Source organism: Sandaracinaceae bacterium, assembly GCA_020633055.1.
Taxonomy (GTDB): domain Bacteria; phylum Myxococcota_A; class Polyangia; order Polyangiales; family Houyiibacteriaceae; genus JADJJE01.
Genome location: JACKEJ010000006.1, coordinates 57,672 through 115,342, shown reverse-complemented (window position 1 = coordinate 115,342; position 57,671 = coordinate 57,672). Strand labels below are relative to the sequence as shown.

At 70.3% G+C, this 57,671-nt stretch carries 48 protein-coding genes (2 of these 48 cut by a window edge); 21 read left to right on the top strand and 27 right to left on the bottom strand.

Features of this window, described 5'->3' with window-relative positions; genetic code table 11:
* The 7 genes from H6726_09915 to H6726_09885 all read right to left on the bottom strand — a co-directional run.
* Positions 1 to 13, bottom strand: the beginning of a protein-coding gene (locus H6726_09915) for a radical SAM protein (protein MCB9657951.1). 1,175 nt of this gene lie to the left of the window's left edge; only the first 13 of its 1,188 coding nucleotides appear in the window; it begins with the start codon at positions 11 to 13; the stop codon falls past the left edge of the window.
* Positions 10 to 1,026, bottom strand: coding sequence for a radical SAM protein (locus H6726_09910; GenBank protein ID MCB9657950.1), 1,017 nt, complete (start codon positions 1,024 to 1,026; stop codon positions 10 to 12). Before H6726_09910 ends, H6726_09915 begins: the two co-directional genes overlap by 4 nt.
* Positions 1,027 to 1,034: 8 nt before the next feature.
* Positions 1,035 to 2,009: a radical SAM protein gene (locus H6726_09905; protein MCB9657949.1), complete on the bottom strand. Its 975-nt coding sequence runs from the start codon at positions 2,007 to 2,009 to the stop codon at positions 1,035 to 1,037.
* 349 nt (positions 2,010 to 2,358) lie between these two features.
* Positions 2,359 to 3,861, bottom strand: coding sequence for a His-Xaa-Ser system radical SAM maturase HxsB (gene hxsB, locus H6726_09900; protein MCB9657948.1), 1,503 nt, complete (start codon positions 3,859 to 3,861; stop codon positions 2,359 to 2,361).
* A 10-nt stretch (positions 3,862 to 3,871) separates the two neighbouring features.
* Positions 3,872 to 4,111: a hypothetical protein gene (locus tag H6726_09895; GenBank protein ID MCB9657947.1), complete on the bottom strand. Its 240-nt coding sequence runs from the start codon at positions 4,109 to 4,111 to the stop codon at positions 3,872 to 3,874.
* Positions 4,101 to 4,544, bottom strand: coding sequence for a His-Xaa-Ser system protein HxsD (gene hxsD / locus H6726_09890; protein ID MCB9657946.1), 444 nt, complete (start codon positions 4,542 to 4,544; stop codon positions 4,101 to 4,103). Before hxsD ends, H6726_09895 begins: the two co-directional genes overlap by 11 nt.
* Complete coding sequence (locus tag H6726_09885) at positions 4,541 to 5,050, bottom strand: hypothetical protein (protein ID MCB9657945.1); 510 nt, start codon at positions 5,048 to 5,050, stop codon at positions 4,541 to 4,543. Before H6726_09885 ends, hxsD begins: the two co-directional genes overlap by 4 nt.
* 232 nt (positions 5,051 to 5,282) lie before the next feature.
* Between H6726_09885 and H6726_09880 the strand changes: the two genes are divergently transcribed.
* Genes H6726_09880 through H6726_09870 form a run of 3 tightly spaced genes read left to right on the top strand, consistent with a single transcriptional unit; the run spans position 5,283 to position 9,659 of the window.
* Positions 5,283 to 7,136, top strand: coding sequence for a radical SAM protein (locus H6726_09880; protein ID MCB9657944.1), 1,854 nt, complete (start codon positions 5,283 to 5,285; stop codon positions 7,134 to 7,136).
* Positions 7,137 to 7,191: 55 nt separating this feature from the next.
* Positions 7,192 to 8,391, top strand: coding sequence for a radical SAM protein (locus H6726_09875; GenBank protein ID MCB9657943.1), 1,200 nt, complete (start codon positions 7,192 to 7,194; stop codon positions 8,389 to 8,391).
* Positions 8,392 to 8,420: 29 nt separating this feature from the next.
* Positions 8,421 to 9,659: a hypothetical protein gene (locus H6726_09870; GenBank protein ID MCB9657942.1), complete on the top strand. Its 1,239-nt coding sequence runs from the start codon at positions 8,421 to 8,423 to the stop codon at positions 9,657 to 9,659.
* Positions 9,660 to 9,877: 218 nt separating this feature from the next.
* On the opposite strand, the gene H6726_09865 is transcribed toward H6726_09870, so the two are convergent.
* A complete protein-coding gene (locus tag H6726_09865) occupies positions 9,878 to 11,542 on the bottom strand; it encodes a hypothetical protein (GenBank protein MCB9657941.1) in 1,665 nt (554 codons plus the stop codon).
* Positions 11,543 to 11,972: 430 nt separating this feature from the next.
* Here H6726_09865 and H6726_09860 point away from each other — a divergent pair, with 430 nt between their 5' ends.
* Positions 11,973 to 13,394, top strand: coding sequence for an SLC13/DASS family transporter (locus H6726_09860; protein MCB9657940.1), 1,422 nt, complete (start codon positions 11,973 to 11,975; stop codon positions 13,392 to 13,394).
* A 106-nt stretch (positions 13,395 to 13,500) separates the two neighbouring features.
* A complete protein-coding gene (locus H6726_09855; protein MCB9657939.1) occupies positions 13,501 to 15,867 on the top strand; it encodes a protein kinase in 2,367 nt (788 codons plus the stop codon).
* Positions 15,868 to 15,960: 93 nt separating this feature from the next.
* Here H6726_09855 and H6726_09850 read toward each other — a convergent pair whose 3' ends face one another.
* The 6 genes from H6726_09850 to H6726_09825 are packed head-to-tail and all read right to left on the bottom strand — an operon-like array spanning position 15,961 to position 21,256.
* A complete protein-coding gene (locus H6726_09850) occupies positions 15,961 to 16,107 on the bottom strand; it encodes a hypothetical protein (GenBank protein MCB9657938.1) in 147 nt (48 codons plus the stop codon).
* Positions 16,108 to 16,139: 32 nt separating this feature from the next.
* Complete coding sequence (locus tag H6726_09845) at positions 16,140 to 16,826, bottom strand: hypothetical protein (protein ID MCB9657937.1); 687 nt, start codon at positions 16,824 to 16,826, stop codon at positions 16,140 to 16,142.
* Positions 16,827 to 16,885: 59 nt separating this feature from the next.
* The gene (locus H6726_09840) at positions 16,886 to 17,419 is read right to left on the bottom strand and encodes a hypothetical protein (GenBank protein ID MCB9657936.1); all 534 of its coding nucleotides are present in this window, start codon (positions 17,417 to 17,419) and stop codon (positions 16,886 to 16,888) included.
* Complete coding sequence (locus tag H6726_09835) at positions 17,416 to 17,841, bottom strand: DUF192 domain-containing protein (protein ID MCB9657935.1); 426 nt, start codon at positions 17,839 to 17,841, stop codon at positions 17,416 to 17,418. Before H6726_09835 ends, H6726_09840 begins: the two co-directional genes overlap by 4 nt.
* The gene (locus H6726_09830; GenBank protein ID MCB9657934.1) at positions 17,841 to 20,183 is read right to left on the bottom strand and encodes a c-type cytochrome; all 2,343 of its coding nucleotides are present in this window, start codon (positions 20,181 to 20,183) and stop codon (positions 17,841 to 17,843) included. Before H6726_09830 ends, H6726_09835 begins: the two co-directional genes overlap by 1 nt.
* Positions 20,180 to 21,256 (bottom strand): hypothetical protein, encoded by a 1,077-nt coding sequence (locus H6726_09825; GenBank protein MCB9657933.1) that lies wholly within the window; start codon positions 21,254 to 21,256, stop codon positions 20,180 to 20,182. The genes H6726_09830 and H6726_09825 overlap by 4 nt, the downstream gene beginning before the upstream one ends.
* Before the next feature lie 85 nt (positions 21,257 to 21,341).
* On the opposite strand from H6726_09825, the gene H6726_09820 reads away from it, so the two are divergent.
* Positions 21,342 to 23,729: a transglycosylase SLT domain-containing protein gene (locus tag H6726_09820; GenBank protein ID MCB9657932.1), complete on the top strand. Its 2,388-nt coding sequence runs from the start codon at positions 21,342 to 21,344 to the stop codon at positions 23,727 to 23,729.
* 12 nt (positions 23,730 to 23,741) lie between these two features.
* On the opposite strand, the gene dnaJ is transcribed toward H6726_09820, so the two are convergent.
* Together dnaJ and nadA are read right to left on the bottom strand one after the other, a co-directional pair.
* On the bottom strand, positions 23,742 to 24,824 hold the full coding sequence (gene dnaJ, locus H6726_09815) for a molecular chaperone DnaJ (protein MCB9657931.1): 1,083 nt from the start codon (positions 24,822 to 24,824) through the stop codon (positions 23,742 to 23,744).
* A 35-nt stretch (positions 24,825 to 24,859) separates the two neighbouring features.
* Positions 24,860 to 26,320 carry a quinolinate synthase NadA gene (gene nadA / locus H6726_09810; protein MCB9657930.1) on the bottom strand — a complete coding sequence of 487 codons (1,461 nt, stop codon included), beginning with the start codon at positions 26,318 to 26,320 and terminating at the stop codon, positions 24,860 to 24,862.
* A 65-nt stretch (positions 26,321 to 26,385) separates the two neighbouring features.
* Here nadA and H6726_09805 point away from each other — a divergent pair, with 65 nt between their 5' ends.
* The 4 genes from H6726_09805 (at position 26,386) to H6726_09790 (ending at position 32,318) form a co-directional block, all read left to right on the top strand.
* Complete coding sequence (locus H6726_09805) at positions 26,386 to 26,883, top strand: hypothetical protein (protein MCB9657929.1); 498 nt, start codon at positions 26,386 to 26,388, stop codon at positions 26,881 to 26,883.
* Between the two features lie 616 nt (positions 26,884 to 27,499).
* Positions 27,500 to 29,038: a mechanosensitive ion channel gene (locus H6726_09800; protein ID MCB9657928.1), complete on the top strand. Its 1,539-nt coding sequence runs from the start codon at positions 27,500 to 27,502 to the stop codon at positions 29,036 to 29,038.
* Positions 29,035 to 29,898, top strand: a complete 864-nt coding sequence (locus H6726_09795) for a carbon-nitrogen hydrolase family protein (protein MCB9657927.1) — start codon at positions 29,035 to 29,037, stop codon at positions 29,896 to 29,898. The genes H6726_09800 and H6726_09795 overlap by 4 nt, the downstream gene beginning before the upstream one ends.
* 152 nt (positions 29,899 to 30,050) lie before the next feature.
* A complete protein-coding gene (locus H6726_09790; protein ID MCB9657926.1) occupies positions 30,051 to 32,318 on the top strand; it encodes a PQQ-binding-like beta-propeller repeat protein in 2,268 nt (755 codons plus the stop codon).
* A gap of 75 nt (positions 32,319 to 32,393) precedes the next feature.
* Here H6726_09790 and H6726_09785 read toward each other — a convergent pair whose 3' ends face one another.
* Both H6726_09785 and H6726_09780 read right to left on the bottom strand, forming a co-directional pair.
* On the bottom strand, positions 32,394 to 33,566 hold the full coding sequence (locus H6726_09785) for a glycosyltransferase family 4 protein (GenBank protein ID MCB9657925.1): 1,173 nt from the start codon (positions 33,564 to 33,566) through the stop codon (positions 32,394 to 32,396).
* Positions 33,556 to 35,280 (bottom strand): alkaline phosphatase family protein, encoded by a 1,725-nt coding sequence (locus H6726_09780; GenBank protein ID MCB9657924.1) that lies wholly within the window; start codon positions 35,278 to 35,280, stop codon positions 33,556 to 33,558. The genes H6726_09785 and H6726_09780 overlap by 11 nt, the downstream gene beginning before the upstream one ends.
* Before the next feature lie 113 nt (positions 35,281 to 35,393).
* Here H6726_09780 and H6726_09775 point away from each other — a divergent pair, with 113 nt between their 5' ends.
* Positions 35,394 to 36,926, top strand: coding sequence for a protein kinase (locus tag H6726_09775; protein MCB9657923.1), 1,533 nt, complete (start codon positions 35,394 to 35,396; stop codon positions 36,924 to 36,926).
* 39 nt (positions 36,927 to 36,965) lie between these two features.
* On the opposite strand, the gene H6726_09770 is transcribed toward H6726_09775, so the two are convergent.
* Positions 36,966 to 37,445 (bottom strand): hypothetical protein, encoded by a 480-nt coding sequence (locus H6726_09770; protein ID MCB9657922.1) that lies wholly within the window; start codon positions 37,443 to 37,445, stop codon positions 36,966 to 36,968.
* Positions 37,442 to 38,968: a hypothetical protein gene (locus H6726_09765; protein MCB9657921.1), complete on the bottom strand. Its 1,527-nt coding sequence runs from the start codon at positions 38,966 to 38,968 to the stop codon at positions 37,442 to 37,444. The genes H6726_09770 and H6726_09765 overlap by 4 nt, the downstream gene beginning before the upstream one ends.
* Positions 38,969 to 39,206: 238 nt before the next feature.
* Here H6726_09765 and H6726_09760 point away from each other — a divergent pair, with 238 nt between their 5' ends.
* From H6726_09760 to H6726_09745, 4 genes are all read left to right on the top strand, one after another.
* Positions 39,207 to 40,832 (top strand): ABC transporter permease, encoded by a 1,626-nt coding sequence (locus H6726_09760; GenBank protein ID MCB9657920.1) that lies wholly within the window; start codon positions 39,207 to 39,209, stop codon positions 40,830 to 40,832.
* Between the two features lie 143 nt (positions 40,833 to 40,975).
* Positions 40,976 to 41,755, top strand: coding sequence for a DUF2914 domain-containing protein (locus tag H6726_09755; GenBank protein MCB9657919.1), 780 nt, complete (start codon positions 40,976 to 40,978; stop codon positions 41,753 to 41,755).
* Positions 41,756 to 41,805: 50 nt separating this feature from the next.
* Positions 41,806 to 42,087: a pyrimidine/purine nucleoside phosphorylase gene (locus H6726_09750; GenBank protein MCB9657918.1), complete on the top strand. Its 282-nt coding sequence runs from the start codon at positions 41,806 to 41,808 to the stop codon at positions 42,085 to 42,087.
* Between the two features lie 49 nt (positions 42,088 to 42,136).
* Positions 42,137 to 43,135, top strand: coding sequence for an AraC family transcriptional regulator ligand-binding domain-containing protein (locus tag H6726_09745; GenBank protein MCB9657917.1), 999 nt, complete (start codon positions 42,137 to 42,139; stop codon positions 43,133 to 43,135).
* Here H6726_09745 and H6726_09740 read toward each other — a convergent pair.
* Together H6726_09740 and H6726_09735 are read right to left on the bottom strand one after the other, a co-directional pair.
* The gene (locus H6726_09740; protein ID MCB9657916.1) at positions 43,107 to 43,982 is read right to left on the bottom strand and encodes a helix-turn-helix domain-containing protein; all 876 of its coding nucleotides are present in this window, start codon (positions 43,980 to 43,982) and stop codon (positions 43,107 to 43,109) included. The genes H6726_09745 and H6726_09740 overlap by 29 nt on opposite strands.
* 41 nt (positions 43,983 to 44,023) lie before the next feature.
* Entirely contained in the window at positions 44,024 to 46,288 is a 2,265-nt protein-coding gene (locus tag H6726_09735) for a DUF5110 domain-containing protein (GenBank protein MCB9657915.1), read from the bottom strand.
* A 115-nt stretch (positions 46,289 to 46,403) separates the two neighbouring features.
* Between H6726_09735 and H6726_09730 the strand changes: the two genes are divergently transcribed.
* Positions 46,404 to 46,970, top strand: a complete 567-nt coding sequence (locus tag H6726_09730; GenBank protein MCB9657914.1) for a hypothetical protein — start codon at positions 46,404 to 46,406, stop codon at positions 46,968 to 46,970.
* Positions 46,971 to 47,075: 105 nt separating this feature from the next.
* Positions 47,076 to 47,852 (top strand): hypothetical protein, encoded by a 777-nt coding sequence (locus tag H6726_09725; protein ID MCB9657913.1) that lies wholly within the window; start codon positions 47,076 to 47,078, stop codon positions 47,850 to 47,852.
* A 25-nt stretch (positions 47,853 to 47,877) separates the two neighbouring features.
* Here H6726_09725 and H6726_09720 read toward each other — a convergent pair whose 3' ends face one another.
* On the bottom strand, positions 47,878 to 49,722 hold the full coding sequence (locus tag H6726_09720) for a hypothetical protein (GenBank protein ID MCB9657912.1): 1,845 nt from the start codon (positions 49,720 to 49,722) through the stop codon (positions 47,878 to 47,880).
* A 363-nt stretch (positions 49,723 to 50,085) separates the two neighbouring features.
* Here H6726_09720 and H6726_09715 point away from each other — a divergent pair, with 363 nt between their 5' ends.
* Complete coding sequence (locus tag H6726_09715; GenBank protein ID MCB9657911.1) at positions 50,086 to 51,504, top strand: cytochrome P450; 1,419 nt, start codon at positions 50,086 to 50,088, stop codon at positions 51,502 to 51,504.
* A 181-nt stretch (positions 51,505 to 51,685) separates the two neighbouring features.
* Here H6726_09715 and H6726_09710 read toward each other — a convergent pair whose 3' ends face one another.
* Positions 51,686 to 52,702: an SDR family NAD(P)-dependent oxidoreductase gene (locus H6726_09710; protein ID MCB9657910.1), complete on the bottom strand. Its 1,017-nt coding sequence runs from the start codon at positions 52,700 to 52,702 to the stop codon at positions 51,686 to 51,688.
* 138 nt (positions 52,703 to 52,840) lie between these two features.
* Between H6726_09710 and H6726_09705 the strand changes: the two genes are divergently transcribed.
* Positions 52,841 to 53,467: a TetR/AcrR family transcriptional regulator gene (locus H6726_09705; protein MCB9657909.1), complete on the top strand. Its 627-nt coding sequence runs from the start codon at positions 52,841 to 52,843 to the stop codon at positions 53,465 to 53,467.
* Between the two features lie 16 nt (positions 53,468 to 53,483).
* Here H6726_09705 and H6726_09700 read toward each other — a convergent pair whose 3' ends face one another.
* Entirely contained in the window at positions 53,484 to 53,756 is a 273-nt protein-coding gene (locus H6726_09700) for a hypothetical protein (GenBank protein ID MCB9657908.1), read from the bottom strand.
* A 17-nt stretch (positions 53,757 to 53,773) separates the two neighbouring features.
* Positions 53,774 to 54,715: a LysR family transcriptional regulator gene (locus tag H6726_09695; GenBank protein MCB9657907.1), complete on the bottom strand. Its 942-nt coding sequence runs from the start codon at positions 54,713 to 54,715 to the stop codon at positions 53,774 to 53,776.
* Between the two features lie 58 nt (positions 54,716 to 54,773).
* On the opposite strand from H6726_09695, the gene H6726_09690 reads away from it, so the two are divergent.
* Both H6726_09690 and pyk read left to right on the top strand, forming a co-directional pair.
* Entirely contained in the window at positions 54,774 to 55,799 is a 1,026-nt protein-coding gene (locus H6726_09690) for an aldo/keto reductase (GenBank protein ID MCB9657906.1), read from the top strand.
* Positions 55,800 to 55,892: 93 nt separating this feature from the next.
* A complete protein-coding gene (pyk, locus tag H6726_09685; GenBank protein ID MCB9657905.1) occupies positions 55,893 to 57,323 on the top strand; it encodes a pyruvate kinase in 1,431 nt (476 codons plus the stop codon).
* A 19-nt stretch (positions 57,324 to 57,342) separates the two neighbouring features.
* Here the strand turns inward: pyk and H6726_09680 are convergent, their stop codons facing one another.
* Positions 57,343 to 57,671, bottom strand: partial view of a DUF4399 domain-containing protein gene (locus H6726_09680; protein ID MCB9657904.1) — the 3' portion only. 124 nt of this gene lie beyond the right edge of the window; 329 of the gene's 453 nt are visible here — the last part of the coding sequence; its start codon lies beyond the right edge, outside the window; the stop codon is at positions 57,343 to 57,345.

The following is a 57,671-nucleotide window of genomic DNA, read 5'->3' as shown; positions in this document are numbered from 1 at the left end:
GCGCCGAGCTCATGACACACGCTCCGGACGAAGGACCGCCGTCGAGAAGCACTCGGCGTAGCGATCGTAGACTCCCATGCAGACGGTGTTCCACGCGCAGCCAGAGCACTCTGGAGCGTGCACGCGCTTGCGGTCGGGCGTCCAGTTGTAGAAGCCCTTGAACGCCACCTTGCCGGGCTCGTCGCCCCACTCCACGGTGACGCGCGGGTCCCAGTGGAGATCGTTGGACAGCATGCGATGGGGTCCCAAGAGGCACATCGGCACCCCGAAGAAGCGCACCGTCATGTCGCCAGCGACGTCGGGGATGCGGGGCAGGATCTCCGCCAGCTGCTCGAGCCGCACCGTGAGCCGCTCGTAGTCGTCGAAGCCGAGCCCCTCTGGCGTGAGGTTCGAGACGACCAGTAGCTTGGCCCCGTGGTCGCGTGCCATGCGGACCGTCTCGGGCAACCGCTCCACGTTGAGCTGCGTGATGACGCTGTTCACGTACGCGTTGAAGTCCGGGTTGACGCGCCGTGCTTGCGCCAACGCGCCTGTCACGCGCTCGAAGCTCCCCTCTCTCCGGGTCATCGCGTCGTGTGTCTGCGCGTCCGGGCCGTGGATGGAGAAGAGGGCCTCGTCCAGGAAGGGCACGGCGCGGTCCGCGAAGTCGGGGCGCGCGAGCATGGTGCCGATCGTGCCCACCGACGTCCGCATCCCGAGCTTCTTGGCGAGCTGCAGCGTGCGGACGAAGTCTGGGTGGATCGTCGGCTCCCCCCCTGTGAGGTGGACGCGCTTGACCCCTCGCTCCGCGTTTTGGCGCAGCACGGTGGCGACGCGCCCCCACGTCACGGGGAACTGCTTGTAGCGCTGCATGCGGTGCTCTTCCGAGCAGAACACACAGCGCTCTGGGCAGGTGTACGTGAGATGCAGCTCGAGCCACTCCGTGGGCTTGCCGTTGGGGCCGATCCACGGAGTCTCGTGCAGCTCGGCGAGCGAGTCGCTGGCGTGACGGGTAGGAACGGCGGAAAGCACGGGCAGGGAGGTCATGCGGGAGCTCAGGCGACGCGACGCTTGCTCGCGCGCTGCGTCAGGTAGGAAGGATACAGGCCCCGACAGAAGCGTGACAACTCGTGATCGGCGCGTCGGGTGGCCTCCATGACGCCCGCTGGAAGGGCCCGCTCGAGCAGCGCATTGACCTCGGCGCCCTTCTCGGCGAGAGCCTCGGGGGTCGGTGGGTCGTCCAATGAGCCGAGACGAGTCTGCTCGAGGAGACCTTCGAGAGCTCCGCTCAGGCCCACGTTCGATGGATGGATGGTGCGATCCGAGTCGACCACCAACCCGCTGTTGAAGAAGGTGGTAGGGACATACGTGAAGAGATTGCGGACGTAGAGGGAACCCCCGTCCGCCCACGTTCCGCGGACGTCGGACGCGATGGCGTCGAATGCAGCGCGCAGCTGCACCAGCTGCTCCTCCTTCCAGGGGATGTAGTAGCCCGGGAGGAAGTTGAAGCGCCAGAACCCCAGATCTCGCAAGTGTCGGAAGTTCTGGTGGGCGCGCTTGGCGGTCGCCGGGGCGATCGTCTGAGTGACGACGACGCGCGGGACAGCGCGCAGCTTCGGGAGCAGGCCGACGACGTGGTCGTAGCTGTCTCCTGCTTGCGGGAGCGCGCGTCTCAGCCGGCGATGGTCGTCGGGCAGGCCGTCCATGCTGATGGTTAGGACACCCTTCGGGTACGCGCGCAGATAGTCCAGCCACTCGTCGTCGAGCCCGAGCCCGTTTGTGGACAGGTAGACGCGACGTACCTCTGGGCGGACGCGCGCCGCCTCCATCGCGGCGCGGACGACCTGCGGAACGAGCAGTGGCTCTCCGCCGAACAGCTTGATGTCTCCGCCACCGAAGCGTCGCACGAACAAGTCGACCGCCGCCTCGGCGTCCAATGCCGAGAGCGACGGCCAACCATCTTTCGCGGTAGGACAGTAGCTGCAGCGGAGGTTGCACTCACGGGTGACCGTGAGCACCAGGCTGCTCACCACTGTCCGTGCGAGCCGTGCGAGCCGTGCGAGCCGTGAGAGCCATGCGAACCGTGCGAGCCGTGTGATCCGTGCGACGCGTGGCTGCAGTGCTGAGCGAGGAGCAGACCCTCGTTGGCGGGGTCGTCCATCAGACGGTCCGCCTCGAGGAGCAGGTCGGCGTCGCGCGCCGGCGCGGAAGCGCTGGCCCACTCACGTGGCTGGAGGAAGGCCGCTGGATCCCGCTTCGCGGAAGGAAACGGGCTCGACGAGGCCAGACCACGGCCACGCTGAGGTGCCGTCTCGGACCGTGTCAGGGGGAGTTGACGCTTGTCGTTCTTGTTCTCTGGATTCTCAGCCATGGCTCACCTCAGACTCTGCACGATTGGGCATCCTCACGTGGACGCCGCATCGTCCAACGTCGGAGAATTTTCTCGATCTGGCCATCCTTGTCGTTGACCAGCTTCTCGAAGAGCAACGAAGAGATTGTATAGTGCTCTTTGCACTTTGGCGAGCGCGGACGCTGACCGAAGAGGTCGCCACTCTGCATGTAGTTGTGCATGGGGCACACTCCGCAGAACGGCTTGTTCCAGCAGGTGTCACAGCTGGGGAGCGTGTCCTGCAAGGAGGCCACCGCCATCGCCTTGACGGTTGGGTGCTGGAGCATCTCCACGTAGCTGGTTTCACCGAGGGTCCCGATCTGGAAGAGATCGCTGCCCATCGCGGACACCATGCGACCTTCGTCGCACGTGAAGATCTTGCCATCGTAGTTGTACGCGACCTGCCCCGTACCGGCGCCACACGGCGACCGGATGTCGACGAAGTTCGGGTCGTCCGGCGTCATCATCTTCATGAGGAAGGTGGAGGCCGTGCCCTCGCAGATCTCGACGCCCTGCTTGTTCAGCTCGATGATGTAGTCGAGCGTCCGGGCGTAGAAGTCGAGGTACTCCTCCGACGTGTAGCCGATGGCCTTCCACGTCCCCACCGCAAAGCCGTAGGGGTTGAGAGGTCGCAGGTGGATCGAGCGCAGCCCGCGCTCGACGTACAGGTCGACGATCTCCTTCCAGTGCTCGATCGACTTGCGCGTGGTCGTCATGAGCGCGTCCACGTGGAACACGTTGGGGTCGAGCCCCTTCTCGATGTAGCGCTGGTTGAAGTAGTCCATCCAGCGGATCACGTTCTCGTACGCGTTGTTCTCCGACTTCCAGCGGCGGTTGTGGTTATGCACCTCTTCCGGGCCGTCCAGGCTGGTGCAGATGAGCACACCGTTGTCGATGAGCCACTCGGCGTTCTCCTCGTTCATGTAGGTCATGTTCGTGACCAGGGCATGATCGAGGATCTTGTTCTCGTACTTGTTCTTCTCGCGGCTGTACTCGACGATGAACTTGATGACGGGCATGTTGACCGTCGGCTCGCCGCCTTGGAATTCGAAGTTGATGTACTTCGACGAGCTCTGCATGGCCTGGTCCACGACCTGCTTGGCCGTCTCGAGTGTCATGTCGGTCTCGACCTCGTGCATGTCGGTGCGGGAGGCGTGACAGTACTGGCAGCTCTGATTGCAGCGCAGCGTCGTGATGCAGATGTGGAGATGAGGCCCGACACCCACGAACTGCTTCTTGCGGCCGACTCGCTGAGCGAGCGCCTCGATGTTCATGCCATCGCGGACGAACCCCTTCTCGACGAGCGCCTCGTAGTCGGCGTGGCCAACCGGCAGCGCGCCGCCGACGAAGAGCGAGAAGTCGTCCTTCGAGAGGAAGTGCCATTGACCCGCGTCGTTGGTGAGCAACATGCGCCCGGCGACCTCGCCAAAACGGAAATAGGCGAGAGCGCTGGGGTTCGACTGGACGACGGGAAGTGAGAGAGTGTGGCGCATGAAAGGAGGGTCAGACTTCGGCGAGGCGCCGATGCTCGATGGTTCCGGCGAGCGCGTGGTTGCAGAACTCGTCCGCGATGGCGTCCTCGACGTCCTCACGTACATTGGCGAAGCGGACGACAATGGCGGCGGCGCCCTCGGGGGCATCGACCGTGACGTCCGCGAGGGCGGCGAACGCCTCGGCCGAGGCGTCGATGGCGGAGCGTACGTAGAGATCCGTGGAGAACGTCAGTTCGGCCTCAAGAGGCATCGGCCTTCTCCCACGGGACCTCGACCTCGAGGTTGTCCTCGGCGAGCTCCTCGTCGTCCAGCTCGGCCAGCAAGCTGTCGAGGGTGCTCTGGCCCGAGGAGTGGAAGGCACGCGCCATGTAGTATTCGCGGATCCGCGCGGTGGAGACCCCGATTCGGTGCCGGAGGACCTGATTGAGGAGCTCGTTTGCGAACTCCCCCGCCAGACCCACCAGCTGGTCCTCGGACGCGTCGCCGCGCGTGCGCAGCCGAACGCCGATGCGCATGTCGCCGGGCCGGGTCAGGAAGACGAAGCAACGATCGATGAACAGGTAGGCGCTGCCGAAGACGGCGTCGGGCGGATAAATAGTCTCGTCGATTTCAAAGCGAATTTCGCGAGGCCCCGTTTCGAACTCAAACTGAGCAGTGGTCTCGCTGGCCGAAGCTTCTGTCACGTGATCTGATCCCATCCGTACTGCGCAATCCGCGCATCATGTCGCATGAAGCCCGCGCGGGAGACCTGCGCCTCCTGCGCCTCGGCGCGGCGCGCCAACGCGAGCAGGGACACCCCCAACGCCTCGTTCGTCTGGACGCCACCGTCGGCAGCGTTCATGAGCACGAAGTCGAAGTGACGGCTGGCGGCGACGCCGATCGCCGCGCCGCGACGCAGGCAGATGTGCACGTCGCACTCAGCGCCCGTGGCGTGCTCGACGCGGAGCGTGGATGCACCCAGGCGCACCTCGGACAGGCTCTTGATGCGCCACCCGTTGCCGATCGACGACCCCGCCTGCAGGGGCGCGACCAGCGCCCACGGCGCAGGAGCGACCGCTCCAGCGGTGGCGCCGGACGTGCGCGCCGCACCCGCCGCGGCGGTCGCAGAGCCATGGGGCGCCGCGTCTTGACCGCTGAGAAGTCGCAGGCCGACCGCGGCACCAACCGCAGCCACGCCAGTTTGAGTCATCCAATCTCGCCGAGTCGTCATCGTCGACCTCTCAATCCTGTAGCTAGACCTACACACGCGGCCACGAGAGCAGCGAATGAGAACTCAACGATACCGTGGTCAGCGGGACCGCCGCAAGTCCTTTTCCAGAGTTTGCACAGCTGTGAAGGCGAACCATACGGGTGGATGGGGCTCGCGCGCTCGGTCCGTGACCCTTGGACAGCGATGGACCGTTATTGCTACGCTGGCGGCGATGCTCTCCCAGACCCCCGCGAAGACCCGCGCCGAAGACATGCAGAACCGGGAGAAGGTGGCCAACCGTCCCAAGCACTGGGTGCGGGCCGTGACTGCCTGCAACAGCAGGTGCCTCTTCTGTCTCGACATGGACACCCCGCGCAACGTCTTCCTCCCTGTAGAGGAGGTGCGAGCGGAATTGCTGCGGGGTCGTGAGCAGCTGGGGGCCGAGAAGGTCATCATCTCGGGCGGCGAGGCCAGCCTCCACCCCCAGTTCATCGACTTCGTTTCATACGCGAAGGAGATTGGCTACGAGCGCGTCCAGACCGTCACGAATGGCTATCGCTTCGCCGATCCAGGCTATCTCGAGGCGTCCCTGAGCGCCGGTCTCGGCGAGATCACGTACTCCATCCACGGCCACACGGCCCAGCTCCACGACCACCTGACGCAGACCAAGGGCGCGTTTCGGCGGATCACCAAGGCGATCGCAGCGTCGGTGCGCGACGGACGGCCCGTGGTGAACGTCGATGTGTGCATCAACAAACAGAACGTGGGTGATCTCGACAAGTTGGTCGAGCTGTGCATCCAGCTCGGCGTGACCGAGTTCGACCTGCTGCACGTCATTCCGCAGGCGGCCGCGTTCGAGCACCGGGACGTCCTGTTCTACGATCCCATCGAGCACCTCCCGACCCTCCACAAGGTGTTCCGCCTCAACCGCCACCCGCGCTTCGTCGTGTGGACGAACCGCTTCCCCGTGCCGTTCCTCGAGGGACTCGAGGACCTCATCCAGGATCCCCACAAGATGCTGGACGAGATCAACGGGCGGCGCTTTCAGGTGCGGGGCTATCTGGACGCGGGCAAGCCCCTCGACTGCAGGGATCCGGAGCGGTGCCAGCACTGCTTCATCGAGCCCATGTGCAACACCATGGACGAAGTGGTGCAACGTCAGCTCGACGAGGCGTGGGACGTCTGGTGGGTCGGCGCAGACGAAGCGCCCCAAACCCTGCCCTTCGGATGCACGGCGCTCGGGGTCGAGGTCACGGATGCCGAGGCCGCGCGTGCCCTCACCGTGCCAGGCGCCGGCCTGTACGTGCGCACGACGAGTGCGGAGCCGCTCGCCACCTGGGAAGGGCTCGGCGTCCCGGTGACGCTGGTCGCCACGACGCCAGCGCAGGTCGCCGCGTGGGTGACCGACGACACCGCGAGCTCGCCGGTGCGCGTGGTGATCGAGCTACGTGAAGCTCTGCGTGACGCGCTCCTCACGCAGGCCGAGGCGCTCGGGCGCAACGCGAGGCGGGTCCATCTGCATCAGCCGTCTTACGAGCACATGACCGCGGCGCGCGCGAACGACATCGTCGACCTCCACGGGTTCACGGAGACGCTGTCGGCAGCTGCGGGTGAGCTCACGATCAGCGGGCTCCCCGCGTGCCTCGCTCCTGGCTTGCGCGTAACGGACCCGCCGCTGCTGCTGCGCGCCGACCTCTTCGACGCCGACACGGGTCGCCTCGGGATCCGCCGGCTCGCTCGGTACCACGTGGAGGAGCGCTACAGCGCCAAGTCGCTACGCTGTCGTGACTGCCGCATCGAGTCACGCTGTGACGGTGCGCACATCAATCACCTGCGTCATGCCGGGCTCAAGTCGCTTCGCCCGCTGCGCGAAGGCGTGCTGGCCTCACGCGCGGAGGAGCACGCCCTGCGCCGCTACCCGGAGCCTCCGGCGCGACTCGCGAAGGGGGCCCCACCGCTCCCGGCCGCCCCGAGCCTCCCGGGCTTCGCCGCCCCAGAAGGCGCACCGCGCGATCCACTGGCGGTCATCGCGGAAGAGCAGCTGTTGAAGAAGCAGCGCCGCCGTGGGTTGGTCGCCCCCGCGTGATCCGCGCCCACTCACCGCTGCGAACCAGGCCACGCCCTGATAAGCTCTCGAGTTGATGGCGAACATCGGCTACGTCCAAGTGGTCCGGCACTGCAACCACTTCTGCGGCTTCTGCAGCAACCCGACCTCCGCGTACGTGCACACCGAGGAGTCGCTGCGGGCCCTGGTGGACGATCTCGTGCAGCGCGAATACTACGGCGTCGTGTTGACCGGTGGTGAGCCTTCGCTCCACCCCGAGCTGCCGTCGGTCGTGCGCTACGCCAAGTCGCGAGGTCTGCACGTCCGCATGATCACCAATGGGTCACGCATGGCCGACCCCGACTTCGCGGCGCGCATCGCAGACGCCGGCCTGGACCTCGTGCACGTCTCCATCTACTCGGTCCGCCCTGCCGTGGAAGAGGCGCTGCGCGGGATGCCTGGGACGCTGGAAAAGGCCTTCGGCGCCATCGAGCAGGCCATCCGAAACGGCGTCCCGGTGAACGTCAACTGCGTCATCAACAAGCTCAACGCGGATCACCTCGACGAGAACATCGCGTACATCGTGCGCCATCACCCTGGCGTCAGGCACTTCGTCTGGAACAACCTGGACCCGTCGATGGGTCGCGCCGAGGTGAACCAAGACCGCTTCCTCCACCGCATGGCGGATCTGCGCGGGTCGCTGTACCGCGCGCTGCGCCTACTGCACTTGAGTGGTCGAACGTTCCGCGTCGAGCGCGTCCCGCTGTGCTTCATGCCGGAGTTCGGCTGGGCCAGCACGGAGACCCGCAAGATCGTGAAGGGCGAGGAGCGCCTGGTGCACTTCCTGGACGCCAAACAGACCGTCCGGCAGCAGAGCTTCGAACACGTCTATGCGCCCACCTGCCACGAGTGCTCGGTGCGCAACATCTGCGGTGGTCTGTTCGAGCGGGGCGAGGCCTACGACCCGGCAGAACTCCACGCGCTCGACATCCCGCTGCGACCCATCGTCGAGCAGGTCATCACCGACCCGAGCGACCCGAGCTACACATTGCGTGACTACGCCGCGTGGGAGGCTGACTTCGAAGCGCGGCTGGCCGAGCTGCGGGCTCTCCCCAAGCCGGACCCCAACGACGACATGCCGCCGCCGTACATGCGCCCCGAAGGCCCGCCGGTCGGCGTGGTCACCGAGGAGAGCGTGCGGGCGTACGAACGAGGCCTGCGAGCCGCCGAGAAGAAGGCGGCGCGCACAGGTGTCGCCGTCGAGCACGTCCGGACGCAGCTCCCCGTCATCGACTAGCGAGCCACGCCTCCCCACCGCGATCCCCCATGAGCAGCACGCCGTCTGTGACCGATGATCCATTCCTACTCGTCCCTCGCGATGCGTCGGACACCCGTGAGGTGCTGCGCGTCCTGCGCAAGACGCGGCTCTACGCGCTACGCGCGCTGCTGCGGCCCCCTCGCGCGCACGTCAGCGAGTCGGCCCGGCGCGTGCTGGTGCGTCTGCGTGAGGGACTCGAGCCGCTCATCCAGTCCGATGGGGAGCGACTCTTGGCGGTCATCGGGACGCCAGACGTCCTGCCGTCGCTGTTGAGCGCGGCGAGCGGCGCTCACCCGATGGACGAGTGCTTGGACGTCGCCGTGCCAGCGCTGCTGGTCGGCCTCGACGGCGCTGGCGTGCGCCCCGCGGCCGCCCTGCACTACCGCGTGCTGGGCGATCCACTCACGACCCTCACGCATCCCCTCGGCCCACTACGGGCAGCTGGGGTCCGCGCCCTCCGCCTGGACTCCGAAGGGCTGCGCGTGGACCTCGGCGCCGGCTGGACGACTTTGCCGCAGCTCGCGGAGGGCCCGGCACCGGGGGAACGCCACGCACCGCTGCGGCGTGGACACCTCTGCGTCCATGACACGAATCCACTCTGGTCGCTCGAAGAGCACCCGTCCAAGCACGGAAACGCCACGGACCTGGCTGGACGAGACGTCACGGAGTGGTGCGACGCGCTCGACGCGGCGCTCGAGCTCATCGAGGTCGGTCTCCCTGCCCACTTCGCCGAGCTGCAACACACGTTGCGACGCGTCGTGCCCGTGGGCTTCCACCCCGAGCGGCACTTGTCGGCGTCGTACACCGAGGCGCCTGGGCTGATCTACATGACGCTCCATCCCGATGTGCTGACGTTGGCCGAGGCGATCGTGCACGAGACACAGCACGGGAAGCTCAACGCCCTGCTGTGGCAGGATGTGGTGCTGCTCAACGGGCGGTCCGAGTGGACGACCTCACCGGTGCGGGACGACCTGCGGCCGCTGATGGGCGTGTTGCTCGCTGTCCACGCGTTCGTGCCCGTCGCGGCGCTGCACCGCGGCCTCGCCGAGGCCGACCACCCCCTCTCCCGAACGGAGCCATTCGCCGCGCGCCGCGAAGCCGTCCTCGCGTCCAACGCGGATGGTCTGCGGACCCTCTATCGGCTCGGACAGTGGACCGACACGGGCGCGCGACTCCGTGGGGCGCTGGGGCGCCTGCAGGACGCATGTGTCCTCGCTGCACCCGTGCTCCCCACCCAGCTCGCGTAGCACCCGATGGTCCCGCCCCGCTAGCACGAACGCTAGCGGCCCGTTCTCGAACGCTCCCTTCCACACGCTGGCAGCCCCAGGCCCACCTGCCGCCCCCTTCGGTCGCAGAACCATCGAGGTTCCGCTCCCTCACCGTACGGCGAGGGAGCCTCGGTTGCCGGCGCGATGAAAAGCGGGCTGCTCCAGCGGGCTGCTAGCGCGAGGGCCCCACCGCGCACTCAGGGGTTCGTCGAGGCCGCGCGCACCACGATCGTGTAGGGCACACAAGTCGCCGAGCTGCCCGACGCGCGGTGGACGCGGATGTAGTATTCGTGCGAGCCGGTGTTGTTGCACGACACGGTCCCCGTGAGGTTCGCGCCGCAGTTGTTGCGGGTGAGCTGCGTGAGGTTGGTGCCAGAGCCGCAGCTCGGGTTCACCGTGCAGCCGTCCTGGTCGACTTCGAAACGGAGAGCGCTTCCAGGGTTGCTACCGAAGGTGATGTCAACGCCGCTCGTCACGCCGCCCGTCGCCCGGACGCGGTACCAATCGTCGTCCGAGCCCGTCGAGATGACGCCCGTCAACATGGCCACCTGGTTCAGCGCCAGGTCGGCGTCGAACGTGCTCGCCGTGCAGCTGGCGTCTGAGCCGGCCTCGGTGTCGTTGCACTCGCAGCCGTTCGAGTAGACGCCGTCCGCATCGAAGAAGTTCGGGTTGCAGTTCATGATGGCGCAGCCCGCAACGCCGTTGCAGACGGTCGAGCTGGTGTTGGAGACGGACGTCGGACAGAGCACCGAGGCAGCGCCGTTGTCGATTCCGTTCGCACAGTCGTCGTCCAGGCCGTTGCAGACCTCGGGCTGGACCTGCGAGTTGGAGCCCCCTGGGCCGCTCGAGCAGCGGGTGCCACCACTGCCATTGCACTCGAAGACGCCCGGACCGCACTGGCCAGGCGCAGTGCACGCTCCACCGACGTTGAAGCCCTCGTCCGTGGCGCCATCGCAGTCGTCGTTGACGCCGTTGCACACCTCGGTCTGGACGCCCGAGTTCGAGCCCCCGGGACCCGTCGAGCAACGCGTCCCGCTCATGCTGGCGCACTCGAACACGCCCGGACCGCAAACGCCCGGCGGGTCACAGGGCTGTCCGACCCCGAGGTCCTCGTCCACACGTGTGTCGCAGTCATCATCCACGCCGTTGCAGCTCATGTCGTTGGCGGCGCCCGTGAACTGAGACCCGCCTGGGTGCGTCGAGCAGCGCGTGCTGGTGGTGGTGGCGCACTCGACCAAGCCCGCGCCGCAGGCGCCGATGCCGGGACATGCGACGCCCGTGTTGAAGCCCTCGTCCGTGTTGCCGTCGCAGTCGTTGTCCTGCTGGTCGCAGGGGTCCTGGTTGCCGCCCATGTTCGCGCTGCCACCGGGGTCGGTGGAGCAACGCGTGGTGTTCAGGCTCGCACACTCCAGGAACCCTTCGCCGCAGAGCCCCGCGCCATCGCACACCATGCCCACGCCACGGTCCTCGTCCGTCTGACCATCGCAGTCGTCGTCGATGCCGTTGCAGAGCGCGTCGTTGGGCAGCGCCTGGTTCTGGGAGCCGCCGGGCTCGGTGGAGCACACGGCGGTCATCATGGTCGCGTCCATGCTGTTGCACTGGATCGTACCCGCGCCGCACGCACCGGTTCCGTCGCAGGGGTCGCCGACCAGGAAGTCCTCGTCGATCTCGCCGTCGCAGTCGTCGTCGAGGCCGTTGCACAGCTCCGCGACGCTCTCGTCTGCGCTGCCGCCGGGCTCCGTGGAGCAACGCGCACCGCCGTTCTCGTCGCACTCGATCTCGCCCGCGCCGCACTCGCCGCGGCCTTCGCAGGCCCGGCCCTCACGGCCGATGGTGCAGCAACCACGTGCGGGGAAACACACCCCTGAGCCCTCGGGCCCGACACACGCCCAGCCACGGGACACGAGTCGAACTCGGTGCGTCCGCAGGTGGGGAGGCACGCGCGCTGACCCGTCGCGTCGTCGATCGTCTGGCACTCGAAGTCCGTCTGGCACGCGCTGGTATCGAAGCACGCCTCGCAGATCTGGGGCATGCCCTGGTCCGCCGGCCCCATGTCCAAGGTCCCCATGTCGGTGTTCCCGAGGTCCGTGGTCCCCCCGTCTGACTCGGGGCCTTTGCCCGTGGCGCACGCGCTGACGAACATCGTCAAGCACAGGAGGCCCAGCAGGGCAAGGGAAGTACGCATCGGATTGACTCTCATGACCACCTCGGCGAAGCAATACGCAGTCGGCACGGTATCATGCCGCTCCCGCTCTGGACAAACGATATTCCGATTGGTCGAGCTGCGAAACCATGAACGCTCTTTCGCTGAAACCGCCGCGCCGCGGTGTCTTCGCCGCTGCCTTCGCGGCTGGAGCGTTCGTGCTCGTCCTGCTGCTCCCTCTATCACTGGAAGCGCGGGCACACCGGCTGCTGGCGCTGTTCCTGGCGGTGATCGTGTTGTGGGTCAGCGAGGCGCTGCCCATCGCTGTGACTGCGCTGCTCATCCCGGCGGGGCTGGTCTTGTTGGGCATCACGGACCAGGTGACCGCCTTCGCGTCGTTCGCGGATCCGTTGTTGTTCTTGTTCGTGGGCGGCTTCTTCATCGCACACGCCATGACACGCCACGGCTTGGACCTCCGTATCGCAGGTGGCATCGTGCGGGCGCGATGGGTGCAGGGCAGCGCCGCCCGTGTGCGCCTGGGCTTCGTGTGCGCGGCCGTGGTGCTCTCGATGTGGGTCAGCAACACGGCGTCGGCAGCAATCCTCGTCCCGATCCTCCTCGGGGCTGGAGCGAATGAACCCCGAGGGGCCTCGCGCAGCTCGGAGGGGAGCCTGCTCGCGGTGGCCTACGCGAGTTCGATCGGAGGCCTGGGCACGCTGGTCGGGAGCCCCCCGAACCTGATCACCGCGCGGCTGCTGACGAGCGAAGGCACGCACTTCGGGTTCCTCGAGTGGCTGGCGCTGGGCCTGCCCATGGCGCTCGTCCTGGCCGCAGCGGTGTATGGCGTGCTGGCACTGCAGCTGCCCGCGACCGCGCAGACCGCACCCAGCCCGACACCCAACGTGCCGTGGTCTCGCGCCGAACGAGTGACCGCGGTGAGCTTCGTCCTGGCTGCGGTCGGGTGGATTCTCCCGGGCGTGATGCGGGCAGCGGAGCTCCCGGGGCACGCGGAGGTGGCGCGCGCGTTGCCGGGTGGGGTGGTGGCGGTGCTCGCGTCGTTGCCCCTCTTCGCGTCCAAGGACGACCAAGGCCAGCCCGTGCTGCCGTGGGAAGACGCGACGCGCATCGAGTGGGGCCTCATCTTGCTGTTCGGCGGAGGTATCGCGCTCGGAACGCAGATGATCGAGACGGGCCTGGCGCGCGCGCTCAGCGAACGCTTCTTGGTCCTGACCGGGGTCCAAGACCTATGGACGCTGACCGCCTGCGCCGCCGTATTCACCGTGTTCTTCACGGAGACGTGCTCGAACACTGCGGCCGCGAACATCGTGGTTCCCCTCGTGATTGCCGCCGCCACGCAGCTCGACGTATCACCCGTGCCACCCGCCATGGCGGTCGGGCTCGCAGCCAGCTGCGCCTTCATGCTTCCCATCGCCACGGGCCCCAACGCCGTGGTGTTCGCGACCGGGGCGGTCCGTCAGACGACGATGATGCGCGTGGGCCTGGTCCTGAACGTCATCTGCGCTCTGGTGATCGTCGCGTGGCTGCGTCTGGCGCTGGGCGCCGACGGCTAGCCGTCTCGTGTCACAGCGTGCCGGCGCGGATCCGAGAGAGGGGAGGCACCATGCCCCTCGGCGGAAATGTAGACAACAGGCACACATGAACTGACACTGAGACGCCGTGTCTACTCAGCCCATCCCGCTGGTCGCTCGCGCCGAGCGTCCCCACGCCCCGTCCGCCGTGCTGAAGCGCGCAGCCGAGTCCATCGCCACGCGACGTCAGCAGACGGTGGTCGACGTCCTCCACGGCCGCGCGGTGCAGCACTATGCGGGCGCGGTGCGTCAATACGTCACCCTCAGGCTGCGCAGCGAGCACGCCGGTCGTCGGGTGATGACGCGGGTACGGGCGCTCGTCGCCGCAGCGCGTAGTGAGGAGTTGCTGGCGCCGCCCGGCATCCGCGCGCAGCTGTATCGCCTGGCGCGACGCGCGGCAGACGAGCTGGCGGCAGAGGGCTTCGAGCACCCCACGGTGGAGCGCATGCCGTTCCGCTCGGGAGACCCCGAGCAGGCGCACACGCTCGGCGCGTTGCGAGCGCTCCCGCGCGAAGACGCGGAGCTGCTGGAGCTGCACTACGCCAGAGAGCTACAGCCACTCGAGATCGCGGCCGTGCTCGCGCTCCCGCTGCAGGAGGTCGAGCTGCGTCTGGCCTCCGCCACACAGCTCGCACGGGCGCGCGTCGCGAGCGCCAGCCTGCGGCACACGGGGCTCGAGACGCTGTTGCTCCACGCGTTCGCGCTGGAATTGCCCGACGAGCCCACGGGCGCTGACGGGATCGCCGCCCCGACCGTCGATGCCGCAGCGCTCGGCGGCCCACCGCGGTCGATGACCGGCCGCGTGATCGCGGGGCGCTACGCGATCGAGGCGCGCGTGGGGAGCGGCGCGTTCGGGGACGTCTACCGGGCCCGAGACACGGAGGTGCGCGGTCATGTCGTCGCGCTGAAGCTGTTGCACCAGCCGTCGCCCTCGGAGGAAGAACGGGAGCGCGCGCTGCGCGAGCTGCGGCTGATCGCGTCCGTGTTCCACCCGTCCGTGGTGCAGTTCAAGGATCACGGATGGCACGAAGGGCGCCTATGGTTCGTGATGCCCTGGTACGAGGGGGAGACGCTCGAGGACCGCATCGAGCGTGACCCCCTGACGCGACAGGAGGCGCGCGCCATCTTCGAGCCGCTCGCCCGCGCCCTGGCGTCCATGCACGCTCGGGGTATCCGGCATCAGGACATCAAGCCGGAGAACATCTTCCTCGCCAACCTGCCCGGGGACACGGACCCCCTCCCTGTCCTACTGGACTTGGGCGTCGCGGCGGAGGACGCGGAGATGATCTTCGCGGGTACGCCGAACTACTTCGCGCCCGAGGTGGCGTGTCAGTTCGCCTCCGTGCCCGACAAGCCACCCGTGGGGCACGCCGCCGACGTGTTCGCCCTGGCGCTCGCGCTGCGGAACGCGCTCGAGCCCAGCACCCAAGAGGACATCCCCGCGAACGCCGTCGAGACGTTCATCGAGGCACGCGCCCGTGACGTGCCCGAGCTGCCGCGCAACCCGCAGCTGCACTTCCTCGACGCGTCGCTGCGTCGCTGGATGGCGTTCGACCCCGACGAGCGCCCGACGGCCGCCGAGCTGGCCGAGGAGCTGTCCATCCTGACGCTGCCCGAGCGCCGACGCGCCCGACGTCGTAGGGCGCTGGCGGTGGCCCTCCCGCTGACGCTGATGGTGACCCTGGCCGCTGGCCTGACGTATCAACACGTCCAGCAGCGCGAGCTCAGCCGAGCCATGGCAGTGCAGCAGGCCGAGCGCACCGCGGAGTCGTTGCGCGGCAGCCTGGTGGAGACCGAAGCGCACGTCGAGCAGCTGCGTGGGCGGGTGCAAGAGGGCGCGTTCACGCGCCAAGAGCTACAGGCCAGCCTCGCGGCGAACAGCCACCGCCTCACCACGAGCGAAGCACGTGTGGCGGCCCTGAGCGGCACGGTCGACGAACTCTCGAACCAGGCGGCGGCGCTGACGAGCGCGCTGGGTGAGCGACGGGAGCGCGTGGCGAACCTGGAGCGCGAGCTGCAGGCAGCGCAGGCCCAGGTCGGCACGCTGGGGCAGCGCCTGGACGAACGACGGCAAGAGCTGCAGACGCAACAGGTCGCCCACGAGGACACGCGGCGCTCGCTGCGGGACAGTCGCGCCGCCGAGGCCGAGGCGCGCGCTCGGGCGGACACCAACGCCGACCTCGTCGCGGCAGAGAGGGTGCGCGCCGAGGCACTCGCGGCGAGCGTCGCGCGCCTCCAACGCGAACAGGTGCGCCTCGCGAGTGAACGCGATGAAGCGGAGCAGGCGCGCCGGACCGCCGAAGAGGAGCTGCGCGCGCTGCGCCGAGCCACGCGTCCAACGTCGCGTGACGAGGCCGTGCAGGAGCCCGTCCCCGAGCCCCCGCCGAGCCCCGCACCATCGCAGGTGCGCGACCCGGGGGTCATCCCCCAACAAGCGCCCCCGCCAGCGGCGTGAACGAGCGTACGACGTCTGCTCGCGACGGGGGCGTCCTGCGGGCGTGGACGGCGTGTCACGTGCGGAGACCCGTGTAGGCCGCGCGAGGTGCGCTCAGCGCCGCCCCTTGAAGCCCATCATGCCCTGCACGACCCCCTCGCTCATCTCGGCGATCTCGTGCTCTTCGCGCAGGCGGTCGACGCACTCCTCGCACACCTTGCGGGTCTTGCCGTCGACCTTGACCGCGACCAGCTCATCCACGTCCTCCCCGCACTCCCGGCAGCGGGCCACGGTCAGCGGCCTCGCGGCAGCAGGCGCCCAAAGGCAGGGAGCACCAGGTTGCGACGGACGGAGGTGACCGCCCCACGGATGCCCGTGGGGAGCGCGCGGAACGCGACGTCCACGTGCCCCGGGTCCGTCTCGACCGAGTGCAGCGTCACGAACGACGTGAGGATCGCCACCCCGCGACGCACCAGCGGGTTCTTGCCCAGCTTGGGGTCCCGCATGAGATCGATCACGAGGCGGTTCCCGTTGGCCTCGGCGATGACAGGCGGGCGTTCGGGCATGTAGGCCAGCAGCGTCCCCGGATTGGACAGGTCGAGCGCCCCGCTCTGGATGAGCGCGCCGACCGGCGACTTACTGGGCCCCGTGACCTTGAGTGAGATGTTCTCGACACGCAGTGCCACCGTCAGCTCTTCGTCCGAGAAGGTGACCTTGTCGATGTAGAGCGTGGCGGAGGCTCGGATGGGCGTCTGCATGAGGTCCACGCTGGCCCCGAACTGCAGCCCGGGGGGGACGGCGTCGAGCTTGATGTCCTCGAGCTTCCCCTCCTTCTCGGCCTGCTTCACGAGCCAACGTAGCGCGACGATGGGGACCCCCACGCGCAGTCCGAGCGCGCTCTTCACGGCGCGGCCGAGTTCTTCTGGATGGGTGCGGAGGTAGCTCCGCGCGGCGTCGAGGGCAGCCTGGGTGTCGACCATGCGGAGGATGATAGTGAAAACGGGGAGTCGAGGGGAAGGACTTCTTTCGTCCCTCGCGCTCAACCGCCGTCCACGGCCGTCGTGCCCATGTCGGGGGCCACGGGGATCTGCGCGCAGTAGCCGCGGGTGTCGCTCCACGCACTGCACTGCGTCCCGGCGGCGCAGATGGGCGCACGCGGGTCGCACGCCCGCCGACACACGGTGATCGTGGCGTCGGTGACGCAGACGCCACCCAGGTCACAGTCCACGCTGCGGTTGCACGCCCCCCCGATGGCCACGTTCCCCCCAGGCAGGCAGACCCAGTCGCCGTCGGCAGCGGTCGGGGGGACGCACGCCTCGCCGCCGTCGCACAGCGCTTGCTCTGCCGCGCACGTCCCAAGGCACACGCCCGCGCCGCTGTTGAGCGTGAAGCACTGACGCCCACCGCTGCAGTCGGGCGACGCCACACACGGGGAGAAGTTCCCGTCGGACTTGCCGCAGGCGAACAGGCACAGCGCCAACGCCGCCAACGCTACGCGGCAGAGCGCGCCAGCTGGAACCGCGTGCGGAGAGCGGTCGAGGGGTCGGTCACGCCGCGCGGGGTGCTTCATCATGGCCGACGCTCTAGCACGTCGTGGGGCTGCACCGAAAGGGCCGCCCCGCTCGTCAGCTCGAGCACCGTGAGGACGGGTGCGTGGCAGCGCAGTGACGGATCCCCCGCGGCGATGGAGCGCTCGACCGCGACGACCCGGCCGAGCGCGTCCGCAAACACGGCGTCGATGGGGAAGACGACCTCCGCGTTGGTGATGCACACCTCGCCCTCCAAGGGAAAGAGCAGCAGGAGCCCTTCCCCTTCGGCCATCTCGCGGCGACCGACGAGGCCCATGCGGCGCTCGTCGGCCGTCTCGGCCACCAGCACGTGCGCGCGCAGCCGAAGGGTCTCGTCGGGCCCGTGGATCGTCACGGCCGGCATGCCCTCGCACCCCATGAGCAACACGCCGACACCCGCCACGCATGCGCCGAGGAGCCTGGCCATCACAAGGCGGCGAGGAAGGCGAGCAGCGCGGCCTGGTCGCCCTCTGTGAGGGCCTCGAAGGCGAGTCGGGCGGGCTCGGCCTCTCCGGAGTGGGCGCCGATGGCCTCGCGCACCGTCTCGGCTCGCCCGTGGTGCATGTAGGGCGCGCTGTGAGACAGCCCCCACAGCGGCGCGGTACGGAACTCGTGCGTAGTGGCGTCACCGTCCACGATGCCCCCCGAGAGCGGGGACGCCACGTCATGCAACAGGAAGTCGGAGTAGGCGCGCACGTCCACTCCGTCCGCGTTGGTGAGGGACGGAACGTGGCAGGCGGCGCAGCCGGCGGCGCCGAACAAGGACTCACCGAGCGCCTCCGTGGGCGCGTCACGGGAGCCGCGCGCCGGGGCGTCGAGCCCGACCATGAAGGCCACCAGATCCTCGATGTCGTCCACGGAGATCTCGGGGTCGGGGAAGGCGTCCCCATCCGAGAGCGCCCCGAACGTGGCGCCCGCCTGCGGTGGCAAGGTGATGCCCACCTCGGCGCTGAGCGCGTCGCGCGCGAACTCTGCCAGGCTGGGCACTTGGGCCTTCCACCCGAAACGTCCCACCCGACCGTCAGGCAACACGTGAGCGCGGCCCGAGATGCCGTCCATGTCGGCGTCGTCCGGGTCGGCCAGCGCCTGCAGCGTGGCCTCGGGGATGCGGTCGACCAGACCCAGCCCGAAGAGCGATGGTGTCTGCCGCGGCTCGAAGAAATTGCTGCCGGGCTCGGGCGCCGGCCGCTCGCCGCTCACGTCGTGGCGGTGGAGGATCGTGCCGCCTGCGGGCGCCGTGAACACGTCCATCACCAGCTGCCCGTTGCGGATGACGTCGACGTCCAGCGGCCCCGCGCCCCCGATGGCGGGCTGGAAGTGACACGCGCGGCAGGAGTCACCGTTGAACCGTGGACCGAGGCCCACCGCCCGCGTCATGTCCCGATCGAATACGGCGCGACCGCGGGTGAACTGCTCGAGCTCGGCGGCGCCGAGCCCGGGACGCGGCGCGCCCAGCTGGCCACCGGCGACCAGCGGCGCACCTGCGGGCAGGAGTCCGTCCGTGTGTTCGCGCGCCCCGCCGAGCGAAGACAAGAACGCGATCACGTCGTCCCGCTCATCGCTCGACAGCGCTTCGTAGGCCTCGCGCGCGGCCTGAGCCTCACCGCCGTGGGCGCGGATCGCTTCGTCCAACGTGGATGCGCGCCCGTCGTGCAGGTAGGGGGCCACCGCCACCACGCCCCACAGCGGTTGGGTGCGGAATTCGGAGCCGGTCGCGAGCGCCTGTTGGATACCGTCCGCCAACTCGGGCCCCATGTCGTGCAGCAGCAGGTCGCTGTAGGCGGGGACGAGCCCGTGGGGTCCGCGCAGCGCGGGGGTGTGGCAGGTGGCGCACGCCAGCGCGTGGAAGTGGCGCTCGCCGCGCTCGGACGCGACGGTCGGAGCGTCGGGCTCGGGGGCGGCGAGCAACATCGTGAACGCGACGATGTCGAACAGCTCCTCGGGGGACAGCTCGGGATCCGGGACGGCATCGGCGTCGAAGTTCGGCTCGTCCGGCGCCGCGGCCTGGGCGGCCTGAGCACCAGCTACCGAGGAACCCAGACGCAACGGCGCGTCGGCTGTGGTGACGCCCGAGGGCAGCGGCAGGCGCTGGCGAGCCTCGTTGGTGAGCGGCACGCTGGTGATGCCCAGGTGATTGAAGAGGGGGCCGCGGATGAAGCCCTCGATGGACACCGTCTGCGACTTTCGACCGAAGCGTCCGACGAAGCCCCGGTCGAAATTCGCGCGGCCGCTGATACCATCACCGTCGCGATCGTCCGGGTCGGCGCGGCTCAAGATCTCCTCGTCGGTGATCTCGGCCAGCGCGCCCACCCCGAAGAACGGGATCGGGTTGCGGGTCGCGGTGACATTGACGAAGGGCTCCTCGGCCACACGCCCACGCAGGCTGGTCAGGAACTGCACCTGAACGCCGTTCACCCCGCGCGGCACGTACGCACCGTCGGTGTCGCGAAACGCGACGAGCAGGAAGTCGCGGTAGTGCCCGGCAGCGCCTCCGAACACGGGCTTCTCGTGACAGCCGAGGCAAAAGGAGACGTTGAAAGGTGGGCCGAGCCCGTCCGAGACGGCGAAGGGGCGGAGGGCCAGCGCCCGGCCACGCGCGAACGTGGCCCGTTGCTCTTCCGTCGCGCGCGGCATGACCTCTCCGAGCGGCGCGAAGATCCCTGGGGCAACGGGTGCGGCGTCGCCCCCACATCCGGCACCGATGGACGCGACGCAGGCCAGCGCGCATGCGAGGGTCGTGCGCCGGACACTGCCGCGTTCGATGCTCATTCGTCCCTCGCCAGGGCGCGGACGAACGACACCCCCTGCTCGGCGCCTGGCGCCTCGCTGAAGTTGCCGCCGACCGCCGTCAGCACGCCCGAGTCGTCACCGAACACGGCATGGAAGTCGAGTCGCGTCGCGGGCACCTCTTCACGGAACACGAGGTTCACGAGATCGAGCCGCGCGATGGTGCCCTCCACACCCACGAGGTGCGCGACGCCCGCCGTGCGCATGAACACCCCGTTCAGTCCGGGCAGGGGCGCCAACGACTCGCTGCGCCAGGTGCTGCCATCCCAGATCACCACGCGCCCGTTCGAGCGGCCGCCGACCACGACGATCTCGTCGGGGCCTGACCCATGGAGGGCGATCAGGTCGTCCCCGGTGCCGGAGGTCTCCTCCGACCAGGTGTCGCCATCGTAGTGGAGGATGACCCCTGCTCGGCCGACGGCGTAGACGTTGTCGGCGGCGGTCCCCCAGACCTTGTAGAGCGCGGTCACACCGGGACGTCCGAAGGTTGGCGGATCCACCGATCGCCACGAGAGCCCGTCATAGTGCAAGAGCACGGGCGTGGAGCCCGCACGGCCCGCGCCCCCAACCGCCCAGACATCGTCGGGCGCGGCACCCCAAACACCCCAGAGAGCCTCCGTCGTGGGAGTGTCGTTGCGCTCCCACGTGTCGCCGTCGAAGTGCAGCACCGTACCGCTGTTGCCCACGACGAACAGGTCGTCCGCGGTCCAGCCGAAGACCCAGTTGAGCAGCGGCCCCTCCGGGACGCCCACGACCTCGGCCAGCACCCCGGTCGCGTCGGACACGATCCGCCCGCGCTGGTTCGTGCCGCCTACCAGGTAGCGGGGGCCGCCGGGCGGCGCCCAGGCGCTCAGCCACCAACCAAAGCCCTCGCTCTCGCGCTCGAGCTCCCAACCGGCGGCGCGCGAAGGGCCACCGCAGCCAAGCGCGAGCATGACGCAGCCGAAGACCCACGCCACGCCACGTCCATCGGCCCACGGCGAGCGTGCGCGCGTCCCGAGGGCCGAGCGAGGAGAGCGCACGACGGCGCCCAGGGGGTGGATGGAGGATGGCACGGGGCGCAGGGTACCGAGGCGACCGGAGTGAGGCCAGGATGAGCCGAGTTTTTGCTCTTTTTCGCCGCTCGACTAGCTTTTTGGCATGGCTTCTCGGGCACGCCGCACGCTCATAGGGCTCTCTTGGCTCACCGCCGCCCTCTCCCTGGGCGTGAGCGCTCCTCTCCCGTCCCTGGCGGAACCCCCGGCGGACGTGCTCCCGCAGGCCGCGTCGCAGTCGGCCACGCCAGCGCCGGAGCGCGCGGGGCACGGGTTCTCGCCAGCGGCGGCGGTGCCGACACCGACGTCGGCGGTGGGCATGGTGCGCGGCGCGCTCGCGCGTGGCGACCACGAGGCCGCGCGGACGCTCGTGGATGCCGCACTGGCAGCAGCCGCCGCCCCAGACGATTTGGCCGAGCTGCACTGGCTCGCGGCGGTGGTGGCCGAGCAGAGCGGAGATGTGCTCGCGCGCACCGCCCACCTCACGTGGCTCTCGGACGCTGGGCACCCGCTCTCCCCGTACGCGCGGCTGCAGCTAGCCGAGAGCCTGCTGGCGAGCGCCCCTGCCCGCGCGGCGGAGCTGGCCGCGACATTGACGGGGCCGTGGGGTGGTTCGTGGACCGCGCAGATGACCGAGGCGCGCGCGCTCACCGCGGTGGGTCGCCGCGACGACGCCATCGCTCGCTACCGCGCGATCGTGGCCGCCACACCGGACGACGTCGCTGCCGTCAGCGCGGGCATGCCGCTCGTCAGCCTGCTCGCGGCGCGCGGCAGCGTCGCCGACGTGACGGAGGCCATCGCGGTGCTGCGACGCGTGGCCACACGGTCGGCTGGCACGCCGCTCGCGACATCCTGCCTCGCGCGCGTCGAGAGCCTGATCGACGGCCTCCCGGCAGACGCCCTGACTGCCGCCGAGCGCGACGCGCTGCGGACCACGGCCCTGCCCCTCCGCCTCCAGGAAGCGGCGGCGCACGCGCGCGCGCTGCGCTTCGAGCTCGCAGCCGAGCAGTACGCACGCATCGCCGCCGAACCCGGTAGCGAAGGCGCGGTGCGCTGCGAGGCCAAGCTCGAAGCGGGGCGGGCGCTGCTCCGTCAGCGTGATCGTCGCGCCGCGGTGGGCCACCTCTCGTGGGTGGGCGAGCACTGCAGCGATCTGGAGCAGGTCGCCTGGGGCCGCTATGACGCCGGGCGGGGATACGCCTCGCTGAGCGACGCGGACGCAGCCATCGCGCAGTTCGATGCGCTGGAGCGGCAGGCGCCCACGCACCGCTTGGCCGATGACGCGCGCTATCGCTCCGCGATGTTGGAGCTCGACCGTGGCAACGCCGAGGCGTTCCGCGCGCGCATGGGAGAGCTGCCCACGCGCTACCCCACCGGCGACATGCGCGAACGCGCCCTGGTCGAGCTAGCGCTCGAGGCTCGCCGACGCTCCGACTGGGCTGGCGCACGACGGCACCTCGAGGCCGCGCTGAGCGGCCCTCTCGGCGCCGCGGACAGCGAGGGGATGGAGGGGCGCAGCGCCTACTGGATGGCGCGTACTCTCCAAGATCTCCAGCAGCTCCCCGAGGCGGTCGCCATGTACACGCGCGTGATCCGCGAGTGGCCCCTGAGCTACCACGCTCAGCTGTCGGCGTCTCGCCTGAACGCGGTCTCCGCCGAGGCGCTCGAGGCCGCGCTCGCGCCGCTCCGACACACCGGAGCCGAACCCGCGCTGCGCTTCCCGGACCGACCGCTGCACCACTCCGACGGGTTCCGCGCGGCAGTGTCCCTCTTCCGCGTGGGCGATGCATCGCGCGCGCGGTGGGCGCTCGAGGCGCTGAGCGCGGTGCACGGCGGGCCTGAAAACGAGCTCCTGTGGGTCACCGCGGCGCTCTACGAGCGGACCGGCGACAGGACGGGAGCGATGCAGCTCATCCGCGACCACGCCGACGCCTTGCGTCGCACGCTCCCGGTCGGTCGCGGTCGCGCGCTCTGGCGCCTCGCCTATCCAGCGGCGTTCTCACCGCTCATCGAGGAGACGGCGGCCCGCGAAGAGCTGCCTGCGGCGTTCGTGCGCGCCATCGCGCGAGAAGAGAGCTCGTTCAACCCTGGCGCGGTCAGCTGGGCCAACGCCTACGGGCTCGTGCAGGTGATCCTCCCCACGGCGCGACGCTTCGGAGCCCCGCTGGGGTTGACCGTGAACGCCAGCACGCTGCGCGACCCCGAGACCAACCTCCGCATCGGGACGCACTTCATGCGCTTCTTGTTCGACCGCTACCCGACCAACGTCGCGGTCGTGCCCGCAGCCTACAACGCGGGCCAGGGCGCGCTCGACCGCTGGCTACGCGAGCGGCAGCGCGAGGACGGCTACGCGTTCGACCTGTTCGTGGAGGAGATCCCGTACGACGAGACACGCCGCTACACGCGCCGCGTGTTGCAGTCGTACGGGGTGTACAGCTGGCTCGAGACGGGCCGCCTGCCGAGCGTGCCGGACACCATCCCGCCGCCAGGCTGAGGCCCTACGGGGTCACTCGCCGAGCGCGCGACCCAGCTCTTCGATGAGCTTCTTGGCCTTGCTCGACAGCTCCTTGGGCACGTCGACCTGAATCACGTTCACCAGGTCACCGCGACCGCGTCCGTCGAGACGCGGGATCCCGGCGCCGCGCACCACGCGGGCGTCGCCGGGCTGCGTGCCCTTCGGGATCTTGACCTTCACAGGGGGGTCGCCCGTCTTCAGCGCCGGCACCTCCACCTCGGTGCCGAGCGCCGCCTCCGGGAACGACAGGTGCAGCTCGTGCACCAGGTCGTAGCCGTCGCGCTGGAAGCGCTCGTGCGGCTGGACCACCACGGTGACGTGCAGGTGCCCGGCCGGCCCGCCACGCGTCCCGGCCTGCCCCTGGTTCGTGAGGCGCAGGGTCTGCCCCGTGTCCACACCCGCCGGGATGGACACCCGCACCTTGCGCTCGAGGTCCTCCTCGCCGCGCCCGTTGCACTTCTCGCAGGCCTTCACCACCTTCGCGCCGGTGCCGCGACAGGTCGGGCAGGTGCTGGAGAACACGAACGCGCCGCGCTTCTGCCCCACCTGCCCGCGACCGCCGCACGCGGTGCACGTCGCCACCTCGCCGCCGCGACCGTCGCACGCGTTGCACGGCGTGGGGTGCCGCAGCTCCAGCTCGCGCTGCACGCCGAAGGCCGCCTCCTCCAGGGTGAGCGCGATCTCGGTGCGTAGGTCGGCCCCGCGCGCTGCGCCGTTGGGGTTCTGGCGCCGCCCGCCGAACCCAAAGCCGCCCCCTCCGCCACCGAACAGGTCGCCGAAGATGTCCTGGAACGAGCTGAAGATGTCGCCCATGTCCTGGAAGCCGGCGCCACCACCCGGTCCGCGCCCCTCGAGCCCGGCGTGGCCGAAGCGGTCGTAGATGGCCCGCTTCTCGGCGTCGTTCAGCACCGCGTAGGCCTCGCTGGCCTCCTTGAACTTCTCCTCGGCGGAGGGGTCGTCGGGGTTGCGATCGGGGTGGTACTGGACCGCGAGCTTCCGGTACGCCTTCTTCAGCGTGGTCGCGTCCGCGCTCCTCTCGACGCAGAGAATTTCGTAGTAGTCGCGTTTGGACATGCGGGGCGCGCAAGATAAGGCGCCATCCCCGTGGGTCAAGCAGCCGCGTTTCGCCCCAGAATATCGGCCACCAGCGCGTCGGGGAGCTGGCCCGCCCGCTGGAACGCGCGCATGTGCAGGATGGGCTCACCGCCCAGCTCCGCGGTGGTCCGCCCGCGGATGGTCTCGGCGTACAGGCGCGGGAAGTAGCGCTCGAGGGGCTCGTCCCCGCCCAGACGTTCCGTGAGGGCCAGCAGGGCACGCAGCGAGTTCATCTTCATGTAGGGGCAGGTCGCACATCCGCCCGCCGTGGAGCAGCCTTCGCCCGCCGCGACCCCGGGGACCACAGCGAGCTCCGAGTCGGGAGCCTTGGCGATGGCGTCGCTGGACACGGGGAACACGATCTCGGCCGCCACCTCGGCGCCCCCTTGGGCGCGGGCGTCGCGCAGCACCTGCTGCACCTCGCGCACGATGGGTGTGATCATGCCCGCCTCGGTGCCCAGGACGAACTGGAGGGTCTGAGGCTCGCCTGACCCCGCCGCGACGGCGCTCTTCAGGCTGCGCGTGATGAAGCCGAGGATGTCGGACGTGGAGCCGACCACGCCCGCCCCGCGCCGCTGCCGCTCGAGCCCCAGCGCGAACATCTCGCCGGGGACCTCGAGGTGCGCGGTGACGAACGCGTCGGGGTAGCTGCGCTCCACCTGCTCCACCACCTCGCGCCCGAACATGTGGTGCACGATGCAGGTGCCCTGCTCGAAGTAGTGAAAGCGCTCCGCCACGGCGCGCACCGTGGCGGGCGTGTGGGCAGGGTGCACGGCCGCGACGGTGGCCTCGTCCATCTCTGCCAGCGAGCGGAAGAGGTGCTCGAGGTTGCGACCCATGTAGGTGTCGGGCCCGAAGAAGACGCTCACGTCGGGCACCTGCGCCGCCGCTTGGAGCACGGTGCGGACCACGTTGCTGCTGGTGCACGTGAGCGTGGGGACCAGCGCGTGGGCCTTCGCCTTGGTGACCAGGCTGGTGTTGATGTAGACCACATGCAGCGCGCGCGGCACGGCGCTGGCCTCCGTCAGGTAGGCGCCGTACGCGGCGGCCTCGGCGGACTCGGCCAGCGAGCAGCCGATGGGCTCCGCCGTGACGCGGTAGACGGGGATGTCGCGGTGACCCGCCGCGTCGAGCATGGCGCGCACGTTCTCGCTCATGAAGTCCACGCCCAGGACCACCACGTTGCGCACGCCCGCCTCGGCCATGGCGATGGCGCTGTCCGCCATGAGGAGCGAGTCGCTGACGTGGATGTGCGGCCAGGTGCAGCGGGCGAGCACGCCCTGCAGCTCGGGGTCCATGTAGAAGTGCGCGACCACCCCGACGTTCTTCTCGCGCAGCAGCGCGTCCAGCTGCGCCACCGTGGCCGCGTCGGGCGAGAGGTACATGGCCTGGGCCTCGGCGAAGGCCCCCTGGGGCTCGAGAGCGTCGGCTGTGATCTTGAGGGACGGGAAGGGCTGCGTCGGCGCGGTGGTCATGGGATGCCCACTATACGCCGCCGAGCGCGTGCGTCACCCGCAGGCCGGTGCCATCTTCCGCCGCGATGGCCCTCGACCCCGCTTTCGTCGCCGACTGCCCGTACGGCCCAGGTGGCCTGCTGCTGGACGATCTCCTCGAGGTCGACCGTTCGGCCAGCCGCGTGGTCGCGCGCATGCCCGCGCACGCCGACCTGCCGCTGACCCGTGAGCAGCGCGCCCACCCCGTGCACCACCCGCAGCACGTGAGCGGCGGTCTGATGGTGCACATGACCGGCATGATGGGCTTCGTGCACGCGTACTACGTGCTCGACCTGCGCCACGCGGACGGCTGGATCGGCTACGGCGGGCGCATCTACGAGGCGCGCTTCCTCGCCCTGGGCGAGATGGGGCGCCCGTTGACCCTGACCTGCACGGCCACGCGCGTGCGAAAGGGGGCGGCGCGGGCGTTCTGTCGGTACGACTTCGAGTTCACCCAGGGCGACACGGTGGTGTACCGCAGTGATCAGGCGGCGATGTGGATGAACACCAACTCCGCGTCCGACGAGGCCCAAGAAGCCGACTGAGCGACCTCCCGACGACACCCGAGCTCCGACCTGACCACGCGCCGCAGGTCGGACGTGTGCGAGGTCCAGCGTCCTCGTGATCGTCTTCGTGCTCGTGTTCGTCTTCGTGTTCGTCTACGTGAACGTGCGCGTGCGCGTGCGCGTGGCCGTGAGTGTGCACGTCCTCGTGATCGTCGGCGCACGCACGCACGCACGACACGACCACGACGCACACGGACCACGACCGCGGCAGAGCCCACCGCCCAGGCTAGCCACCTGCCAGGAGCCGAGCGCGAATTCACGCTTCGAGGAACGGCCACGAGCACACTCACGAGGACGCGCACGCGCACGCGCACGCCGACGATCACGACAACGTGCACGAGGACGAGGACGAACACGAGATGGGGGGTCGTACACGTCCCCGTGGTCGAAGTCGTACTCGTCCGCATGGTCGTGCACGTGCTCGTGACCGTGCGCGTCATCGTGATCGTGCTCGTCTTCGTGGCCGTGCGCGTGCGCGTGGTGGTGAGTGTGCACGTGCACGTCCTCGTGACCGTGCACAGCAAAAGCGACCGCACCGCCACGGACGACTTGGGGAGCCCCAGGGTAGTCCCGGCGCTGCTATCCTCGGCGCGTCATGGCCGAGGTCCTGCAACAGCTGGCGAGCCTGGGCGCGGGGGCAGCGTTCATCGCGGCGCTGTTCGCGTTGGTGGGCTTCTTGGTGTTGCCCAAGGACCAGCGCTTTCGCGCCAAGCTGCCCGTGGCCATGCTCGTGCTGTTCGGACTGGCCGCCATGGTGCACTCCGTCACGCCGCCCGAGCACGTGGCGCACGAGGCCTTCGGCATCATCGGCTTGTTCTTCCTGCTGCTGTCCCTCGCCCGCAGCACATTCCTGATCCTCTACCACGGCATCGTGCTGCGCTCGGTCGGGCGCGAAGCGCCGCGCATCCTCGGCGACCTGGTGCAGGGGCTGTTCTTCGCGGCCGCGCTGACGGTCGTCCTACGGGCGATGGGCGTGGAGCTCGGCTCGCTGTTGGGCGCTTCGGCCTTGCTCACTGCGGTGATCGGCTTCGCGCTACAGGACACGCTCGGCAACTTGTTCTCGGGACTGGCCATGCAGATGCAGGCGCCGTTCGAGGTGGGCGACTTCATCAGCTTCGACGCCGAGGAGCACCACATCGGCTGCGTCGTGGAGATGAACTGGCGCGCAGTACGGCTCATCTCCATCGAGCGCGTGGAGATGACCGTCCCGAACACCACGCTGGCCAAGGCGCTACTGCAGAACTACAGCCGCCCCAGCAAGGTGGTGCGGCGCTCGGTCACCGTAGCGGCCCCGGCGGACCTGCGACCCGAGCGGGTCCACCGTGTGCTGGCGGCCTCGGTCGGCACCGTGCGGGGCGTGCTGACGGCCCCCGCGCCGTCCGTGCTGACCCGTGAGTTCGACGAGCGAGGCGTGGTGTACGAGGTGCTCTACTACACCACCGACTTCGCCTCGCGTGAGGTCATCGCCAGCGCGGTGCGCGACCGCATCTGGTACGCGCTGCAGCGCGAGGGCGCGACCATCCCGATGCCGCGCCGGACCGTGCACATGCACGAGGTCAACCGCGAGACGCTGGCGCAGCGGGAGGCGGCGCGCGCCGCGGAGCGCCTGGAGACGCTCAACCACGTCGACTTCCTGGCGACGCTCCCCGAGGACGCGAAGCGCGCGCTGGTCGAGGACGCGCACGCGCAGCTCTTCGCGCCCGGGGAGCGCATCATCATGGAGGGCGAGGTCGGCCACGAGCTGTTCATCATCCGCAGTGGCCGCGTCCGGGTGCTGGTGCGCAACCGCGGCCGCGCGGAGGTCGAGGTAGCCACCCTTGGCCCGGACCAGTTCTTCGGCGAGATGTCGCTCATGACCGGCGAGAACCGCAAAGCGAGCGTCGTCGCGGACGAAGAGACCGAGCTGCTCGTGATCGACAAGGTCGCATTCCGTCCCATCCTCGACGCAGCCCCCGAGATCGCGGAGACCATCAGCAAGGTGCTGGCGGCGCGCGCCCAGGCGCTCGGGACGGAGTCCTCTGCAGGCCACTCCATCCACGAAGGCGATGACGAAGGGGGCAGCAACCTGCTGCTCTCGCGCATCAAGAGCTTCTTCTCCCTCGGCGCCCAAGACACGGACAACGACAATCCATGACCACCCCCGAGACCCCTCGCCCCTCCCGCGTCGGCGTCGTGCAGATCAACTCGCGCGACGACGTGGACGCCAACCTGGACGCCGTCACGCGCACCGTCACCGAGGCCTCGCAGCAGGGCGCCGAGCTGATCCTGGTGCCCGAGTGCTTCGCCTATCTGGGCCCCGAGCTGGGCAAGCTGGAGGTCGCGGAGGAGCTGGGCGGCGATGGCCCCATCTTCACCCGCTGCGCCGCGCTCGCGCGGGAGCTCGGCCGCCACGTGGTCTATGGCGGGTTCTGGGAGAAGGGGCGCACACCGAGCCACGTGTTCAACACGTGCGTCCACATCGGCCCCGACGGGAGCGTGCGGGCCGCGTACCGCAAGGTGCACCTGTTCGACGTCGACCTCGAGGACGGCACGCGCGTGATGGAGAGCGACACGATCGAGGCGGGCGATGAACTGGTGGTCACGGACGCGCCCTTCGGGAAGCTCGGTCTGTCCATCTGCTACGACCTGCGCTTCCCCGAGCTGTACCGCGAGCTGGTGGACCTCGGCGCCGTGGCGCTGGCCGTGCCCGCGGCGTTCACGCTGACCACCGGCAAGGACCACTGGCACGTGCTCCTGCGCGCGCGGGCGATCGAGCAGCAGTGCTACGTGCTGGCCGCGGCGCAGACGGGGACGCACTTCGGGCGCCGCGCTTCGTACGGGCACGCGATGGTCATCGACCCATGGGGCACGGTGCTGGCACAGTGCGGTGAGGGCGAGGGCGCGGCCGTCGCGACGATACGGCCAGAGCTCGTCACCAGCATCCGCACGCAGCTCCCGAGCCTGCGCCACAGACGCCCCGAGGTGACGCGCCGGGAGCGCGCTCGCCCGACCTGAGCGCGCGCCGGAACAGATCGCTTTCGAACCGGTCGCGGCGCTGATTTTAGGGGCTCTCGTCAACTTTTCGGGATCCCCCGTTTTTTGGATCCAGAGTAGTCCGGCCTCCTACCATTCGTGCGTAGCCCGCCCCTGGCGGCACCCGAATGAGCATGACGCTGAACCTCGACTTGCCCGCGCGCGCCGCGACCCCCTCCCTGCCCCCCTCGTCCCCCAAGGCCATCGACGCACGGCGGCGGCTGTCGGCCGTGCTGCTCGGGGCCGAGGCCGAGGCTGAGCTCCCGCCGGTGACCGACCTGGCGGGCGCGTGCCTGCTCCTCGCTCGTGGCGTGGAGCGCAAGGTGCTGCTGCCCCTGGCCGAGAGCGCGCGGGAGATCGCGCTGGTGCGCAGCGGAGAGCGCCTGGGCGTGAGTGAGTACAGCACGGACAGCGTGCCGGAGCTGTTCTGTCTGGAGCGCCCCGTGACGCTGCGCCGCATGCTCGACGCCTGCCGCAAGGCGCTCTTGGCCGAGGCCGAAGACCTCGAGGGCGCGCGCCGCGAGATTCACCTGCAGCTGGCGGAGCAGCTCGGGACGGAGGGCATCGCCCCCGTGGACTCACTGCCGAGCGCCCTGCGGCACCGCGGCGGTGACGCCACGGCTCCCGAGGACGAGGTCGCGCTCTCGTTCGGCTACGAGGTCAAGCTCCCGCGCGGCCAGGAGGCGCTCTCGAAGCGCTCCGCCCGCGCGGACATCCACGCGCTGTTCTTCCAAGGGACGCTGTGGGCCTACGTCCGCGGCCGTCGCGTCCCGCTCGTTCAGGGGCCGGTGCTGCTTGCGGTGCAGCGCTTGATCGTCGCGGTGCGCGTGCTGGTGGACGCGTGGGACTCGGGGCGCCCCACGCACGTGCGCCTGCGCTCTGGCCGTTTCCAGGTGGCCGTACGGCTCGACGCGGACCGGCAGATCGCGCTCTCGCTGACCGGAGAGTCGGGCGAGCCAGTCACGGCCCCGGCGCTGCAGCTGAGCGAGACGGCGGAGCCCATCCTGCGACTCGCGAACGACCTGGTGCGTGCGATGATCGCCGCTGACCGCGCCCAAGGGCGCAACCTGCGTGTGCGCGCGCTGCGCGACGAGGTGCGCGAGCTGCGGCGCGCCGTGCGCGAACGTGAGAACGCACGCGGCTTCGTCAACCATGACCCCGAGCGTGTACGACACATCGTGGACGCCCTGCCTGCCCAACCCGTCCGCGAGGCGACGCCCTCCCCCGTCGCCCACGTGCGCGCCCTGCGCTTCGGCGAGCGGTGGCGCGTGGCCGTGGATGGCCTGGACGCCGCGAGCACCTTCCTGTGCGGCGACCGCATCGTCATGGCGACGGCGCGGCACACCGTGAGCATCGGTCGCGAGCGCGGCGAGGTGCTGTGGGTGCGCGCGGGCGTCGACACCAGCGCCTTCATGGCAGGGACCACCCTCGTACGGACGAGCTCCGACGGGCGCGTCGAGTTCTGCGACGTCTCGGATGGCGAACCGTTCGCGACCGCGCGCGTGGACGCCCGAGCAGGCGCGCCCCAGCCCGGCATGCTGCTCGGCGGCCCAGGCGTCCCACCCATGGTCGCGCTGGTGGAAGGGCAGCGCGTGGTCGCGCTCGACCTGCGCACGGGACAGCCGCGCTGGCGCTTCACGAGTCGCAGCGCGAGCGGCCTGCAGCTGGTCAAGGTGGGGCGCGTGCTGTTGCTCAGCTCGCCCGAAGGCACACTGCACGCGGTCGACACCAGCACGGGTGACGAGCTGTGGTGCTACGCGACCAAGGAGCGGCTCGCCACCAAGCCCGTCGTCGTGGGGGACCGAGTGGTCGTGGCTGCAGGGGCCCTCGGGGCCAGACACGGCTCGCTGCACGTCGTGGACCTCTACAGCGGAAAGGCGCATTTCACCACGCAGCTGGACGGCGCCCCGCTCGCTTCGCCCGTGCCGGACAAGCACGGAATCGCGGTCGCCGTGTCGCGCGATGGCGTCCGGCGAGCGATCGCGTACCGCAGCGACCGCGAGCACGTGCGCTGGGACGTGGCCGACCCAGGGCTCGGTTCGGGGGCCGCGACCCTCGTCGTGGATGATCTACTGGTCTGCAACAGCCCGGACGGCCGCGTGTCGGCCCTCGAGCTCGAGACCGGCCACACCCGCTGGAGCGCGTCTCTGAGCGAAGCGGGGGCGGACGAGGTGCCCCGTCGGCTCGAGCCCGTGCTGCGCGGCGGGGCGCTGTTCGTCCCGTCCTCGACGGTACACGTGCTGCGGCCCCACGACGGGTCACGCATCGGCGACGGGCTGCGCTGCGAGCTGGTGCCGGACTGGATTCGCGTGGACGAGCGTGGATGGGTCTTCGTCGCCGAGGAGAGCGGCCACGTGAACGCGCACGCGCCCGTGCCGCACCTGGAGCTGGTGCGTGGCTGACGCGCGGCATCGCGCGTGACCCGCTCGTGTCACGCCGCGAGCGGAGCTCACCGATGTCCGACGGAGGCGCTCGGTCTACCCCGGCGCGACGCGCACGACATTGGCGCAGGCCTGCTGGAAGCGCGTCGCGAAGTCGTCTGGCGTGAGCCCCGCACGGTCTAGCGCGTGCTGCCCTCCTTCGGAGGCGTTCGCTGCGGCGGGACCTGATGCGACGCGGACGACGGCCTCGGCCAGGGCCGCCGGGTCGTCATCCGGAACCACCGTCACGGCGGCGGTGAGCGGCAGACCAGCGAGCGCGCGTGCCCCCGCTACGACCGGGACACCCCTCGCCAACGCGTCGAGCAGCTTGATGGGCAGCCCGCCCGGCGCACGGCGGGGCACGAGGGCGACGTCGGCCGCGGCGTGGACCACGGCGCGGTCCCGTTCGGTGGCGAGTGGAGCCCACCGGATGCGCGCCGCGACCCCGAGGCGCACGGCCTCCGCGCGTAGGGGCGTTGGGTCGGAGTCGGTGGCCACCAGGCAGGTCCACGCTCCTCGCTGCCGCAGCGCATGGAGCAGCACCGAGAGCCCTTGGTACGCGTCGAGGTTGCCGGCGTAGAGCGCGACCACGTCGCCACGACCGAGCCCCAGGATGGACCGGGCTCGCGCGCGATCCGGTGGCGCGCCAGGTGGGCGCTCGAAGGGCGGAGGCACGCAGCGGACGTGCGCGTGCAGCGGAGCGTAGCGCTCGGTCAGCACGGGCGTGAGCGCGAAGACCGCCGCGCTGCCGGCGCAAGCGCCCCGGTCCAGGAGCGCGCCGAGGGCACGAGCCGACCGCTTGTACGTCGCGCGCGCGTAGTGCGGCAGCTCCTCGCGCATGGAGGTGTGCGCGTAGTAGACCACCGGCACGTCGCCCACACCCGCGCAGGCCCAAGCGGCCTCGACGTTGTGCGCGACGACTACGTCCACGGGCGCGCGCCGCAGCCGGCGTCGGACCGCCGCGACCATGCGGAGGTCGAGCGCGACCTTGCCGAGCGAGGGACCGCTGCGCGTCGCGCGAACGCGAGGCCAGTCGGAGAGGCGCTCCGGCTCTGGTGCGCCTGGCGTCGCCACGCCATGGGCGTAGGTCAGCAACGCTGCGTCGTGACCAGCCTCGCGGAGCGCACGCACCATCATCGCGACGATGGCCTGCGTCCCTTGCGGGGTCGGAAAGGGCATGCACGCCACGTGCAGGCTGCGCAGCACGGCGGGCGCGCGGTCAGTCGACATACCCAAGGGCACGCAGGCGGGCCTCGACGCGTGCTTCGTCGGCGGCGCTGTCATCACGTAGGGCGCGACTGGCGGGGAGGTCGGGGAGGGCTCGGACGTGCGCGCCGCTCTCCGTCGTGCCGACCACCTCGCCGAGCGCCTCGTACAGCACGCGCCCCGCGAACTCCGGCGGGACCGCCACGTCCATGCGCGCGAGCCATGTCGCCGTGGCGTCGGCGATGTGCATGTCGAGCTCACCCATCGCGCTGATGCGTGGCCCGGCGGCGGCGAAGAACCCGTTCGGGCGGTGGCTCCCTGGCAGGCTGCGCCCCTTTCGGCCGAGCCACTCGTCAGGCGCGAGACGGCGAAATGCGCCCGTCCCTGGCGGCGCGCCGCCCGACGGCATGAGGTTGTAGGTGTACCCGCGGTCCGGGTGTAGCTCGAGCAGCAGGTCGGGCGCGCGCTCGACGTACGGCCCCTCGAAGAGGTCCTCCCGGCGGTGCACGGCGGCCACCACGGGCGCACCCGTGAGCGGGTCGCGCAGCGCCTGCAACGCGCGGACGACCTGCGCGCGCACTCGGGGAAGGTCCGACTCCGCCACCGTCCCCTGGGGCTCTCGCCCGCGGATGTTCAGGTGGACGGCGGGCATGTAGTTGAGCTCGTCGCTGAAGCACGTCGTGTGCGCGAAGTCGATGGCCCCGAAGCGCGCGCGCGACTCGAGGGCGCTGGGGAGCACCGTCCCGAACAGACCAAAGAGCCGTTCGCGCAAGGCGGGCGGGAGCCGCGTCAACGCCGCTTCCTTCAAGCGCCCGACCAGCTCGCGCTCGAGGCCCGCCTCGCGGAAGCGCAGCAGGCCGGCCTCCTCGAGCACCCGGTTCAGGTAGATGACCGTGTCGGAGCTCCCCCCAGAGCCGTGATCGCTGACGATGGTGAGCTCGACGGCCTCGGGCCCTCCTTGGCCAGCGGCCGCGACGAGCAGCTCCCCGAGGGCGCGGTCGAGCGCGACGTACACCTCGGTCAAGCCGCTGGGGGCACGCGCAGCCTCGGGATGGTCGCTCGGATGCCGCGGCGAACGCGGGTCGTGCAGTCCGTACAGGTAGTGGGCGGCCGTGTCACTCTCCCCGAAGTAGAGGGCGAAGGCATCCCACGTCTCGCGCCCAAGGAGCCACGCGCCGAGGTCCCGCTTGCGCCCGACGCGCTCCACCAGCGCCGAGGGCAGCTCGGCGTGCCAGCCAGGACGGTCGGCGTCGAACTCGTCCACGTCGTCGAAGCGTCCTGCCGCGAAGCGCTCCAGCAGCGGGCCGTGCAGCGCGGGCGGCCACACGAACGATGCGTCAGCCTCGAACGCCACGGGGGCATCCCAGCCGCTGACGAACACGCCGTGCGCGAGGCGCTCGGGAGGATACGTCGCCGGAAAGAAGAGGCATGCACAGCGCAGGCCCAACGCATCCAGACGGCCGACCACGCTGGGCGCCTCGCGCACGCTCCCGCCCGAGAAGCGCACGTCGTAGCCGTGCCGGGTGGTGAAGTCGAAGACCCCGTGGCGGCCCGGGTCCACCCCCGTCAGGAACGTAGTCCAGTTGGGCAGGGTCGCTGGCGGCTGGACGCTGCGCTGCGCCGCGAACACGCCCCGCCTCATGACCTGGTGCACGTGCGGCAGCACCTCCGGACCGAGCGCGCGGACGAGCTCGAGATCGAAGCCATCGAAGCCGAGGATGAGGTGTCGTGCGCTCATGGGGTGCAGGTACGCAGGAGGATGTGGCCCGATTCCCGAGCTACCAGGCTGGCTGTGGCCGCCGCCGCTCGTCGATGCAAGCGGAGGGCCTCCCTGATACCCTGCTAGGCGAGATGGACCCTAGCGCGAACGACGCCGCCGCGATGGACGCCCGCCTGCTCGGGCGGACGCTGGGTGAGTCGTACCGCGTGCTCCGACGCATCGGCTCGGGCGGGATGGGACAGGTCTACGAGGCAGAGCACACAGTCCTCGGGCGCCGCTTTGCGCTCAAGGTGCTGGACACGGAGCGCCTGACGCGACGGGACGCGACGGCGCGCTTCTTCGCGGAGGCGCGCGCGGCGAGCCAGATCGAGCACCCCAACATCGTGGACGTGGTGAACTTCGTGACGGACGGGCCGTTCATCGCGCTCGTGATGGAGCGCCTGCGCGGGGAGAGCCTCGCCGAGCGGCTGGCGCGCGGTCCCCTGCCCACGGACGACGCCGTGCGCGTGCTCGAGCAGCTGTGTGACGCGCTGGCCGCGACGCACGCGGCCGGCATCCTGCACCGCGATCTGAAGCCGGCCAACGTCTTCCTGTGCGAGGGCAGCGACGGGCCGCACGCGAAGGTGCTGGACTTCGGTATCTCCAAGCTCAAGCCCGACCGTACGGCGGAGCAGGACGCGCAGGCCGCTGGGCTGACCACGACGGGACAGCTGCTGGGAACGCCCCGCTACCTCTCGCCCGAACAAGCCCGTGGTGCGCTCGAGCTGGACGAGCGCTGCGACGTCTACTCGGCGGCAGTGGTGTTGTTCGAGATGCTCGCGGGGACCCCTCCGTTCGAAGGACAGAACGCGTTCCAGCTGATCTGGAAGCACGGCAACGAACGCGCCCCACGCCTCTCGGACCGCGCCCCGGCGGTGGGCACCGCCTTCGACGCCGTGCTCGCGCGCGCGCTCGAGAAGGACCCCGGCGCACGCTACCCGAGCATGCGCGCGCTGCGTGACGCGGTACGCGCGGCCATGACCGTCGCGGAGCCGCACCCAGGGTTCCACGAGAGCGACGCGCCAGCTGCGACGCGCCCGGAGGCCCCGGCACCTCCCCAACGACCGCGTAGGGCCAGTTCGCGGCGGGTCGTGGCCCTCGCGGGGCTGGCGGGCTCGGCGGCGCTCTTGGTGACGCTGTTCGCGAGCGCCGGGAGCATCCGCGGCGCCGTCGCGAGTCATGTCACGGCGCCCCCCACGGCCGGCCATGCTCCAGGGAGGTCCGCTTCCCCGGCGTCCACACGCCGTGCCGACCGGCCGACCCATCCAGAAGTCCGCAGCGAAGACGACACAGCGTCGGCCCCCGGACAAGTCGCGGCGGACGGCCTACCTCCGCCCCCCTCGCGGACGACGACTGGCGACCGCGCTCCGAGCGAAGTGCAGGTCGAGGTGTCGGTGACGCCTGCGCACGCGCGGGTGTCTGTCGATGGCGCCGAAGCGGAGCCCGTCGAGGGCCCCTTGACGCTCCCTCGACAGACCGCGGTGACGTTGACCTTCAGCGCCCCGGGCTACGCGACCGAGGTACGCACGCTGACGCCCGCCGAGGGGCTCGCGCTGCAGGTGACGCTCTCTCGGCGCCGGGGCGCTGGGCGACCCTCGACGTCACCCATCAAGCAACACTTCTGAGGCTCAGGCTACGGTTGGCCCCTGTCATCGTGCGGCCTCCTACCCGCGGCGGGCGCGGTGGTGTTGCGCTTGCGCCACGTCGTCGAGCGCGTCCTCGTCGCGCGCCGTGGCGCGCGCACGTTCGGACGCTCGGTGGGCGTCGGCGTGAAGCTCCACGGCACGCAGGGCCGCGCGCGCGGCCGCCAACGCGGCACGCGCTTGCTCCGTGGCGATTCGCGCCGCCGCGACAGCTTCCGTGGCCGCGCCGACGGCGCGCTGTCGCTCGTCCCGACGAGCACGCAGCTGCTCGCGGAACGCGACCCTCGTCTGCAGCTCCGCTGCGCCATGGGCGCCGTCTGCCGTGCGATAATCGGCGAGCGCTTGCGCGGCGTGTGCGTGCGCGGACACGGCCCGCTCCAGGGCTCCCTCGGCATTCGCTACGACCTCGAGGGATACCGTCAGCGCGCGCGCGGCGTCATCCCGGTCTTGCGCCCGCAGGTCGAGCAACACGGCGAGGGGATCGCTCGACGACGCGGTCATGGCGCGGGGGACGCGTGCGTGGTGGCGGCGAGCCTGACCGTGAGGGACGCGGCACCCGCACCGAACACGACGTCGGCGTCGAGCTGGGCGTCGAGCGCGTCTGCCTGGAGGTCCGAGTCCGAGTCCGACGCCTGCGCGGCGCCGCGTAGCGTGAGCGTCGTGCTCTCCGGGCCTGGTCCCAACGCGTCCAGCCACGCATCGCGCAGCGTGACCGCAGCGTCCGCGAACACCGCGCTGCGGCAGGCCGCGTCGCAGACCGCCTCGACCGCCGGGTTGGGAAAGCCGGCCGCGCTGGATGAACCCGCGAGCACGGCCCACGAGCCGAGGATCGTGGCGAGCTGGGCGTTGCGGAGTACCTCGTCGGTGCTCTGCGCGAGCGAGAACGTGATGGTGACGGGGTCGAAGACCAAGGACGCACCGACCAGGTCCAGCTCCGATGCGAACGTCAGCGCGGGGAACGTCAGCGCCGCGGGCCATGCGCCCAGCACCCCTGCCCCCCCGGTCAGGGTCAGTGCCTCGAACGCGAAGTCCGTCGCTCCACTCGACGCGACCGACAGCTGGCCGGCGAGCGCGAACTCCTCCTGGGTCTGGACGAACGTGATGGCGCGTCCGAGGGCGACGCTCGGCCCTGCGTCCTCATCGCTCAAGAAGAGCTGGAACGAATCGTCGTAGCCCCCGTCGCGCGCCAACACGAGCGCGGCATGTGCGGCCGTGTGCCCCTGCTCGAGCAGATAGGCCTCGAGCGCGGCGAGCAGGTAGCTCGCGTCGCCGTCGGGCTGCTCTGCGGTCAGCGTGGCGTCCCGTGCGGCACGGAGCAACCCCGCCAGTTCGGCGGCGGACACCACGAACGCGGCGTCGTACTCCCCGGCGATGAGCTGCACGCGCGCGCCGAGGCGCACCACGGCGGCTACCTGCTGGTCGCTCCCCACCTCGACCCCGTCCACGCATCCGAAGGCGAGCTCGTCGTCGCTGGCGCTGACCCCACGGGCCGCGACGACGTAGCCAGGTGCGGCAGGCAGCCCGAGGAACCGCGCCCCCGTCTCACCATCGAGCAGGGTGATGGCCCTCCCGAAGCGCCCCTCCGCGACCACGGGGCTGTCGCAGGAGGCGCTGGGGTACACCTCGACGCGCACGCGCGCAGGGCCCGTCCCGCTCAGATCCAGCACGGCCGCGTCGAGGTTGCCGAAGCCCGTCGCGCTCACACCCACGCTCAGGTACGCGGGCGACGCCCCAATCGCGGTCGCCCGCACCCGGAAGGTCGCCGGTACGCTCGAGCCGCGGAGCGTTGTGCGGACCCAGCCGTCCGCGTCGGCGCGACTGTCGAGTGCACCGAGGGAAGCGTCGTGCGCGTCGCCTTCCAGCACGAGCCGGACGGTTTCTGCGGGGGCGGGCTCTCCGGCGCGCAGCACGCGCACGGCCAGCATCACGTTCTGCTGCGGCGTGAGCTGCAGGGACGCGGTGTCCGAGAAACGCAGCTCGAGGCTCGGCGCGACGACGGCCCCATCACCCACGCCAGCGTCCACGTCTCCGGTTCCGCCAGCACAACCGACCGTGGACGCGATGACGAGCCAACCGCTCGCGCGCCACCACCCGAGCCCACGCGGAGCGGACCGGGGTGCACCCACCGGCGATGACTGTTCGGGAACTCTGCAGGCACGCGCCGGACCACACATGAAGGCCCCAAGGTAGCAGGGACGCCCTCGAAGGGCACCCGAGCAGATGCCAGCGCACGACGGCCGTGATAAGGCGTTCCGACGCTTCATGGCCTACAGCCTCGACATCGGCATTCGCTACCTGCGCTCCAAGAAGCGCGCGACCATCTCGCTGATCACCACGATCAGCATCGCGGGGGTCGCGCTCGGGGTCGCTGCGCTCCTCGCCGTGCTGAGCATCACGAGCGGCTTCCAACAGCAGTTTCGCGACAAGGTGCTGGGCGTCAACGCGCACGTGTTGGTGCTCAAGTACGGGCTCGACTTCCACGAGTACCGCGAGGTCATCGAGCGCTGCCAGGAGCAGCCCGAGGTGGTGGGAGTGGGTCCGTTCCTCATCAACCAGATGATGCTCGCGAAGGGTGACAGGCTTTCGACCGTGCTGGTCAAGGGCGTGGACCCGGAGGCGATGGTGTCCGTGCTGGACCTCCCCAGCCAGATCATCGCTGGCACGCTCGAGGGGCTACGGCTCGAGGGAGCGGCCCCGCCGCTGCGACCCGAGGACCTCCGCAATCCGGACCTGCCGTACTGGCGTGCCCTGATGGTGCCCGAGCGCGACTCCACCTCCGACGACGCGGCGGCCGACGCGGGTGGGGGAGAGTCCGCCTCTGACGTGACCTCGCCCAGCCCGCCAGGCACGGACGAGCAGCCCGGCGCCCCGCTACGGAGCACCTCGGACGGGACGAGCGGCACCCCTGCCGAGCCAGCTCCGCGGGCGACGCCGCTGCCTGGGAGCGTGGCGAGCCCCAGCGCGGTCGAGGCGCTGTTGAACGGCCTCGACGAGACGGACCTGGCCCTCCCCGACGACGACGACGCCTTCATCGAGGTGGCCGACGACGACCTCGGAGACGACGCCGTGACAGGGCCGCTGCCGGGGCTGGTGATCGGCGCCACGCTGGCCGAGACGATGGGCATCGAGGTCGGCGACCGTGTGCAGCTGATCTCCCCGCTGAGCGGGAGCGCCGTCTCGTCCTGGTCTGCGCCAGATGAGCCGCGTACGCCTCAGAGCCGGCCGTTCCGGGTCATCGCCATCTTCCAGGCGGGGTTCCAAGAGTACGACAGCCGCTTGGTGTACGGCGACCTCTTCGAGGTGCAGGCATTCCTCGGCCAGGGCGACTCCGTCACGGGGGTCGAGATGCGGCTCCGCGACCTCGAGCGCAGCGCGGCGGTCGCCCGTCACCTGGAGCGGACGCTGGAGGGGCCGTTCCACACCATGGACTGGGCCGAGCTGAATCGTCCTTTGTTCACGGCCCTCGAGCTCCAGAAGATCATGCTCAGCCTGGTCATCGCCACCATCATCTGGGTCGCGGCCTTCAACGTGATCGCGACCCTGATCATGATCGTGATCGAGAAGAAGCGTGAGATCGCGATCCTGAAGGCGATGGGGGCGAGCGACGGCACGGTGCTGTCCATCTTCATGGTGCAGGGCACTGTCATCGGACTCGTCGGCACCATCGCCGGGCTCGCGCTCGGCGGCGCCATCGTCACGTATCTCTCCACCTTTCGCTTCGCGCTCGATCCTCGCGTGTACCTGATCGACCACTTGCCGGTCGTCGTGACGGCGAGTGAGTTCGTGCTGACGGCGGTCATCGCGCTCGGCATCTGCATGCTGAGCACCCTCGCGCCGAGCTGGTGGGCGGCGCGCATGCTCCCGGTAGAAGGTCTGCGTCACGAATGAAGGTCCTGGTCCTCCGCTCGCGGCTGCCCGTACGAAGGCAGCACCCGCCTCCTGCGCGACGATCCCTCCTAGAGCCCTCGGCATCGACGGGCGCCTCGGCGCCCCTGCGGGCTCACCCCCGAACCGTCCTCCTTGGTCGCCCCGTGAGTGGCCTCCGGGGTTGCCTGCTGGCTGGCGTCCGGGGTTGCCTGCTGGCGGGCCTCCTGGCTTCCGCACCGGGCTGCACCGACCCCGTCGAAGACGCACACCAAGAGGGTGCGTCCCAGCCGGGCGCGGACCGCACGGAGGCACGCAACGCTGGCGCGCCGCCCGCCCCTCGTGGTGCCGGCACGACCACGCGCGAGCGGCGGACCTCATCACCGACCGCACCGGACACCGTCGCCGCGGACGTCGCGGCGGGCCTGGCAGATGGTGGGATGGACGAGGAGCCGCCGACAGTACCGGCGCCCGCCACCAGCTCGGAGACCGGCGCCGCAGCGGGCGCAGGAGCCCCCACGCCCCCATCGTCCGAGCCGAGTGAGTACATCCGCCCCGTCATCCAGGACGAGTTCTTGGAGGGCGTGCGCATCCTGCGGTTCGCGCTGGCCGAGGACGTGATCGAGCGCGAGCCGGTGATGATCTCGAGCCGCTTTCGCCACAACTCTGGCCCCATGCACGTGTTCCTCGAGGTCGCGAACCAGACCGCCGACGACGTGACCTTGCTGGTCGGCTTCCGGCGGGCCAGCGACCAACGTCGCGGGGGCGGCGTCTCCCTGACCGTGCCGCCGTCGCCGCGCTACCGCACCCGCGCGCGCGCGAACACGCGTCGGGCGCCGGGCGAGTGGGTGTGCGAGGTCATGGACGAGCGCCAGCGCGTACTGGTGACCCAGCGCTTCTTCATCGTGCCCGACCCGAACGCGGCGACCGCCACGACGGACGAGTGACGCGAAGCGGCCGACTCGCGCAAACGCCCGGCCGCTGCTAACCCTCGCCCATGCTTCAGCACAACAGCTACTTCGAGGGTCAGGTCCAGAGCGTGGGGTTCGAGCGGCAGGGTCGCCGTCAGTCCGTGGGCGTCATCGCCCCCGGGCAGTACCACTTCGGCACGGACGCCGCGGAGCGGATGACCGTCGTCGGAGGTGCGCTCGAGGTGCGGCTGGACGGGACGGACGCGTTCGTGCTCTACCCGGCGGGGACGTACTTCGAGGTCGGCCCGAAGAGCGGCTTCGACGTGCGCGCCAGCGGGCCCAGCGCGTACCTCTGCGAGTACCTCTGAGCGTGCGCTGAGGGTCGCGTCGGTGGCCCCCCGCTGATACCCTCCGCGCGTGCGTACGCTCTCCGGTCGACTGGCGCTGCCGCTTCTGGTCCAGCTAAAACGCGATGGGCACGACGTCGCGGCCCTCCTCGAGCGGCTGCACTTGGACCACGACGAGCTGCGCTCCTTCGGCGGTCGCATCACCCTCGACGCTTGGCTCGACCTGCGCCAGGCCGGGATCGACGCGACGGGCGACAGTACGTTTCCCCTGCGCGCGGCGCTGGGGCTCGACCGCGAGTCGTTTCCCCTCGGCTTCTACCTGATGGGGACGCAGGCCACCCTCCGCGACGGATACCAGTTCGTGCGCCCGTACATCCCGATCATCATGTCGGGTCTCGAGGTGAACCTCGTCCCGGACGGTGACCACTCGTACGTCGACTTCGTGCAAGACGGTGAGCCGCTGGGCCCACCGGCTTTCGCCGAGTACCTGGTCGCCATCGTCATCGCGCTGGGACGCTGGCTGACGCCTGACGCGCCGCCTCCCACCGAGGTCGTGCTGGCGCACCGCTGGCCACGGCACAGCGACGACATGGCGCAGCTGCTGGGCGCGCCAGTGCGCTACTTCGGCGGCGCCGTGCGCATGGTATTCCCGGGCGCGCGCATGAACACCCCCATTCAAGGCGCGGACCCACACCTCGGGCAGCTCCTGGCGCAGAAGGCGGACGAGCAGGCGCGCAGCATGGTCACCACGGCGCGCATGCGCGATCGCGCGCGGCACTATCTGTCACGCCACCTCGAGGGGCACGAGCCCACCGTCCAAGAGCTGGCCGAGGCGCTGCGCGTCACCGAGCGGACCCTCCGTCGCAAGCTCCGCAGCGAAGGGACGAGCCCTCGTGAGCTGCTGGACGAGGTGCGGCACGAGCGGGCGCTCGCGCTGCTGGAGGAGGGTCGCAGGTCGCTGGACGAGATCGCCTACGTGCTGGGCTTCAGCGGCGCGAGCGCCTTCCGCCGCGCGTTCCGCCGCTGGACGGGGGTGGCACCTACGGAGTACGGCCGCCCGCGCGAGTAGCCGGCGGGTACACACTCGGGCGCGCGTCCGGGGACGAGAGGCTGCGCGCGTAGGCGGTGGGCGTACAACCGATGACATCGCAGAACGTACGGTAGAACTGCGAGTAGCTGCCGAAGCCTGCGTCGAACGCCGCGCGCGTCATTCCCTGGTCGGGGCGCTCCGTGTAGAGCGAAAGGCAGCGCTCGAGCCGCTCGCGGTTGCGGAACTGCACGATGCTCATGCCCTCGTTGGTGCGGAACAGCTCGGTCAGCCGGCTGCGGCTCACCCCACAGCGCCTCGCCAACGCATCCAACGTCAGGTGCGGGCCGTCCTCGACCTCTTCCCGCAGTAGGCGCGCCGCCTTCTCGACCGCCTCGGGCACGGGGGGTTCACTCGCCCGTGACGGCCTGCTGGACAGCGCCGCCAACACGCTCGCCGCCACGTACTCCGCGCCCAGGTCGAAGGCTTCGTCGTCGGGCTCGTCGACCAGGTCCGTGAGCATGCGCGCGAGCCGACGCGCTTGCTCGGGACGCAGCTGCGTCGCGACGCTGGAGACGCCCCGCCCGGCCGTCACCGAGCGGTCGAAGCGGTCGAGCGGGAGCGAGAGCACCCAGCAGTGCATGCGCTCGTCAACCCCGGAAGACCCGTGAGCCGTCCCGGGCGGGATGTAAAAGAGCCGCCCGGGGACGAGCGCGACGGAGTCGTCTCCGAGCGTGTACTCCCCGGTACCCTGCGTGACGAACCCGAACTCGGCGGCGCGCTCGTGGCGGTGCCGCAGGACCTTGTTCGGGTAGCCGCTCCATCGCAGGAGCGCGGCGTGACGTCGTCGGCTCGTCGGGTGCTCGAATGCGGGTACGGAGGACTCCATGACAAGAGAGCGTACCAGGCTTCGGCGCACAGGACGCGCCGTCACGGCGCGCTCGTCGTGAGCTCCACGCGGTCCGTCATGCCCGTGGCGGTCGTCACGCCTCCGTCGCCGTAGAGGTGCGCTCGCACGACACGCACCGGGAGGTCCATCTCGCCATCGCTGCGCTCGAGCGTCACGACCACCTGCCCACCCACCGTCTCGGCGCGCAGCGTGATGACCCGGTACTCACCTTCCAGGTGGCCGTGGCCTTCGCCCTCGTCTTCGTAGAGCGTCCCCTGTGCCGTCCCGTCCTCGCCCAGCGCGAGGTACAGGTCGAGCGCGGACGTCGGGTCGTAGGCCGTGGTCTGCCCGACGACGCCGGTGGGCACGATCGCGCCGTTCCGGAGGCGGATGTGCGGGTGCGCCGCATCCTGGTCGGGATCCTCTCCGACCAGCGTGATCTCGTGATCGAAGCCGTCCGGGAGGGCGAGCGGCGAGTCGTCCCCCAACACTCCGCCGGGCCACTGCGGCACGATCAGCAGGTCTGCGCCGAAGAGGAACGCGCGGTCCTCGCCGCGCAGACGTGCTTCCCCTGGCGACGCGAAGAACACTGGGCGGAACACCGGCGCGCCCTCCACCGCCGCGGCGCGCATGGCGGTGTAGAAGTAGGGCAAGAGCCGGTAGCGCCGCTCGACGGCTTCGCGATAGACCCGCTCGATCTCGGGGCCGAAGTCCCAGGCGTGGTGCGTTGGACCGCCGAACATCGACGTGAACGGGTCGTCCAGGCCCGCCGAGTGGTTGCGACAGAACGGGTAGAACACCCCGATACCGATCCAGTGCGCGAACAGTGTGGGATCCCACATCCCGTTCGCCTCGACGAAGAACCCACCCACATCGGCCCCCGAGAACGGCTGCCCAGAGAGCCCCAGGTTGGCGATCATCGCGATGGACCAGTGCAGGTGCTCCCACGTCGAGGTGTTGTCCCCCGTCCACGTCGCCGAGTGCCGCTGACCACCGATGTAGTTGGAGCGCGTGAGGAGGAACGGACGGCGGTCGGGATAGGCGTCGCGGAACGCGGCTTCGGACGCCGCGAGCTGTTGGAGCGCATAGACGTTGTGAAACTGCGCGTGGGTCCCTGCCGGGTAGCGCTCGTCTCCGAGCGCGACGACGGTCTCGGGCGGGTACCACCCTCGAACGAGGTCGTAGACGACCGGTTCGTTCAGGTCGTCCCAGATCCCATCGAACCCACTGGACCGCACGAACGTGCTCATGTGGCGCGTCCACCACTCGCGCGTGGCGCGCTGGCTGAAGTCGGGAAACGCGTTGCGATAGTTCCAGACCACGGACCTGTACTCGTTGCCGTCTTGGTTCATCAGCAACAGACCTTGGCTGACGGCCTCCTGATACAACGGGAAGTCCTCTTCGAGGCGGACCCCCGGGTCGAAGATGGGCACCACCCGGTAGTCCATCGCGTGGAGATCGTCGATCATGCCCACCGCGTCGGGGAACCTCTCCTCGTCGAAGGTGAAGAGCTTGTAGGTCTCCATGTAGGCGCCATCCAACCAGAGGACGTCGGTCGGGATGTTGTGCTCCCGAAGCTCCTCTCCGATCGCCAGCATCTCGGCCTGGGTCGAGTACGAGAAGCGGCTCTGTTGGTGACCGAGGGTCCAGCGAGCGGGCATGTCCATGTGGCCCGTGAGGTCCGCCAGCGCTCGCAGGACCTCGTCGGGAGTCGCCCCCTGGACGATCACCACGGGGAATGGAGCTGCAGCCTCGAAGCGGATGCCGTCCGAGAGGTCGATCCAAGCACGCCGCGTGGTGTCGGCCAGCACGCCGAAGGCGGTGCCATCGGCGCGGACGGCCAGGACCCACGGGTGCGCCTGATACAGGTTGAGGTAGGTGTCGTCGTAGCGGATGCCGTTCTCGCCGCTCATGAAGTTGGGCATCTCGGTCCAGACCTGTGTGCGGGCGCCGTTGCGCAGCAGGGGTCCAACGACCTCGCCCGTTCCGTAGAGGTCCGTGCCGGGCGCGATGGCAACGTGGACGACGTGGGTCGGGCTCTCGCTCGGACCCTCCACCGAGAACACGGGGGCGGGCCCCCAGCCCTCGGGGACTGGCCCCGTGGGATAGCGCGGCTCCTCGAGCGCGAAGGACGGGAACAGCTCTTCGGGCATCACTCCGTCCGGCAGGAAGCGCGCGACGCCGTCGTCGAGCAGACCCGGTTGGTGTTCGGGGACCTTACCGGCCGAGCCGCAGCCGGCCAGCAGCAGGGCCGACACGCCGAGCAGCCAGGTGCTGCCGTCAAGCTTCGTGGGTGACTTGGTCATGAGGCGGGAGCGTCTACCGCCTGCGCACCCATGGCTTGTCAGATCGGCTCGTTCTCCTGTCGCTTTGGCCGAAAGGCCGCTCCGTGGCGCTCTCGACGCCCGCGTGGATGAAGGGATGGAGCGCGAAGGCGCGGTAGCCACGGGGCGCGGCCTGGCCTACCGTGGGCGCGTGCCGCTGGACCGTCGCACCATCACGTTCTGCGCGCTCGCCGGTGCGGCCTCGGTCGCGGCGTGTGGCGGCCGCTCCCCAGTGGCGGGCCCGGCGACCGAGGGTGAACGGGTCGCGCCGGCCACTCCGCTGCGCAGCGACGCCGCGTCGGTGGACGATGTGATCGACGGACGGGTCGAGATCGGCGCGCGGGTGCGGGTCAGGGGCCAGGTGGTCCCTGCGACGTTGGGATGTGTGGACATGGTCTGCGAGACGGAGTCGGGGTGCTGTGGGGCGTGCGGTGGGGACGCCGTGCTGGTGGCGCGTACGTCTCCTCCACCCGAGCGTTTTCTCTGGCTCTCGCCGCGGACCCCTGATGGGTCGCCGGACGCGATCGGAAGGTGCCACGACTCCGACGTGTGCGTGATGGCGTGCACGCCACCGAGCGGTGGGCTCGTGGAGATCCGCGGGGAGGTCGTCCAAGTGGGGGGCGACCGGGGGCTACTCGTGGATGGCTTCGCGCCGGCCGAGTAGTGTTCCCGCGCTCGTGACTCGGCGCGGCCCCCCACGGCGTGATGGCACGTCGACACCACAGTGCTCGGCACTGGACATCGGAGACGCGAGGCACAGGGAATCCCGATGACGCCCCTCGAACGACTCGAGCGCGCCTCGTGGGACCTGACGTGGCTGCCTCCCGACACACACGTGGTGGACCGACCCGAGGTCCTGGCCGTGAGCTGCGCGAGGGACGTGCCGTACCTGAACGCAGTCCTTCGCACGCGCGCGACTCCCGACCAATTGCCGGCGCTCGTCGAGGAGGTCGCCGCCATGCACCGCGAGCGCACGTCACGTTGGGTCGTCGTCGACAGCACACCCACGGCGGCGCTCAGGGACACGCTCGAGGGCGCCCGCTATCGCGCGACGCAGACTCACGACGCCCGCCTGGTGCATGTCCCGAGCGCCGTCCTGCCCAGCAGACCGGACACCATCGCCGTACGGCGGGTCACGGACGAGGCCACGCTGCGGGACTGCTGGGCGGTGATCGACGCCGCGTTCGGCCCTTCGCAGCGTCACCCGAACGACCTGACGGCAGAGCTCACGGCGTGCGCCTCGGAGCGCGGCCGCATCCAGCGCTTCGTCGCCTATGCGGACGGCGCCCCCATCGCGTCGGGGGGCATCACGCGCTACCCCGAGCTGAGCCTGGCGCTGTTGTGGGGCGGCGGGACAGTGCCACGTGCGCGCGGACGCGGCGCCTACCGCGCGCTCGTCGCGACCCGCCTGGCGTGCGCCCGGCGCTGGGACGTCGGCTTCGCGGGGCTCTACGCGAGGACGGGCAGCTCGAGCCCGCTCGTCGCCAAGCTGGGCTTCGCACGCCACGGGGAGATGACGTACTACACCCGGGACGCAGACACCTGACACCCATGCGTCGGCTTCGAAGCGCTCATCGCGCCTGCTCGGCCGGCATGCTCGTCGGCGTCTCGACGGGCATGAGCGCGTTGTCGGTGTACGTGTACCAGGTCTGGCGGTCTCCGCTGAGCACGCGCATGGGGAAGTACCCACGCGTGCGGTCCGGGCCGACACGCACGCCCACCTCGAGCTCGAGGACGCGCCCGCGCAGCTCCAGCACAGGCGCATCACGCTCCATCGCGTACACGAGCAGCGTGCTGTCCAGGCTGGGCCGCTCGCGGTCCAAAACGGCCACCAGCACGGGGCCCTCGTCCCTCCTCGCGCGGAACACCTGGATGGCTTCCGCGCGCTCCGCGATGGTGTACTCGTGGCGGACGGCGCCGGGCGTACACGCCTCGAGGGGATGCAGCGAGAAACGCCGGCCCCGACCGCGCGCGCTGCTGATGAACCACACGTACAGCGCCTCGCCGTCGGCGAACACCCCCTGCTCGTGCACCGTCACGCCATCGCCAGGTGGCGTGAGCTCGCCACAGTCCCCCTCCTCGAGCAGGCCGAGCGCTCGACCCCGCCCCCAACCGAAGGTCGCACCGGATCGGACAAACGCCCATGAGCCGTCACCGACATCGGAGTCGCGCATGCCGAAGGCTCCACGCACCAAAGTCACCAACGTGCCCGGCGGTCGTGCGCTGCGCACCATGTTGTCACCGGGTCGGTCGACGATCGCGAGCGGCGCGGTCGCACGCCCCAGCGACAACTCGGCCAGCGGCCCGACGAAGTAGGCTGGCTCGGTCGCGGCGCCAACGTGCGTGACCCCCGGGGGAAAGATCAGCGCCGCGGCGCGCTGCCCGCCGGGGTGAGCGATGCGCGCGAGCGGCTTCAGATGAGTGGGGAGGGCGCGCCAGTGCGGGAGCAAGCGCCCGGGCTCGTCCGCCCAGATGGCGCGCGTCTCGGGCGCCGCTGCGGGTGGACGCGCCGTCGCGGGCGCCAGGTCCAGCCCTGCGGCGAGCAAGGCCTCGCCGAGCGGCGTGTCCGCGCGCATCCAAGGCGCCAGCGTGCGGTACGGCACCCGCGCCGTGTGGTGTCTGTCGATCCGTAGCTCGATCCCGGTGGCCGTCACGAGGACGGGCGCGAGCGCCGCGCGCGGATCGTACTGCAGTCGGCGGAGCAACGCGGCTTCGTCCGTGCCAGGGATGAAGAGATCGAGGGGCTCGATGGCGCGCACCTCACTTCCGTCGATGACGAACAGGGCCGCTCGGGTGCGCTCGTCCAGGGGGCCGCGCTCGCGTGCGGCGGCCCGCTCCTCGGCCTCGCTCGCGTCGACGTCGGTGTCTTCGTCCTGGGTCCGGACGCGACGGGGTCGTGAGCGTCCAGAAGGCGCGGCCGCGCGGCCCACTGTGCTCGTCGAGCCTGCGGACGAGCTCGCGGACGCGTCATCGCCGGTATCCTCGTGCTCGTCCGCGTCCGTCGCCGCGCGCGGCGTGCACGTGAGCGCCACGAAGCGTGGCAACGCGAGCTCGACATGACAGCGCGCGTTGAGCGCTGCGATCCGATCGTCGAGAGCGGCCCTCGCCGTAGGGTCCGGCAGGGGCAGTGTCGGCACCCGCTTGCCGTCTACACGCCGACGCGACGTGCGGTAGGCGGACCGCAGGCGTACGCGAGTCCCGCGCGAGGTGACGGCAAATCCGGGGGGCGGCGCCGGAGGCTGCCGAGATACATGGGCCACGTCGGCGACGGAGTCGAACGGCTCGAGAGGCGCCTCCGCGGCCTCGGTGGCAGGAGGCGCGGGAGACGGCGTCGCGGCGGGCTCCGCGTCCGGCGTACACGCCATCATCGAGAGGGCGAGCACGAAGGGGCGGAACGGTCGCAACGAGAGCAGCATGCTCGCCGACGGATACTGCGCCCGGAGCGCTCTTCGCAAGCGTGACGGGCGGGCGCGGCCGCACGTACGCACGGCCGCGCCGCACAGCCTTGACGCCCCTTTGCGCTCCCGAGCGCGGGCGTGGAGCGCATCCTCTGGGGACGGCGCCACACATCGCAGGGCTCGCGCACCATCCGTCGGCTGCGGCCCCACCCGGCCGCTGTGGCCGACTTGGTGTGGGTGCGGGGCCGACTCCACGATCGCCCTAGAACCCACGTTTCGCACCTGTTTTCAAGGCCAACCTTTCCGCGCATGACCGGCTGGGTACGACGATGTGGCCGGCCTGGTGCGCTTGGCCGGCCCAGTTTCTGTCAGCTTCGAGACATGAACCTCCAGACCGCCGAGTCGCCCCGCCCGAACGCCGCGTCCCCCAGCACCGACGGAGGGTACGCCAGCCGGCCCATCCCCACGCGCAAGGGTCGACCGGTCATCGGCTCCACGATCGAGTTCCAGAAGGATCAGCTGGGCTTCGTACAGCAAATCCACCAGGACTACGGCGACGTGGTGAAGACCAACATCAGCTTGATGGACTGGTACTTCGTGCGCGACCCGGAGATCATCCACGAGATCAACGTGCGCCAGGCGAAGCTCTTCGTGAAGCCGGCGCTGGCGAAGCGCATCTGGAAGCTCTTCCTGGGGGACGGCGTGCTCACGGCGGACGGCGACAACTGGAAGCGCCAGCACGACCTCATCAAGCCGGGCTTCCACCGCCACCGCGTCGAGGCCTACGGCCCCGTGATGGTGCAGTACGCTCAAGAGATGCTGCGCGGCTTCGCCGACGGGGAGCCGCGCGACATGCGGCAGGAGATCAACAACCTGGCCATCCGCATCCTCGGCCGGACGCTCTTCGCGGCCGACATGGATAGCTCCGCGGACACGGTCTACAACGCGATGCACGACATCAGCGAGATCCTGGTGGAGCACATCAACCTGCCGCTCCCCACGCCGCGCTGGTGGCCGAGCGCCTCGAACCGCCGCAAGATCGACGCGATCGAGGCCATCGAGGGCGTGCTGAAGCGCCTCATCGCCGACCGCCGCTGTGAGGGCACGGACGCGGGTGACCTGCTGTCGCACCTCATCTTCGCGCGCGACAAGGAGGGTGGCCTCAGCGAGACGCAGCTACGCGACAACGGCATGACGCTCATCTTCGCGGGCCACGAGACCACCGCGCACGCGATGACGTGGGCCTGGTACCTCCTCGCGAAGCACCCCGAGGTGGCCGAGAAGCTGTACGCCGAGGTCAAGGCCGTGTGCGGGGACGAGCCCGTCAACGTCGAGCACCTGGAGCACATGCCCTACGTCACGCAGGTGATGAAGGAGAGCCTGCGCTTCCTGCCCTCCGTGTGGGCCTACATGCGCGCCCCCACCGAGGACGTGACCATCAAGGGCTACACCTTCCCGAAGGGCGCCGCGATCTTCATCAGCCCCTACGTGCTGGGCCGCGACCCGCGCAACCACCCGAACCCGCTCGAGTTCACCCCCGAGCGCTGGACGCGCGAGTACGAGCGCGAGCTGCCGAAGGGCGCGTTCGTGCCCTTCGCGGCGGGCCCGCGCGTGTGCGCCGGCCAGGGCTTCGCGCAGATGGAGATGAAGCTGCTCCTGGCCACCTTCGTGCAGAACCTGATCCCCACGCTGGCCGACGGCTTCGTGCCCGAGTTCGTGCCCGAGCTGAGCATGCACCCGGGCAAGAACGGCCTGAAGTGCAAGGTGGTCTTCCGCGAGGACGCGCCGCTGCGCCGCTGATCTGGGCGCGGTGCGCGTCTGCGGACCGCGAGCCCCTGGCTTCTCAGAGGCTGTCGCGAGTAGGGCTAGCTCCCGGTGGTGATGGGGGGCACCAGGCTGAAGCCAGGTGCCCCCCAGGTACATCGACGCCACCGGCGGTCCGAGGAGGCCCCCACACCGTGTCGCTGCTCTGCGTCCCTTCTCAGCGCGAGACCACGCTCGCCATCTGCACGGCCGCGTCCCAGACCGCCTTGCCGTTCGACGGGTCCAGCGCCAGCTCGCTGCACGGCTTCTCCTTCAGCATGTGCAGGTACGTGCCGGTGCGCCCCTCCATGCTGGCCGCGCACGCCAGGTAGGTCACCGGCTCGGCGGCCACCTCGGGTGAGTTGAACGCCAGGCTCATGATGGGCTTGAGCAGCGGCTTGGCCCACGCGGGCGCCTCGCGCGCCATGTTGGAGTTCACGGGTCCGGGGCACAGGTGGTGCACGGCCACGTCCGCGCTTCCGTCGGCCAGCGTGAGCCGGCGCGAGAGCTCCACCGCGTAGGTGCACAGGCAGAGCTTGCTGCGCCCGTAGTAGCGCATGGCGTCCTTGATGCCGAAGGCCTCGAAGCGCGCGAGCCCCGGGATGTCCAGCTGCGACGCCGTGCGGTGCGCCTCGCTCGAGACGAACACCACACGCGCGCGCGGCTCACCCGCGGCCGGCCCATTCTTGCCGAAGGTGTCGTTCGGGATGACTCCGTCGTGCAGCAGGCGGTCGAGCAGCACCGTCCCGGCCAGGAAGTTCACCGCCACCATCAGCTCGTAGCCCTGGGCCGACTTGCGCCCCTCGTTGGGCACGACGCCGGCGTTGCTCACCAGCACGTCGATGCGCTCGCCGCGGTCGCGCAGCGTGTCGCACAGGGCGTGCACGCTGTTCAGGTCCGACAGGTCGACGCGCAGCATCTCCACCTGCGGGTTGCCGCTGCGGGCGCGCACCTCGTCGCCCGCCTCGGGGATGCCCCCGCGACACGCCATCAGCACGCGCGCCCCACGTGACGCCAGCTCCACGGCCACGGCCTTGCCCAGGCCCGAGTTGCTGCCCGTGACCATCACCGTGCGTCCGTCGAGCCTGTCGCTCCCCCGCGCCCCGGGGATGCGCTGGGCGTCGCGGCCGCGCCCCACGTTCTCGCGGATGGCGGTGAGGATGGCGGACACGGGGTTGTCATGGCGTTGCTGCATGGATGGACCTCGGAAGAACGTGGCGGCGCGGGGGGTTGCGCCCGGGGGCGGGCAAGGGTAGCTTGGCTATTGGCTACTAGCCGTTAGCTCATTGTGAGTAGCCCACCCCGCGAACGAGATCAAGGCCGCCGAGCATCGATGATGATCACCAGCCCCGCCCCCTCCCCCACCGCAGCCCCGCCGTCCACGCGCGACCGCATCCTCGATGCGGCCGAAGACGCGTTCGCACGGGTGGGTTACGAGGCGGCGAGCCTGAGCGCCATCGCGGACCAGGTGGGCATCCGCACGCCGAGCCTCTACAAGCACTTCCCCAGCAAGCAGGAGATGTACGCAGCCGTGCTGGAGCGCCTGCTCGCGCCGCACGTGGAGACCATGCACGCGCTGCTGGCGCCCCCGACGGACCCCGCCGCGGCCATGCGCAACCTGAGCGCGGTGGTGCAGCTCTACTTCGCGTACCCGAACCTGGCGCGTCTGGTGCAGCACGCCGCGCTGGCGGGGGGCCCCGAGCTGGACGTCATCGTGGAGCGTTGGTACGGGCCGCTGCTCTCGCGCGCCGCCGAGCTCACCCCCGGCACGCACCCGGCCGACGAGCGGGTCACACCCACCGCCGTGGTGGTCGCGGTGCACGCCATGCTGTCGGGGCTGGTGACGCTGGCGCCGCTCCACGCGCGCACGGGAGCGCCTCCGAGCGACGAGCTGATCGTGCTGCTGGGCACCTGGGTGAGCGCTCTGTGGTCCGGCGCGGGCGCGGGCGTGGTGAAGTAGCGGGCCGGCGCGACGCCTACCCGATGAAGCCACCCGCCAGCATGACGAACAGCGCGACACCCATGAGCGCCCCTGCGGTCATGCCGATGACGTAGTACGGCCGCAAGCGATCGCTGGCCGTGCGGTAGCGCGTGAGGCCCGCGCGGTACGTGGCGAGCGTGATGATGGCGCCGAGGGGACCGACGACCGCGGGACCGGTCCAGTCGTCGGGGTGCACCACCAGCCAGCCGAGCGAGAAGCCGAGCATCGCCGGGCCCCACACGAACATCAGGAAGAACAGCTTTGCCATGCGCGCCGCCCAGCGTATCAGAGCGGGTCGGCGGGGCGCACGCGGGTGCTCGCGCGGCGGACGGAGATGCGCCGGATGTGGCCGCGCACGAACGCGCTCGCAGGGTCGTCGTCGAGCGCGCGGGGCCAGAGCAGCTCCATGGGAGCCCCCGTCAGCTCGAACGGCACGGCGGTCGTACGGAGCGCGGGACGCGCGCGGCGGATCTCTTGCGCGACGCGCCGTGGCACGGTGGCCAGCAGCGCGCCTCCCTCGACGAGCGCCCCCACGTGGGCGAAGCTCGGCACGGAGCAGCGCACGCGCCGCGCCTCGTGGAACACGTCTTCGATGATGCCGCGTAGGTCGCCGTTGTAGGAGACGATGACGTGCTCCTGCTGGAGGTAGGCCTCGCGCGTGAACGGGCGCCGCAGGGCGAGGTGGCGCGGGTCGTAGAGGCACACGAACCCCTCATGGAACAGCTCCTCGCGGAGGATGCCCTCGGGCAGCTCGTCCGCCACCGTGACGGCGCCGTCGAGTGGCGGCCCCGCGAACACGGCGTGCACGGTGCGGAACTGCACGGGCAGCACGACCAGCCGCATGCCTGGGGCGTCCTGGGCCAGCACACGCAGGAGGGGCGGCAGCAGCCACGACTCCGCCGAGTCCGACACGCCCAGGCGCAACACCCGTTCGCTGGTGCGCGGATCGAAGGGCGCCGGGTCCAGCGCTGCGTCCACCAGCGGCTGCAGGTGCGGCGTGACGCGCGCGAGCAGCTGGCGACCGCGGGCCGTGAGCACCACGCCGCGCCCCTGGCGCACGAAGAGCGCGGCGCCGACCGCCGTGTTCAGCCGTTTCAGCGCAGCGCTCACGGCGGGCTGCGTCAGATACAGCTGCGCGGCGGCCCGCGTGACACTGCCCGTCGCGGCGACCACGGCGAAGACGCGCAGCAGGTTCAGGTCGAGGTCGCGTCCATAAACACTATTCATGATTCACATACATCCTATCCATTGGATGCATCCCGCGGCAACGCCTAGCTTGCTGCTCATGACCCAGCACACCTCCTCCTCCGCCGCTTCTCCCACCCTCTCCCTCGGACGCACCGGCCCGCGCGTCGCGCCCATCGCGCTGGGCTGCATGGGAATGTCCGGCATGTACGGCCCAACCGACGAGCGCGAGTGCATCGCGACCATCCACGCGGCCCTCGAGCGGGGCGTGAACCTGCTCGACACGGGCGACTTCTACGGCCAGGGCGAGAACGAGCTGCTGGTGGGCAAGGCGCTCCGCAGCGCGGACGTACGGCGCGACGACGTGCTGCTGTCCGTGAAGTTCGGCGCGCTGCGCGCCCCTGACGGCTCGTTCACCGGCTATGACGGGCGCCCCGCGTCCGTGAAGAACTTCCTCGCGTACAGTCTGAAGCGGCTCGGCGTGTCGTACATCGACATCTACCGGCCGTCGCGGCTCGACCCCGACGTGCCGATCGAGGACACCATCGGGGCCATCGCGGACATGGTGCAGGCGGGCTACGTGCGGCACATCGGGCTCTCCGAGGTGGGCCCCGAGACCATCCGCCGCGCCCACGCGGTGCACCCCATCGTGGACCTGCAGATCGAGTACTCCCTGCTGAGCCGGGGCCTCGAGCGGGCCATCCTGCCCGTGCTCGAGGAGCTGGACATCGCGGTCACGGCCTACGGCGTGCTGTCGCGGGGCCTGCTCACCGGCTCTACGCCGAGCGCGGGTGCGGGTGACTTCCGCGGGAACCTCCCACGCTTCTCGGGCGACAACCGGGCGCGTAACGAGGAGCTGGTGCAGGCCCTCGCGCGCATCGCCGCGGCGCGCTCGGTCACTCCGGCGCAGCTGTGCGTGGCCTGGGTGCGAGCGCAGGGCCCACGCTTCGTGCCCCTCATGGGCTGCCGCACGCGCGCTCAGCTGGACGAGGCGCTGGCGGCGCTCGCCGTGACGCTGAGCGACGACGAGGTGGCCGAGCTGGAGCGCGCGCTGCCCGCCGACCAAGTCGCGGGCGAGCGCTACCCAGCGTTCCTGATGAGCATGCTGGACAGCGAGCGCGCGTAGCGCACGGGGACCAGCATCGCTGCTACGAGCAGGCGCCGGTCCTGCTCCGTGCTCTAACTTCGCGACGGGATCGGGGGCCTGCTACGGTTGCGCATGGCTTCGCACCGCACACCCTCCCCGCGCCTCACGAAGATCATCTGCACCATCGGGCCCGCCACGTGGTCGAGCCAGGGGCTGCGCGAGCTGCTGGACGCTGGCATGGACGTCGCGCGCCTCAACATGTCGCACGGCGACCACGCGGCGCACCTGAAGGTCATCCGCAACCTGAAGAGCTTGAACAAGAAGCTCGGCAACCCCGTGGCGCTGCTGATGGACCTGCAGGGCCCCGAGATCCGCACGGGCGAGCTGTCCGAGTCCATCGACCTGAAGAAGGGCGACGTCTTCTACTTCTCGGTGCTGCCGGGCGACTCCGAGGCGCGCACGGTCCACGTGAACTACCAGGATCTCGTGCGCGATCTGAAGCGCGGCGACATCGTCACGGTCGACAACGGGTTGATCAACCTGGAGGTGCTCGCCGTGGAGGAGCACCGCCTGAAGTGCCGCGTGCGCGATGGCGGCAAGCTCGGGTCCCGCAAGCACGTGAACCTGCCGGGCGTGCGCGTGAACCTGCCGTCCATCACCACCAAGGACCGCGCGGACATCCAGTTCGCCATCGAACAGGACCTCGACTTCATCGCCCTGTCGTTCGTGCGCGGACCCGAAGACGTGCTCGAGGTGCGCGAGCTGATCGAGAAGGCCGGCGGGCACCAGAAGCTCATCTCGAAGATCGAGAACCGCGAGGGCGTGGACAACTTCGACGCGATCCTGGCGGTGTCCGACGGCATCATGGTGGCGCGCGGCGATCTCGGCGTGGAGGTCGACCTCGAAGACCTGCCGGTCATCCAGCGCATGATGGTCCGCAAGTGCGCCATCGCGGGCAAGCCCTCCATCGTGGCCACGCACTTGCTCGAGTCGATGATCGAGAACCCGATGCCCACGCGCGCCGAGGTCACGGACGTGGCCAACGCCGTGACCGAGCAGGCCGACGCCATCATGCTGAGCGGCGAGACCGCGACGGGCGCCTACCCCGGGCGCTGCGTGCAGATCATGGACCGCATCGCGCGTCGCATCGAGACGGAGCCCGGGCTGGGCTTCTACGAGCTGCGCCCGCCCACCACGACGCAGCGCGAGCACATCGCGCGCAGTGCGTGTCGCCTGGCCGACGCGATGCACGCGACGGGCATCATCGTGGTGACGCGCCGTGGGCTCTTTGGGCAGCTGGTGTCGAGCTACCGGCCAGCGCGCACGCCCATCTACGCGTTCACGAACATGAGCACCTCGCGGCGCAAGCTGTCACTGCTGCGCGGCGTGGTGCCCTTCCGGATGCGTCTGTCAGCCGACCCCCAGAAGACCATCGACATGGCGCTGGCCCGCATCCGCGAGCAGGTGGACGTGCCCCCCGAGGCGAAGTTCGTGGTGGTGAGCGACGTGCTCACCAGCAGCGGCGAGCTGGTGACGAGCATCCAGGTGCGCGACGCGGGCTGACGCGAAGGCTGCCCCAGCCTCACTCGGCGGCGGGGGCCTCGGCGGCAGGCGCGGCCTCGTCCGTCTCTTCGGCGGCGGGCGCAGCCGCGGTGGTCGGCGAGACGTTGACGTGGATCAGCGTGGACAGCGCGCTGCCGTAGGAGCGGTGCGCGCCGTCTGCGAACTGCAGGCGCAGCGTGTGCGGGCCGGGCTCGAGCTGCAGCTCGGCCTCGGTCTGCGCCAGGCCATAGTGGATGTGCGTGGGGGTCGCGGGCACCGCCTCGCCGCGGGGCACGCCATCCCCGTCGATGATGATGTGGTGATGCCCGGCTCCCTCCGCGAGCTCGCCAGCGCGCATCACGCGGAGGT

Excerpts from the sequence above, each read along its gene's own strand:
- H6726_09880 (MCB9657944.1), top strand. The coding sequence starts at position 5,283 with ATGCTCTCCCAGACCCCCGCGAAGACCCGCGCCGAAGACATGCAGAAC.
- H6726_09740 (MCB9657916.1), bottom strand. The coding sequence starts at position 43,982 with ATGGAGTCCTCCGTACCCGCATTCGAGCACCCGACGAGCCGACGACGT.
- nadA (MCB9657930.1), bottom strand. The coding sequence starts at position 26,320 with ATGACCACCGCGCCGACGCAGCCCTTCCCGTCCCTCAAGATCACAGCC.
- pyk (MCB9657905.1), top strand. The coding sequence starts at position 55,893 with ATGGCTTCGCACCGCACACCCTCCCCGCGCCTCACGAAGATCATCTGC.
- H6726_09730 (MCB9657914.1), top strand. The coding sequence starts at position 46,404 with ATGGAGCGCGAAGGCGCGGTAGCCACGGGGCGCGGCCTGGCCTACCGT.
- H6726_09725 (MCB9657913.1), top strand. The coding sequence starts at position 47,076 with ATGACGCCCCTCGAACGACTCGAGCGCGCCTCGTGGGACCTGACGTGG.
- H6726_09790 (MCB9657926.1), top strand. The coding sequence starts at position 30,051 with ATGACGCTGAACCTCGACTTGCCCGCGCGCGCCGCGACCCCCTCCCTG.
- hxsB (MCB9657948.1), bottom strand. The coding sequence starts at position 3,861 with ATGCGCCACACTCTCTCACTTCCCGTCGTCCAGTCGAACCCCAGCGCT.
- H6726_09735 (MCB9657915.1), bottom strand. The coding sequence starts at position 46,288 with ATGACCAAGTCACCCACGAAGCTTGACGGCAGCACCTGGCTGCTCGGC.
- H6726_09860 (MCB9657940.1), top strand. The coding sequence starts at position 11,973 with ATGAACGCTCTTTCGCTGAAACCGCCGCGCCGCGGTGTCTTCGCCGCT.
- H6726_09910 (MCB9657950.1), bottom strand. The coding sequence starts at position 1,026 with ATGACCTCCCTGCCCGTGCTTTCCGCCGTTCCTACCCGTCACGCCAGC.
- H6726_09845 (MCB9657937.1), bottom strand. The coding sequence starts at position 16,826 with ATGGTCGACACCCAGGCTGCCCTCGACGCCGCGCGGAGCTACCTCCGC.
- H6726_09875 (MCB9657943.1), top strand. The coding sequence starts at position 7,192 with ATGGCGAACATCGGCTACGTCCAAGTGGTCCGGCACTGCAACCACTTC.
- H6726_09870 (MCB9657942.1), top strand. The coding sequence starts at position 8,421 with ATGAGCAGCACGCCGTCTGTGACCGATGATCCATTCCTACTCGTCCCT.
- H6726_09780 (MCB9657924.1), bottom strand. The coding sequence starts at position 35,280 with ATGAGCGCACGACACCTCATCCTCGGCTTCGATGGCTTCGATCTCGAG.
- H6726_09775 (MCB9657923.1), top strand. The coding sequence starts at position 35,394 with ATGGACCCTAGCGCGAACGACGCCGCCGCGATGGACGCCCGCCTGCTC.
- H6726_09715 (MCB9657911.1), top strand. The coding sequence starts at position 50,086 with ATGAACCTCCAGACCGCCGAGTCGCCCCGCCCGAACGCCGCGTCCCCC.
- H6726_09795 (MCB9657927.1), top strand. The coding sequence starts at position 29,035 with ATGACCACCCCCGAGACCCCTCGCCCCTCCCGCGTCGGCGTCGTGCAG.
- H6726_09895 (MCB9657947.1), bottom strand. The coding sequence starts at position 4,111 with ATGCCTCTTGAGGCCGAACTGACGTTCTCCACGGATCTCTACGTACGC.
- dnaJ (MCB9657931.1), bottom strand. The coding sequence starts at position 24,824 with ATGTCCAAACGCGACTACTACGAAATTCTCTGCGTCGAGAGGAGCGCG.
- H6726_09820 (MCB9657932.1), top strand. The coding sequence starts at position 21,342 with ATGGCTTCTCGGGCACGCCGCACGCTCATAGGGCTCTCTTGGCTCACC.
- H6726_09840 (MCB9657936.1), bottom strand. The coding sequence starts at position 17,419 with ATGATGAAGCACCCCGCGCGGCGTGACCGACCCCTCGACCGCTCTCCG.
- H6726_09885 (MCB9657945.1), bottom strand. The coding sequence starts at position 5,050 with ATGACTCAAACTGGCGTGGCTGCGGTTGGTGCCGCGGTCGGCCTGCGA.
- H6726_09770 (MCB9657922.1), bottom strand. The coding sequence starts at position 37,445 with ATGACCGCGTCGTCGAGCGATCCCCTCGCCGTGTTGCTCGACCTGCGG.
- H6726_09700 (MCB9657908.1), bottom strand. The coding sequence starts at position 53,756 with ATGGCAAAGCTGTTCTTCCTGATGTTCGTGTGGGGCCCGGCGATGCTC.
- H6726_09805 (MCB9657929.1), top strand. The coding sequence starts at position 26,386 with ATGGCCCTCGACCCCGCTTTCGTCGCCGACTGCCCGTACGGCCCAGGT.
- H6726_09695 (MCB9657907.1), bottom strand. The coding sequence starts at position 54,715 with ATGAATAGTGTTTATGGACGCGACCTCGACCTGAACCTGCTGCGCGTC.
- H6726_09720 (MCB9657912.1), bottom strand. The coding sequence starts at position 49,722 with ATGCTGCTCTCGTTGCGACCGTTCCGCCCCTTCGTGCTCGCCCTCTCG.
- H6726_09690 (MCB9657906.1), top strand. The coding sequence starts at position 54,774 with ATGACCCAGCACACCTCCTCCTCCGCCGCTTCTCCCACCCTCTCCCTC.
- H6726_09800 (MCB9657928.1), top strand. The coding sequence starts at position 27,500 with ATGGCCGAGGTCCTGCAACAGCTGGCGAGCCTGGGCGCGGGGGCAGCG.
- H6726_09760 (MCB9657920.1), top strand. The coding sequence starts at position 39,207 with ATGGCCTACAGCCTCGACATCGGCATTCGCTACCTGCGCTCCAAGAAG.
- H6726_09835 (MCB9657935.1), bottom strand. The coding sequence starts at position 17,841 with ATGGCCAGGCTCCTCGGCGCATGCGTGGCGGGTGTCGGCGTGTTGCTC.
- H6726_09785 (MCB9657925.1), bottom strand. The coding sequence starts at position 33,566 with ATGTCGACTGACCGCGCGCCCGCCGTGCTGCGCAGCCTGCACGTGGCG.
- H6726_09830 (MCB9657934.1), bottom strand. The coding sequence starts at position 20,183 with ATGAGCATCGAACGCGGCAGTGTCCGGCGCACGACCCTCGCATGCGCG.
- H6726_09750 (MCB9657918.1), top strand. The coding sequence starts at position 41,806 with ATGCTTCAGCACAACAGCTACTTCGAGGGTCAGGTCCAGAGCGTGGGG.
- H6726_09710 (MCB9657910.1), bottom strand. The coding sequence starts at position 52,702 with ATGCAGCAACGCCATGACAACCCCGTGTCCGCCATCCTCACCGCCATC.
- H6726_09705 (MCB9657909.1), top strand. The coding sequence starts at position 52,841 with ATGATGATCACCAGCCCCGCCCCCTCCCCCACCGCAGCCCCGCCGTCC.